The sequence below is a fragment of the Mesorhizobium prunaredense genome, assembly GCF_900156895.1.
Lineage (GTDB): Bacteria > Pseudomonadota > Alphaproteobacteria > Rhizobiales > Rhizobiaceae > Mesorhizobium > Mesorhizobium prunaredense.
Genome location: NZ_FTPD01000015.1, coordinates 113944 through 169949, shown reverse-complemented (window position 1 = coordinate 169949; position 56006 = coordinate 113944). Strand labels below are relative to the sequence as shown.

Below are 56006 nucleotides of genomic sequence, written 5' to 3'. Positions count from 1 at the left end.
CGGCGTGAAGGTTGCGCGCGAGCATTCGGTTTCGGTTGTGCCGATGATCGTGCTCGAGACGGCCCTGCCGGTCAAATTTGCGGAGACCATCAGAGAGGCCCTGGGTCGAGAGCCAGTTCCTCCGCAACGGTTCGATGGCATAGAGGGTTTGCCGAGACGGTTCAAACTGCTTCCCGCCGATGCACAGACCGTGAAGACCTACATCGCCGAAATCCTGCAGGCCGCAGTCTGCTGAAATGCTGCTTCCTCGACCGGGACCTTTTTCGCCATGGCCGTATATACCGAGCTGTCACCCGACGAAGTCGCAACCTTCTTTCAGGCTCTGGGCCTGGGACAGCCGAATTCCGTTCGCGGCAGCACGAGCGGAATTGAGAACACGAACTACTTTGTGGATACCGAGGCAGGCGAATATGTGCTGACCCTGTTCGAGCGGCTCACGTTCGAGCAATTGCCCTTCTACCTTCACCTGATGAAGCACCTTGCGGCACGGCGAATGCCGGTCCCGGATCCGGTTGCCAACGTCGGAGGCGAAATCCTTCACACGCTGAAAGGCCGGCCTGCCGTGATCGTCAACAGGCTTCCTGGCGAGAGCGTGACGGCGTCGACAGAGTCGCATTGTCGCGCTGTCGGGGAGATCCTGGCGCGAATGCACGTGACCGGCAGCGACTACCCACGGCGACAGGCCAATCCGCGCGGCCTCGAATGGTGGAACGAGGTGGTGCCGGTGGTCGGCCGCTGCGCATCTGAGGGACAGCGCTCGCTGCTCACAAGCGAACTGGCCTTTCAGAACCAAATTGCTGTGTCCTCCACCTACGAGCGACTCCCCAGGGGGCCGGTGCACGCTGATCTCTTTCGCGACAACGTGTTGTTTGAAGGTGGTCACCTGACCGGCGTCTTCGATTTCTACTTCGCCGGATGCGACACCTTTCTGTTCGATATAGCCGTGTGCCTCAATGACTGGTGCGTCGATAGTGGCACCGGCCGCCAAGATACTAAGCAAGTTGCCGCCTTTCTCGGCGCGTATGAGTCAGTTCGCGCGCTCACTGGACCCGAACGCTTATTGCTTCCTGCGATGCAGCGCGCCGGAGCATTTCGTTTTTTGCTATCGCGTCTCTGGGATCTGTACCAGCCCCGGGAAGCTGCGCTCCTCAAAGCACACGATCCAAGCCACTTCGAGCGCGTGTTGCGCGTGCTCCGGGGCGAAATCGCATGAGCAAGACCGCGAAGATCACCAATAGAAGTGAAAGCATGATGGCACCGACTCTCAAAGACCACGTTCGCGAGCTGCTTTCGCAGATCGAGACGGAGGGCCTGTACAAGCGCGAGCGCGTCATCACCTCGCCCCAGTCGTCCGAGATCGAGGTTGGCGGCCGCAAGCTGCTCAATTTCTGCGCCAACAACTATCTCGGCCTCGCCGACAGCGAAGAGCTGCGCGAAGCGGCGAAGGCCGCGCTCGACCGATACGGCTACGGCATGGCCTCGGTGCGCTTCATCTGCGGCACACAAGAGGAACACAAGCAGCTCGAGGCAAAAATATCGAGCTTCCTCGGTATGGAGGACACAATCCTCTACGGTTCCTGCTTCGATGCCAATGGCGGCCTGTTCGAGACGCTGCTTTCCGAGGAGGACGCGGTCATTTCCGACGCGCTGAACCACGCCTCGATCATCGACGGCGTCAGGCTCTCCAAAGCAAAACGTTTTCGCTATGCCAACAACGACATGGCGGCGCTCGAGGAGGAATTGAAGAAGGCCGAAGGCAGCCGCTTCAAGCTGATCGCCACCGATGGTGTATTTTCCATGGACGGCATCATCGCCAATCTGATGGGCGTCTGCGATCTCGCGGAAAAACACAATGCCATGGTGATGGTCGACGACAGCCACGCCGTCGGGTTCGTCGGCGAGCACGGCCGCGGCACGCCGGAATATTGCGGCGTCGAGGGCCGGGTCCATATTCTCACCGGCACGCTCGGCAAGGCGCTGGGGGGTGCCTCGGGTGGCTACACGGCGGCGAGTGGGTCGGTGGTCGAATGGCTGCGCCAGCGCTCGCGGCCCTATCTATTTTCCAACACGCTGATGCCTGCGATCGCCGGGGCCTCGCTGAAGGTGCTGGATATGATCGAGCAGGGCGGCGGCCTGCGCCGCCGGCTCTACGACAACGCCTCGCGCTTCCGTGCCAACATGGAAAGCGCGGGCTTCACGCTGGCCGGAGCCGACCACCCGATCATTCCTGTGATGATCGGCGATGCCGCGCTGGCTTCGCAAATGGCCGACATGCTGCTTGAGCGCGGCATCTACGTGATCGGCTTTTCCTTTCCCGTCGTGCCCAAGGGTCAGGCCCGCATCAGGACGCAGATGTCAGCCGCCCATTCGGCCGCCGATATCGACCGGGCGGTGGCTGCGTTCGGTGAGGTGGGCCGCGAACTCGGGGTGATTGGCTGATGTCCAACATGATGCGCGCACTCGTTAAATCTCGCGCCGAACCCGGTATCTGGATGGAAGAAGTGCCGGTGCCGGAAATCGGCCCCAACGACGTTCTGATCAAGATCAAGAAGACCGCGATCTGCGGCACCGACGTCCACATCTACAATTGGGACCAGTGGGCGCAGAAGACCGTGCCGGTGCCGATGGTGACCGGCCACGAATTCGTCGGCACGGTCGCCGACTTCGGCGCGGCGGTCACCGAATACAAGATCGGCCAGCGTGTTTCGGGCGAAGGCCACATCGTCTGCGGCCATTGCCGCAACTGCCGGGCGGGCAGGGGGCATCTGTGCCGCAACACGCTCGGCGTCGGCGTCAACCGGCCGGGCGCCTTCGGTGAATATCTGGCGATCCCGCAGCACAACGTCGTGCCGATCCCTGACGACGTGCCCGACGAGATCGCCGCAATCTTCGATCCCCTGGGCAATGCGGTTCACACCGCACTGTCCTTTGATCTGGTCGGCGAGGACGTGCTGGTCACCGGCGCCGGGCCGATCGGCATCATGGGTGCACTCGTCGCTCAATGCGTCGGCGCGCGAAAAGTGGTCATCACCGACATCAACCCGGTGCGGCTGGCGTTGGCGAAAAAGCTCGGCGTCCAGCATGTGGTCGACGCGTCGAAGGAAAAGCTGCGCGACATCATGCCGGCGCTCGGCATGACCGAAGGTTTTGACGTCGGCCTCGAAATGTCGGGTGCGGCACCCGCCTTCCGCGACATGATCGACGCCATGAACAATGGCGGCAAGATCGCCATTCTGGGCATCGCGCCGACCGGCTTCGAGATCGACTGGAACAAGGTCATCTTCAAGATGCTGCATCTCAAGGGCATCTACGGCCGCGAAATGTTCGAGACCTGGTACAAGATGATCGCGCTGGTGCAGGGTCCGCTCGATGTCAGCGGCCTGATCACCCATCGCATCGGCGTGGACGACTTCCAGACCGGGTTCGACGCAATGCGCAGCGGCAATTCCGGCAAGGTGGTGATGGACTGGTGAGGGCGGCCTTGGGGCTGGACTCCAGGGCTCGCCATTCGCGGCGTGAACGCCCGGGAACAGCGCGATTTTTGAGTTCGTGAGGGCGATGATGACGCTGCTTTTTCATTCAGGGCTATCGAATCCAGGACTTGATTGCCATCTGGCCTGCCAGCCGCTGACAGGCGGTTGGTCATGTCGAGAGGCATTCCGCTACGGACCGGGCAAGCAGCAATGAAGACTCAAATAGTCGTCGTTGGCGGCGGGGCTGGAGGTCTTGAACTCGTGCGGCGGCTCGGAGCACGGCTCGGCCGCAAGGATTTCGATATCATTCTTGTCGAGCGGAACCACACCCATGTCTGGAAGCCGCTCCTCCATGAGGTTGCGGCCGGATCACTCGACGCAAATCTTGACGAAGTGGGCTACCGCGGCCACGGGCACCGTTGGGGCTACCGCTTCTTCTACGGGTCGCTGGAGGCCATCGATCGCACCGCGCGGCAGGTCACAGTTGCGCCGATTTTCGACGATGACGGGTCGGAACTGGTTGGCCGACATCGGCTCCGATACGATTACCTCGTAATCGCAATCGGGTCGGTTTCAAACGACTTCGGCACTCCCGGAGTCAAGGATCATTGTCTTTTCCTCGAAGACCGTCATCAAGCGGATCGCTTTCGATTGAAGTTGTTGAACCATTGTCTTCGAGTTTCCAGGACAGTGTCAGCCGATCCAAGCGACGACGCCTTTGTTGATATAGCTATCGTAGGTGGCGGCGCGACAGGCGTCGAACTCGCTGCTGAACTCTACAATGCTGCATCATCTCTGAGACATTATGGCCTGGAAGTCTTCGACGAGACCCGGTTGAGGGTCACTTTGATAGAGGCCGGGCCGCGGATTCTTCCGGCTCTCCCGGATGCTTTAGCAAAGGCCGCGCATCAGGAACTTGAGGCCCTCGGCGTCCGGGTGCTCGCAAAGACAGCTGTATCCGAAGCAACGGAAAAGGGATTGAGGTTTGCTACCGGGGAGCAGATACACGCCGATATTTGCGTCTGGGCTGCAGGAGTGCAGGGGGCAAATATTCTGGGAGAGCTCGACGGACTCGAGGTGGCGCGCAGCAGGCAACTTGTCGTCCTTCCCACCCTCCAAACGAGCCGGGACGAGCGCATCTTCGCTATCGGCGATTGCTGTTTTTTCAAGCCAGACGGGGCGGGCGGCCCGGTGCCGCCACGAGCTCAGGCTGCCCACCAGATGGCATCGACCGCTTATCGCAACATTCTTCACTTGATTGCCGGGGAAACGCCGGAGGCATTTGTCTATCGGGACAAGGGTTCGCTAGTGTCGTTGAGCCGGTTTTCCACCGTCGGCAGCTTGATGGGAAACCTCGTCGGAGGGCGGATGGCGATCGAGGGGCGGCTGGCCAGGATGATCTACGTGTCTTTGTACCGCATGCACCTGGTGGCCATACATGGCTGGATCAAGGGCCTGGCTCTTATCCTGGTCGGCCATGTCAACCGCGTTGTCCGTCCGCGTCTCAAATTGCATTGACGCTGGTCAGGTGTGTGCCGCGACCGAAGGATGCCGCTGAGGTCTGCATTGCACCTCGCCTGAGCGACGCCCGAGTGGCCTTGCCGCGTTCCTCGCCCGATTTGCGCCATATGGCATGCCGACGGACGGCTCAAAACGAATGATCCGGCTGAATTCAAAGGTCAAAACGGCAGCGAAAACTGTCGGCCTGGCGCGACTCTAAGGTCCGACTTCAATATGGCTTTGGATCAAGCGACAGCGTTGCACTTATGGCCGTTGATCATGACAGAGATATCGTCAGCGCCCCGACCGAGCTGATGAAATTCGAGACCCGCCACGTGCCGGGCGCGCTGAAGCTGTCGCAGGAGATGGGCTGGCCTTATCGCCAGGAGGACTGGGAATTTGCCGTGGCGGTCGGCAATGGCCTGGTCCTTGAGCGGGCCGGACAGGTGATCGGCACTGCCATGTCCTGGAATTACGGACAGGCCTATGCCACTGCCGGGATGATCATAGTCACCGGCTCCGCGCAAGGCGGTGGCAACGGCTCCCGGCTTTTTGACGGGTTGCTTCAGGCCACGGACGGGCGCAACGTGCTGCTCAATTCGACGGAAGAGGGGCTCGCGCTCTACAAGCGACGCGGATTCAATGCCTGGGGCACGGTGATTCAGCACCAGGGCCCGCTGACCGTTGCCGTGACGCAGAGTACCCGCGACGACATCCGTCAGTCGACGGTCTCTGACCTCGCGGCAATCCAGGCCTTCGACGAACGGGCCACAGGCATGCCCCGGCCGTCGATGGTGGCTGGCCTCGCTGATGCGGGCAGTGTTTTGGTCATCGAACGCGCGGGGCGTATTGCAGGCTACGCCATCGCCAGGCGGTTCGGCCGCGGCTACGTGGTCGGCCCTGTTGCTGCTGAAAGCGCCCAAGACGCGCGTCTCCTGATCCTGGCCCAGCTTGCGACGCTTCACGGCCAATTCGTGCGCATCGATGTCTATGCCGAACACGGATTGGGCGACTGGCTGGATAGCCTGGGCCTCGCGCGTGTCGGTGATGTGATCGCGATGGTCAAGGGGCGACAGCCTATCTGCGCCGGGACTGCCCGCATGTATGCCCTGGCAAATCAGTCGTTCGGTTAAGGAATGAGGTAGGGAAGCGATGGATACAAATGTAAATATCCGTGAGGCGGCACAAACGATCGATGCCCTCATCACCCCGTCGCTGCTTCTGGACCGGGGGCGGCTCGAGCGCAACATCCAGCGTCTGGCCGATCATGCCAGAAAGCTGGGCGTGGTGCTGCGACCGCATATGAAGACGGCCAAAAGCATCGACGTCGCCCGACATGTGTTCCCCGGCGAACCCGGCCCGATCACGGTCTCGACCATCGCCGAGGCGAAGTATTTCGCGGGCCACGGCTTTCGAGACATCACCTATGCAGTCGGCATTTCGCCGGCTTCGGCCGTCCGCGCCATGGAGCTTTGTCGCCGCACCGGCGCTGATGTGAAGCTGCTGCTCGATTCCGTGGAGCAGGCCGACGCCCTGGCCGGTGTGCGCGAAGCCACCGGCGTGGCGCCGTCCGTCTTCATCGAACTGGACTGCGACGACCATCGCGGCGGACTGAAGCCGGACGATCCCAAGCTGCTCGAGGTGGCCAACAGGATCGTCGCAGCGGGCGCCAACCTGGTCGGCGTCCTCGCCCATGCCGGCGAGTCCTATGGCTTGAGCACGCCCGATGCACTGGTCAAGGCAGCCGAGGACGAGCGTTCGGCCACCGTGCGCGCCGCCGAAACTTTGCGCTCTCACGGCCATGCCTGCCCGATCGTCAGCCTAGGCTCAACGCCGACGGCGCACTTCGCCGAGAACCTCGAAGGCGTCATGGAGCTGCGCGCCGGGGTCTACATGTTCTTCGATCTCGTCCAGCACGGGGTGGGGGTCTGTGCCATAGACGATATCGCGATTTCCGTGTTGGCCACCGTGATCGGGACCAAGCCGGAAAAGGGATGGGTGCTGGTCGACGCGGGGTGGATGGCGCTTTCGCGCGACCGCGGAACCGCAAACCAGCAGATCGACCAGGGCTACGGCGTGGTTTGCGACGAAAAGGGGCGGGTGCTTGAAGATGTGATCGTGGCGCAGGCCAGCCAGGAACACGGTATCCTCGCCATTCGTGCCGGTTCTGGAAAGTCCATGCCCGATTTGCCGCTCGGGGCTCGGGTCCGGATTCTGCCCAACCATGCCTGCGCGATGGCCGCCCAGCATCACTTCTACAGCGTCGTCAACGGGGACAGTCCCCGGATCGAAGCACATTGGGAGCGGATGCGCGGATGGTAGGGGCTCCAATCGCAACGCTTTGCATGGCGCCCATGCAAACTGACGCACTGGTGGTGCAATCATGAAGTTTACATCTTATTGGCTGGATACCTCTCAGCCGTTCAATGAGGGCGCGTCCAAACCGCTCGAAGGCCACTACGATGTGGCGGTTGTGGGCGGCGGCCTGACCGGATCCTCCGCGGCGCTGGCCCTCGCCAAAAAGGGCGCCCGGGTTGCACTGTTGGAGGCCGAAACGATCGGCAACGCCGCATCTGGCCGCAATGGCGGGATGTGCAACAACGGTTTTGCCCAGAACTACGCGATCATGGCCGGCAAGCACGGCAAGCCGGCCGCAAACGCGCTCTACAAGGCTTTCGACGCCGGCGTCGATATGGTCGAGCGGTTGGTGCAGGAAGAAAAGATCGACTGCAGCTTCTCCCGGGTCGGCAAGCTGAAGCTTGCCGCCAAGCCTGAGCACTACGACATGCTGGCGCGCAGCCAGGAACTGCTCGCCGCCGATGTCGATCCCGGAACGAGGATGATCGCGCGCGCCGACGTACGAAGCGAAGTCGGCACCGACCGCTACTATGGCGGGCTGCTGTTTCCCAAGAGCGCCAGCATGCATGTCGGCCGTTTCGTCCGGGGTCTGGCGACCGCGGCGGCGCGGCGTGGCGCAGAGGTCTATGAAAACGCCCCCGTCATGGCTCTGCGCAAGGTCGCCGACGGGCATGAGGTCGAGACCCCGCGCGGCCAGATCGTCGCGCGGCAGGTCCTGCTGGCGAGCGGCATTTCCCAGGTCGGTCCGCTCGGATGGATCCGCCGCCGCATCGTGCCGGTCGGCGCCTTCCTGGTCGTGACGGAACCGCTGTCGCCTTCGCAACTCGAGCGCCTCATGCCAACCCGACGCAATGTCGTCGACACACGCAATCTCGTCGTCTACTGGCGGCTGACGCCGGACAATCGCATGCTGTTCGGCGGGCGGGCCCGGTTTGCAGTGTCCAATCCGCAATCCGACGAGAAGAGCGGCCGGATCCTGAAAGCGGCGATGGTCGAGGTCTATCCGGAACTGGCCGACATCCGCATCGATTACTGCTGGGGCGGCATGGTCGACATGACCCGCGACCGCCTGCCGCGCGCCGGGGAGCGCAACGGAATCTACTACTCGATGGGCTATAGCGGCCACGGCACCCATATGTCGACGCTGATGGGCAGCATCATGGCCGATGTTATGGACGGGCGTCCCGACCTGAACCCCTGGAAGGATTTCGACTGGCCGGCGATCCCTGGATATTTCGGGCGTCCATGGTTCCTGCCGATCCTCGGTGCCTATTACCGTATGAAGGACCTTGTCACATGATTTCGCCCCTCGAACACCTGTCCCGCAACGGCCGCCTCGACAAGTTCTTCATCGACGGTCAATGGGTCGAGCCGAAGGGCACCGCCGAGGGCGTCGTCGTGAATCCCGCCACCGAAGAGGTCGTGGCCCGGTTTCCGCTCGGAAACAGCGCGGACGTGGACGCGGCCGTTTCAGCGGCCCGCCGGGGGTTCGCCACCTGGAGCCGTACCAGGCCGGAATACCGCGCGGGTCTGCTTGATCGCCTGCAGGCGCTGCTCGAAGCGCGCAATGAACTGCTTGCGCAATGCTTGAGCCTCGAAATGGGCGCTGCGATCGGATATGCGCGCACCGCGCAGGTGCCGCTGGCGATCGCCCATGTGCAGGTCGCTCGCGATGTCCTGAAAACCTTCCCCTTCGTCGAGCAGCGCGGCCACACCGCCGTCACCCACGAACCGATCGGTGTCTGCGCGCTGATCACGCCCTGGAACTGGCCACTCTACCAGATCACCGCCAAGGTTGCGCCGGCGCTCGCCGCAGGCTGCACGGTCGTGCTGAAGCCAAGCGAGCTCTCTCCTTTGGACGCCCTGCTGTTCGCCGAGGCGATTGAGGAAGCCGGCTTCCCTGCCGGTGTCTTCAACCTCGTCAATGGTGACGGCCCAGGCGTGGGTATGGGGCTCGCCTCCCACCCGGCCGTTGACATGATCTCCATCACCGGCTCCACCCGTGCCGGCATCGCGGTGGCCCAGGCCGCCGCGCCGACGGTCAAGCGCGTCGGACAGGAGCTCGGCGGCAAGTCGCCGAACGTGATTTTGCCCGACGCCGATCTCGATCGTGCCGTTTCGCTGGGCGTAGCCGCTGCCTTCCGCAATCTCGGCCAGTCATGCAGCGCGCCGACGCGTATGATCGTGCCGCGCGAGCGGCTGTCCGAGATCGAGGCAGTCGCCAAGAGGGCCGCAGCCCAGATCATCGTCGGCGATCCTCTTTCGGAAGCCACCACTCACGGTGCAATCGCCAACCGGTCCCAGTTCGACCGCATCCAAACCATGATCGGCGTCGGCATTTCGGAGGGAGCCAGGCTCCTCACCGGCGGGTCGGGTCGCGCGGACGATCTGAGCGTCGGGTTCTATGTGAAGCCGACCATCTTTTCCGACGTGCGCACAGGCATGCGCATTGCCCAGGAAGAGGTCTTCGGCCCAGTTCTGTGCATCATCCCCTACGACACAGTCGAAGAGGCCGTCACTATCGCCAACGATACGGTCTACGGCCTGGGGGCCCATGTGCAGGGCAAGGATATGGACGCCGTCAAGGACGTCGCCTCGCGGATTCGCGCCGGCCAGGTTCATCTCAACTACCCGGCCTGGGATCCGAACGCCCCGTTTGGCGGTTTCAAGCAGTCCGGAAACGGACGCGAGTATGGCATCGAAGGCATGTTGGAGTATCTCGAGGTCAAATCCATCCTCGGCTATTTCTAGGCGACATCTTCGCCAGGCGCAGAGGGCGCAGCTGGCGCCGTCTATGCCTGTAGGCAGGGCGGATCGTTAACCAGTTGAGTGAAGACTGCGCGGCTCGCTGCGCCTGTCGCCGAGTTCTCAGGCGCAACCGGGATGTCGGCTCGAGAAGCGAGATCCATTATCAGTTGCAGGCGCTCACCGCTCTAAACGCCGTTTCACGTTTTCAACCCCAAGGACGGGGCTTGTCAGGACTGGAAGCTTTTGGACCGTGCCCCGCACCGCACGAGCCATCGAGGCCTGCGCAAAAACGACCACATCGACCTTCTGCGACAGCTCTTCGAGAGCTAGGCGGATTTGCGCGTCATGGGCTTCGACGTCGCCGCCGGCGAGGAGCTGAAACGCTCCCTCAACCAGCACATCGTCGATCGCTACATCCTTGCCCGCCTCGCATGCCTTGCGCTTCAGCAGTTCCACGGTCGGCACCAGCGTTGTCGACAAGGTCGCCAGGACACCTATGCGGTTTCCATGCTCGACAGCGGCTTTGGCCATGCCTTCATCAATACGGAACAGCGGCACAGGACAAAGCGGCGCTATGGCATCGACTGCCGCTCCGAGAGTCGAGCATGTGACGACAATCGCATCTGCCCCGGCATCGACTGCCGACCATACGTAGGTACCAAGCCTTCGTTTCGTCAGATCGGATAGCGACCCGCGCTCAATGGTATTTCTCAGGAGGCTCTCGTCGAGGATCGCGAACGGCTTCCAGTCGGGCAAATGTTCTTTGGCGAGGCCCTCGAACTCGGAAACAAGGCCGGAAACCGTGTGGATGAAAGCCAGCTTTCTGGCGGAAGCGCTCGTGGTTTGGTCTGGCATGTGGTTTTCCATCAAGTTGCTGGAAGCTGAGTTGGCGGAACGCCGACAATCCCACCGCCGATCACCACGACGTCCGCTGACTTGGGGAGCGTTTCATCGCTGCTGATGTGGTGGATTAAAGGGGACATGGGACCGCCGCAATCAATGACAGGCAGTATCGACGACCGGTGCCGCAGAATGCACTGACTGCAGCGGCATTTCGCTATTTTGCACCAAATATCGCCGGCATCCGGCGAGAGTCCAGATTGCGAGCAAACGAAATCGGCTGTCAGGCCCGTCTCATGGCAGGCCAGGAGGCGGCCGGCTATCAAGGGATTTTGGCTCCTGCGCAGCTTGCGACGCCCCCAGATTTCCTGCGGTTTCCGCCGCAAGGAAGGCTGATTGTTGCGGGAGCCCATGCCTCGGCAGCACTTCATGGCGCCGTAGCGGAGCTACACTTCATCCTGACCGGCCAAGAGGGAGAATTGTTTCATGTTGCTCGGGGCAATCGCAGACGATTTGACGGGCGCAACCGATCTTGCCCTCATGCTGTCGCGAGGAGGCATGCGCACCCTGCAGACGATCGGCACGCCGCCTCCGGGTTTCAATTTCGGAGGCGCTGACGCCGTCGTCGTCGCGCTGAAGTCCAGAACCGTCGCCGCCGATCTGGCCGTCGCGGATACACTGAAAGCAGCGGCTGCGCTGCAAGCAGGCGGCGCGAAGCAGCTTTTCTTCAAATACTGCTCAACCTTCGATTCGACGCCCGCCGGCAACATCGGTCCCGTGATCGAGGCCCTGCTCAATACGTTGGACGTCCCATTCGCCATCGCCTGCCCTTCGTTCCCCGCGAACGGACGCTCCCTGTACAAGGGGCACCTCTTCGTCGGGGACAGCCTGCTGTCCGAAAGCCCGATGAGGGATCACCCCCTCACTCCGATGACGGACGCGAACATCGTGCGGGTTCTTCAACGGCAGACCGACCTGAAGGTAGGGCTGATCGGTCACGAAACCGTCAGCCGTGGGGCTAGCGCCGTCGAAGCCGGTTTTGCTGGCGCCACCCGGGACGGCGTCCGCATAGCGGTTGTCGACGCCATCGACGACACGGACCTGCGCACCATCGGTCGCGCGGCCCGGTCGTTGCAGCTGATTACCGGCGGATCCGGCATCGCCCTCGGTTTGCCGGAGAACTTCGGCTTCCAACCGAAGTCTCCCATGCAAGGCCGGTACGCCGCGCCACATGGGCGAACCGTCGTCATCGCGGGGTCGTGCTCCGCAGCAACCCGCCGCCAGATCGCCGTCGCCAGGGAGGCTGGAATTCCACTGAAAAAGCTCGACGTCCTGGCGATGGCGCAGGGAAAGCTGGATGCAAACCAGATTGCCAGCTGGGCCTGCGATCAGCACCCGGACGCTACCCCGCTGATCTATTCGAGCGCAGAACCGGCGGATGTGCGTGCGGCACAGGATGAACTCGGCCGCGAACGGGCGGGAACGATCGTCGAGGAGGTCCTTGCAGCAACGGCATCGCGTCTGGAAACGAGGGGTTTCTCCCGCTTCATCGTCGCCGGCGGTGAGACGTCGGGCGCCGTCGCTGCCGCATTGCAAATCCCGGCCGTAGAGATAGGACCCGAGATCGATCCCGGTGTGCCATGGACAAGGAGCCTTGGGCGGGACCGTCCTGTCGCGCTTGCTTTGAAGTCCGGGAATTTCGGCGCTGACGATTTCTTTCTCAAAGCTCGGGATTTGCTCCTTTGACCGCCGTCCTTTCCGAAGAAACGAAATTGCGCGACCAGATTTGCGAGGTTTCCGCCTCGCTTTTCGAGCGCTGCCTCACGGCAGGCTCCACCGGCAATATCAGCGCCCGCCTGTCGGACGGCTCCATCCTGACGACGCCGACCAACGCCTCGCTTGGCAGGCTGGATCCCGCGGGCTTGTCGCTGCTGTCGCCAGATGGCACGCATCTCAAGGGAGACAAGCCGACCAAGGAGGCGTTCCTGCACCGCTGCATGTACTGCGCGCGGCCAGGCGACAGCGCGGTCATCCACACGCATTCGATCCATTGTGTTGCTTTAAGCGTTCTCGAAGGAACCAATCACGAGGATGTGCTGCCGCCACTGACAGCCTATTACGTCATGCGGGTCGGTACCCTGCCTCTTGTTCCCTACTATCCTCCCGGCGACGAGATGTTGGGCGAAGCCGTTGGTCAAGCGGCGAAATCGCATCACGCGCTGCTTCTTGCCAATCATGGCCCCGTCGTCTCCGGCAGGACTTTGCACGAGGCGCAATATGCCCTTGAGGAACTGGAAGAAACAGCAAAGCTCTTTCTTCTGCTGGGGGACAGGCCCGTAAAATGCCTCAGCCCCGAGGCGGTCACAGATTTGCGGCGCCGATTTGAATAACGTCCGTTGTGAGCGCGGCCGAAGCGGATAATCCCACGAGTCGCTGATGTTGCCTCTAAGGAAGCTCCGCCGTGCTGAGTTCAATTTGTGATTATTTTGACCAGGACTAACCTCCCACGCTCTCTTGATGTCCTTCGAGGCACGCCGAGATCGCCCGCAGCTGGAATTCCAGCGCGGGGCTCTCCGCCGGGAACCGGCCGTCCAGCGCGGAGGTACCGACGGTAAACCCCGCTGCGCCACTGTTGCGAATAGTGTTGATCTGATCCGGCCGGTCCACCGATCCCGCGACGATAACGGGCTTGGGCACGGCCCGGCACACAGCGTCGATCAGAGACGGCACATTGCCTGCCGAACGGTAGGCGAGAAGGTCGAGACCGGCGACACCGGGATGGCTGGCGAGCGCGACGGCGCTTTTGACGATCTCGGCCTCCGATCCTTCGAGAATGCTCGGGTGCCCGACGATGCGACCCGGAAACGGATAGTAGCGGATGGGCGTCCCTTCCAGCAGCGGCAGCACGTCTTCGGCATGGGTGCCACCGAGAAGAAAGTCGACGCCGAGGTCGATCGCCGCCTTGACCGAACGGATCTCGCTGTCGCGGTCGAGCGATACGACTTCGAGATAGGTGCTGGCTCCACCCTCGCGGATCTGGCGGGCGAGGCCGGCAAGCGCATCGAACGGCAGGCCGATGTCCTTGAAGCCGATGTGGCGGATTCCGGCCCCGAGCGCCGTTTCGGCGTGGACGGCGGCATCGGTCACGGTGCGGTCGTTGCGTGTCAGCATGAAGATGAAGTCGAATTGTGTCATGGGGTGTCGGCTTTCTGGTTCGGGAGGGAGGCCTTCAGCCTAAGGGCGTAGTCGAAGGCGGTCTCAAGGCTGGAGGGGTCGGCAACGCCGGACCCCGCGATGTCGAAGGCGGTGCCGTGATCGGGGCTGGTGCGCACGAATGGCAGGCCCAGCGTGATGTTCACGCCATGGTCGAGGCCCATATATTTGACCGGGATGAGACCCTGGTCGTGATACTGGGCGACCACGATGTCGAAACGGCCCTTACGGGCCTGCATGAACACGGTGTCGCCTGGCCATGGGCCGGAGGCGTCGATGCCTTCGGCACGGGCCGCCTCGATCGCCGGCCGGATGATGCGGATTTCCTCGTCTCCGAAGAGACCGCCTTCGCCGGCATGCGGGTTGAGGCCGGCGACGGCGACGCGCGGATGGGTGATGCCGAGCGCCTGCGCACCGGCATGGGCCAAGCGGATCGCGTCCATCTGCGCCGCGAAATCGCCTTTGCGGATCGCCTCGGACAGCGAACAATGGATGGTAACAAGAACCGTGCGAATGTCCTCGTTCGCCAGCATCATGGCGACCTTGTGAGCCCCGCCATGATCGGCCAGGATTTCGGTGTGGCCGGGATAGTGCAGACCGGCTGCTGCGAGGGCCTCCTTGTGAATCGGCGCCGTTACGATGCCGCCCACCCAACCGTCCCGCGCCAGTCCGATCGCGACAACGATGGCGTCGAACGCCGCGCGTCCACTGACGGCCGAAACCTGGCTGACCGGTGGCAGGGCGGAAAGCTGCGAGGAGCAAAGCACGTTGAGGGTTCCGTCATCGAGCACGGTCTCATCGACGGAAGCGATCGGCCGAACCCGCACATCAGCATCGAGTGCGCAAAGGGCGTGGGTCATCACCAGCGGATCACCGACGACGATCCAGTGTCGCTTGTCCGGTCGACGGAGGTACATTCTTGCGATGATCTCGGGACCGATGCCGGAGGGATCACCCATGGTCACGGCGAGAGGAGCGTCATGGGCGGTCATGAATCAGAGCCTTTCAGGAAGCGGTTTGCCAGCAGGTCGCGGGCGGCATCAAGGAGTGCAGAGGGTGAGCCGAAGCCTCCGGCCTTCATGGCGATGGTAAGCGGCGTTCCGTCCGCCCGTTCGGCGCGGCCGATCGGAAAGCCGGGCTCCAGTTCGCGGGTGAGACAGAAACGGCTGATGCCGAGGCGGTCGAGGATCGCCGCCATCGTCTCGCCGCCGGTGGCGATCAGTGCGTCATAGTCGCGCCGGGCGACCGCTGCGGCTGCTTGTCCGGCGAGGTTCGTCATCACCGCGCTGGCATTCTCCTGCCGTTGCAGCGGTGCCCGAAGACAAATCACACGGGTGTCGCCGGGAGCGTCGGCCAGGTCGCTGACGACGGGAACGCCTCGTACACGCAAGGTCTCGCATTGGACGCGCGTCACCGGATTGGTGCTTCCTGCGACGATCACCACCCGCCCAGCGGCTTTGCCCGTTACCGGGCGTTCATCCGGCACGGCAGGGACCAGCGATGCCAGCGCGATGGCGAGACCGGGAGAGCCCACCCAAAGAACAGTCTCAGGATCGGGGATGCTGGCGACCTGCCGGTTCAGTACCTCCTGGCTGTCGGCGTCGAGGATCAGAATGGACCCTTTCGTCGCCGCATCGCCGGAACTGTCTGGGGCGAGAATGATCGGTATCCCCAGGGACGGGTCGATCAGATCGGCTATGTGCGAGGTGCCTGCGGGATGGACTGGATCACGGCCGTAGACGCTTTGACTCACGAGGATGCCGTTCACCGTCTGGATCCCGCCGACGGTGAGCCGCCCCGCTTCGGGAAAGGCTGGAGCGATGACAAGCCTGCTCCGGCCGCTGGCGCGAAAGGCGGCGGCGACTTCCTCGCGGATATGGCCGCGCAGGGTCGAATCGATCGTTTTGAACAGAAGGCGGGCATTCGAGAGGGCCGACACAGCGTCGGCCGTAGCCCTTGTCGCCTGCCAGATGTCGGAGGCGCGGCTATTGGTATCGATCGAAGCGATAGCTCCATTCTCCGCGCCGTCGACCTGTCGCTTGATCACAGGTGCGTAGCCTCTCGCGAGAAAGGCCGCCGCGCCGTCGGTAGCGCTGGTCAGATCGTCGGCGATTATCCCGACCTGGAAAGATGTGTTCCGCTTCATGTCGGTGATAATAGCCGAACGATCGGCAACGATTATCCATATGATCTGACGATTAGTAGTGATATGTGATCACCAATGAAGCGATCTGACGTGCCTTCTTTGGACGATCTGCGTGCCTTCCAAACAGTGGCGCGTCTGGGATCTGTGCGTGCTGCGGCCACCGAACTCGCTCTGACGCATGGTGCAGTCAGCCGCCGCGTCTCCAAACTGGCCGCCGATCTTGGTCTGCGTTTGCTCGAAGCGGACGGGCGAGGGGTGCGTCTGACCTCCGATGGCGCGAAGCTGGCGGAGGCAACCGGCAAAGCGTTCCATTTAATCACTGATGCCTTGGCAGAAATCAGATCCAGCTCGACGCCCATTCCGATCATCCTGTCCTGCGAGCGCTCGCTGGCGATGCGCTGGCTGATCCCCCGCTTGTCTGGGTTTCAGGATCGATACCCGGATGTCGAGGTGCATCTGTCAACCGGCGGCGGAGGGCTCGACTTCGCGCGTGACCGGGTGACGCTTGCGATCCGCCGACTCGATTTTCTGGTGGACCCGGAATGGACCATCATCAGGCTGATGCCGGAGCGGGTTGGTCCGGTCATGCTGCCATCCCTGCGCAAGCGGTTCGAGAGTGGCGACTATGTGGCGCTCGGATCACGGACGCGACCGGATGCATGGGAAGCGTGGTTGGACGCGCACATGGATGCGCCGCGTCCTCGAACGACCCGATTGCTGGATCATCATTTCCTGATGGCAGAAGCCGCCTTGGGTGGTCTTGGCGTTGCTCTTGCCCCCCAGGCGATTGCAGCGGATGACGTCGCGAATGGGCGATTGGAAGCACCACTCGGCTTTGATCGCGACGGGACGGACTACGGCCTGATCCATCCGAAGTCGGTCATTGTTTCAACCGGCCTCGCCGCATTGCGCGATTGGCTGACCGCAGAGTCCGAGAGATCATTCAAGCGGCAGGTGCTTGAGAACAGCTAAACTAAGAAAATAAGTTCGCCTTTGCGCCCGTATCGGCTCAGGCGGGGGCGAAAGAGACAGCACTGCGAAAGGGCGTGCTGGTTTGGCGGTCGACCGGAGGGCCTTCTGCTGAATGACCATGCATTGCGGCACATTCTGCCAAACGCCTGCGATTATGCTCGGCTGATAGGGCAGATTGACAGGAACCAAGTACATGGATCGCTTCCGGCCGAAATACGTGACTTTTGATTGCCACGGCACGCTCATCAATTTCCAAATGGCGGAAGCCGCCAGGGACCTGTTCGGTCATCTTCTGGATGGGCCGCGCATGGACGAATTCATCAGGAACTTCCAGGGCTACCGCCTCGACGAGGTGCTGCAGGACTGGAAGCCTTATGCAGATGTCGTTCACAACGCACTGGAACGCACCTGCCGCCGCAACAGCGTCGCGTTTCGTGCCGAAGACGCCGAAACGATCTACAACCGCATCCCGACCTGGGGGCCGCATCCGGACGTTCCCGAGGGATTGGCCAAACTGGCCAAGGAAATTCCCTTGGTCACCCTGACGAACTCCATGGTGGCCCAGATTCCGTCGAACGTGGCAAAGCTTGGCGCGCCCTTTCATGCCGTCTTGACCGCTGAAGAGGCGGGTGCCTACAAGCCGCACTTCAAGGCGTTCGAATACATGTTCGACATGCTGGGTTGCGGCCCGGAGGATATCACGCATGTGTCCTCGTCTTTCCGCCACGACCTGATGTCTGCCTATGATCTGGGGATCAAGAGCAAGGTCTGGGTCAATCGCGGCCACGAGCCGGCCAATCCCTTTTACGAATACACCGAAATCCGCGATGTGACGCAGCTGCCGGGCGTATTCGGACTCTAAGAGCGAGGATGGGCCGGGCCTTGCAGGGTAGGGCGCATATTTTTGCGAGAGCCAGCGGCGCCGTCTCAACTGCGAGAAATAGAACTGCGGGCGCCGTCGCTGGAGCGCTCCATCTGTCGAAGCATGAAGAACAACCGTCCCAACAGGCGAGGTCTTTCGAATTGGGTGCTTATGGTGATCTGGTCCCCGATGAAGAAGCTGGTCAGCCCGATGGCTCTATGACGGCAGGACGCGACCGTCTGGCTTACGCGGCAGCTTCGACCGAAGCCTATTTTCGCGCTGCCGCCGCAAGCCTGGCGATGCGGCCGGGCGCATCCGAACCCGACATGTCGGCGGCACTGCTGAAGCGCCACTACGGACTGACGGGATCGATCGCGACATTGTCCTCCGAGGTTGAGCGCACCGTTGAGGTCAACCTGTCGGACGGCCGCCGGTTGATCCTGAAGACGTCGACAACACCGGAGGCGGTCGACAGCTTTCGTTTTCAAACCGCCGCCATGGCCGGATTGCAAGGGGCCACCGGCTTCGTTGCACCCGAAGTGCTCTGCACGACCAGCGGCGCCTTGATGTTTGAGCAAGAGGGGATGTTTGAGCAAGAGGGGATGTTCGAGCAAGAGGGGACATGCGGGTACTTGCAGACCCGGATCGAGGGCATTCCGCTGCACCAGGCGACGCCAACTCCAGACCTGCTTTTTCGAACCGGCAGTGCTCTTGCCCGGCTGGACCTGGCTCTTGAACTGGTCAGTGCGCCCGCGGCTCACCGTCCCGTTCTTTGGCATGTCGGTTGCTGGTCGAGGTTGATGGAACTGGAGCAATACCTGCCATCCGGGAGCGTTGCCGATAGCGTACGCGTCGCGATGTCGGAGTATGCGGAGTTCGTTGAGCCACAAATCCCTGACGTGGCGTGGCAGGTAACTCATAATGATCCCAGCCCGTTCAACATGATGGTGACAGGCCAGGGAATGGGTTTCATCGATTTCGGCGATGGCTGCTGGAGCCCCAGGATCCAGGACCTGGCGATCGCAGCAAGTCACGTCGTACGGGATTCGACCCTTCCTTTGGGTGGAGCCGAGCACCTTATTGCCGGCTACGCCTCTGTCATTGCACTTTCGGCACTGGAAGCAAGACTGCTCGTCGGACTGATGCGGGCGCGACAAAGCGCGTTGATCCTGGTCAACTACTGGCGATCCCACCTTTTTCCGGCCGATGCCCAATATATCAAAAAGAATGTCGCGCGTGCCGAGCACGGCCTTTCCATCCTGGCGCCTCTTGGTGTCGCATCGGGCGAGGAGGCAGTCCTGGCGGCAATGTCGTCGTATCGGCCGTAACGCATTCGGTTCGCTCGACCGGCACGCTAACCAAAAGACGAACCGCGAATTGATCAAGGTACTCTTTCAGATAGGCAGCAGCACATGTCCACAGATCTCATGCCTAATCGCTACAGGCCCGGCGAATCCGACCTTCCGAGGCGCGAGTCCGAGCTGATTGCTCGCCGTGACGAAGTACTTGGGGGCTCCTATCGGCTCCAGTACCGCCGGCCCGTGCACTTCGTTCGCGGCGAAGGCATGTGGCTCTACGACCCCGACGGGCGTGCCTATCTTGATTTCTACAACAACGTGCCGTCGCTCGGCCATTGCCACCCCGAAGTAAACGCCGCAATGGCTGAGCAGGCGGGCCGGATAAGCGCCAACACGCGCTATCTCGAGCCAAAACTTGTCGACTATGCCGAGCGACTGGTCGACACTTTCCCAAGCGAGCTCGACCGGGTGGTTTTTACGTGCACGGGGAGCGAATCCAACGATCTGGCCCTGCGTATCGCGCGATTTGCGAGCGGCAACGAAGGCGTGATCGTCTCAAGCTACGCCTATCACGGCACCAGCGCGGCAGTCGCCGCGGTTTCCCCGAACCTGGGCGACGCCATCAAGCTCAGCCCATTCGTGCGCATGGTTTCCCTGCCGGGGCCGGCGGGTGTGCTGGAATCACAAGCTGCGGACTTTTTCGAGGCGCAAGTACGCGCGGCCATTGTTGATCTGAACCGTCGTGGCATCGGCGTTGCGGCCCTGCTCATCGACAGTATTTTCTCCAGCGATGGCGTATGGGTCGATCCTCCTGGCTTCATTGCCAGAGGAGTTGCGGCGGTGCGAGAGGCAGGTGGTCTCGTCATCGCCGACGAAGTTCAGCCCGGTTTTGGGCGAACCGGCGCTCATATGTGGGGCTTTGAACGGCACGGGATCGTTCCCGATCTCGCTACCCTCGGCAAGCCGATGGGCAATGGATTTCCCATTGGCGCGGTCGTCGGTCGCAAAGCGCCGATGGAGCAATTTGGCGCCACAGCTCGCTACTCGAACACGTTCGCCGGAAATACGGTTGGCATAGCGACCGCGGACGCCGTGCTGGCGATCCTGCAGCGCGACCAGATCCCCCAGAAAGCGCTTGCCATGAGCCAGCGCCTCCGAGCCGGGCTGGAGAAAATCGCGCAGCAGCCATATGGAGTTCGTGCTATCCGAAACGCCGGTCTGTTCTTTGGCATCGACATCGGACTTGATGGCGCCCCGGCGGCAAGCCGGCGGGCGATGGCGCTGGATGTGGTGAACGCAATGCGCGACGACGGCGTCCTAATCAGCACGACGGGGGCCAACGAGGATTCGCTTAAAGTGCGCCCGCCGCTCGTTTGCCAGGCCGAGCATGTCGACCTCTTCCTTGCAGCCATCGAGCGGGCGCTCATCAAGGTCGCAGGCTAGACCGCATGCCTGCGACCAGGTGGCCAGGTCCTAGTTCAACGCGTGCCGAGATGGCGGTGTCGGGTCGGCCGCTTTGGGGGCCTGTCGGCGGGATCAGGCAAGCATATCCTTCAGCCGATAATAGGTGCCCACCATTGGCAGGAACCACGGCTTGCCCGTATGCAGCGGGACGGCATTCCAGTCCATGCCGCCGATTGGATTGGTATCCGTGCGGCCCATTGCAATATCCGCCAGGACATTTCCGATCAGCGTCGAGAGCTGCGCGCCATGTCCTGAATAGCCCATGCCGTAGATCAGGCCATCGGCGGTGCCGGCGCGCGGAAAGCGGTCTTGGGTGCAGCCGACGAGACCGCCCCAGCAATAGTCGATTTCGACATCGGCCAGTTGCGGGAACACATCGAGCATCTGCTTGCGCAAAAGCTCGCCGGAACGCACGTCTGTCTTCTGGTTCGAGGCAGCCGAGAACTTCGCGCGCCCGCCGAACAAGAGTCGGTTGTCCGGGGTCAACCGGAAGTAGTTGGCGATGTTGAGCGAGTTCGTGTAGTTCCGATTGCCGGGCAGGGTCGCCTCGACCTCCTCGGGGGTAAGCGGGCGCGTCACGACGATGAAAGATGCAATCGGCATCATCCGTCGCCGATAGTACACCATGCCGGTTCTGCGACGCTGCTCCGAAACCTGGCGCTGCGAGAGTTGGTGCAGCTTGCCATCGATCTCCCGATATCCTTGAAGGACTCCGCTCAAGCGAACCCGGCCAGCGGAGATCACCTCGAGCTGGTTGATACAGCGCAGCAGAGTGGATTTTCCCGATCCGGACGAAGCCTTCGAGGGAGGGCTGTCCGCGTCAATAGAGCACTCCGCTCCCATCTCTGGGGGCTTGGGCTTAGATGTGGCTTAGATGCGAAGATCATCGTCGCCTTTGGTTTGTCGCCGCGAGCCTGGCTAGTCTCATTGTGAAAGGCGACGTCGCGTCCATGGCCCAATTCATGCCGACTTTGCCTTGGTCGTGATGCGGACGGCGTTCTGCCGGCAATTATTGCGTGATCTGCAATAGTGTTTTGTGCCGGCCCCAGTTCATCCCACGACAAGATAGCTGCATAAATCCCACGCTGGCGGTTGAGGGGGACCGTGGCGCAAGGCGGAGAACCCAATTGCGCCAGTAGAGCGACAGTCACCAACATGGAGGAGCAGATGAAAAACCTATCGTTTAAGGCGATGCTGTTGACGAGTCTCGCCGCAACAGCCGCAATGGGCGTCGTACAGTCAGCAAGCGCTGCCGACGAGAAATACGTCCTTATCCACCATTCGCCTGACAGCGAGACGTTCTGGAACACCGTCAAGAACGGCGCCAGCTTGGCTGCAGAGGAAGTCGGTGCAACCGTCACGTTCCGCAATCCGCCGTCCGGCGACTTGGCGGACATGGTGCGCATTATCCAGCAGACGACCGCCGAGAAGCCAGACGGGATCATCGTTACGATCCCCGATCTCGAAACAGTGGGCGGCGCAATCGCGGACGCGGTTGCCCAAGGTATCCCTGTCGTGACGATGAACACGGGCACGGCAGAGGAATCCAAAAAACTCGGTGCTCTGCTCCACGTCGGTCAGCCTGAATATGAAGCCGGCAAGGGCGCCGGTGAACGAGCAAAAGCCGAAGGCATGAAGTCGTTCCTCTGCGTGAACAGCTTGTTCCCCAATGTGGCGGGGCAGCAGCGCTGTGAAGGCTTCGCGGAAGGTCTGGGCGTGCCTCTGGGCGAGCAGATGATCGATTCCGGTACCGACGCAGCGGAAATCGCCAACCGAGTGAAGGCTTACCTTTCGAGCCATCAGGATACGGGCGCCGTTTTGACCCTCGGCCCCATGACGGCGATTCCGACGATCAAAGCGCTGAAAGACAATGGGATGGCGGGCGACATCTACTTCGCGACCTTCGATCTCAATCCCGACATTTCGCAGGCGATCAAAGATGGCGTCATCAACTTCGCCATCGACCAGCAGCCTTTCCTGCAGGGCTACCTGCCGGTCATCACGCTGACCAATGATCTCCGCTATGGCGTGCTGCAGGCCAATTCGGTGCTTTCGGGGCCAGGGTTCGTCACGAAGGACAACCTTACTCTCGTCGAGTCGCTGGCCGGCAAGTACCGGTAAGCGCCTCGCCTCCCGGGGGGCGGAAGCGACCTGCGCTTCCGCCCTTCCTTTCTTACAGATCCCTTTTGCGGGCAAGATCAGATGACGTCCACAACTAGCACCGACGATCGCCTCAAGCGGAACTCACTCCTGCGTCGAGCGCTCGTTCGCCCGGAGCTTGGAGCAATTGGCGGCACGGCAGCCGTGTTCGCTTTCTTCCTCATTCTCGCCGGCGGCACCCAGATGTTCGCCCTGGACGGTGTCATTAACTGGAGCACCGTTTCGGCGCAGTTCATCGTGCTGGCCGTGGGCGTGTCGCTGCTGATGATCGCAGGCGAGTTCGATCTGTCGCTCGGGTCCATGGCGGGCTTTTCCGGCATGGTGTTCGGATTGCTGGTCATCCACGTTGGCATTCCAGTCTGGGTAGCGATCCTGCTGACCTTTGTAGTCTGTGCCTTGATTGGCACCATCAACGGCGTACTCGTCATTCGCACGGGTCTTCCGTCTTTTGTCGTGACGCTGGCCTTCATGTTCATCCTTCGCGGCGCGACGATCTGGAGTGCGATCACCTTCAACAAACAGCCGGTCGTATCGGGTATCGGTGATGCGGCAGCGGGCGACCCCATCGCCTGGCTCTTCGGAGGTAAAGCGTTCACAGGCCTGTTCACATGGCTGGGTCAGCAGGGCATCATCGAAACGTACACCCGAGGTACGCGGGCAGGGCAACCGATCGTCGATGGCATTCCCATGCTGATACTTTGGGCCATCGGCCTGGTGATCGTCGGGCAGTGGGTTCTGACCCGTACCAAGTTCGGCAACTGGATTTACGCTGCCGGCGGTGACCCGCAGGCTGCCCGCAACGTCGGGGTTCCCGTGGCTCGAGTGAAGGTACTGATGTTTATCGTTGCCGCAATATGCGCAGCGCTCCTCGGCATCTCCCAAGCGATCGAGTTCGGGTCGGCTGCGTCCGATCGCGGCATTATGAAGGAATTCGAGGCGATCATTTGTGTCGTCATCGGTGGTGCGCTGCTGACCGGTGGCTATGGGTCTGTGGTGGGTGCCGCTCTGGGTGCCGTTATTTTCGGTGTGGTCCAGCAGGGTCTGTTCTTCACCAACGTCGAGAGCTCACTCTTCCGAGTGTTCCTTGGCACAATCCTTCTCGGCGCAGTTGTGGCCAACACGTACATCCGCCGCTCAATCACTGGAGAGAGGTGATGACCACGCCAATCCTGGAAATGATCAACATCCAGAAGCACTTTGGCCGCATCATCGCCCTGTCCGGCGTGTCGTTCAGCGTCATGCCGGGTGAATGTCACTGCCTGCTCGGTGACAACGGCGCCGGTAAGTCGACGTTCATCAAGACGATGTCGGGAGCCCACACCCCGACTGGTGGCGAGATGAGGATAGCGGGCGACACCGTTCATTTCACAAGCCCTCGCGAGGCGCTCGCTGCCGGTATCGCCACCGTCTATCAGGACCTTGCCATGATCCCGCTGATGAGCGTCAGCCGGAATTTCTGGCTCGGCCGCGAGCCAGAGGCCGGCTTCGGACCCTTACGCTGGCTGGATTTCAAGAAGGCCGATGCCATCACACTCGAGCAGATGAAGCAAATGGGTATCAATTTGCGAGAGCCGGGTCAGGCGGTGGGCACTCTGTCGGGAGGCGAGCGACAGACCGTCGCGATCGCGCGTGCCGTCTATTTCGGCGCCAAGGTACTCATTCTCGATGAGCCGACCTCGGCGCTTGGGGTGCGCCAGACCGCCAATGTGCTGACGACAATCGACCGGGTACGCAAGAAGGGCATCGGCGTCGTGTTCATCACCCACAATGTCCGGCACGCGATGGCGGTCGGAGACCGGTTTACCGTTCTCAACCGCGGCAAGACGCTTGGCACGGCCGATCGTGGGCATATCTCATCAGAAGAACTGCAAAGTTTGATGGCCGGTGGGCAGGAACTCGCCCAGCTCGAAGCGTCGCTCGGAAAAACGATCTAGGGATCGCGTCGGAGGGCGGCCCGAATTGGGAGCCCGTCCGAGAGGAGGTCGAATTGTCAAAGTACCTTAATGAACAGAACTCGGTCGAAACGGTCCTCGCGAGGATGGGCGATGGAACGAATGCTCGTCTTCGTACCGTTATGGAGTCGCTGATCAATCACCTCCATGGTTTCATTCGCGATGTCGAACTTACCGAGGCAGAGTGGGAGATTGCAATCGCGTTTCTGACCCGTACTGGGCAGATGTGCAGCGACACGCGGCAGGAATTTATCCTGCTTTCGGACGTGCTCGGTGTTTCGATGCTGGTGGACGCGATCAACCATCGGCGTCCCACCGGTGCCACGGAGAACACGGTGTTTGGACCATTCCACGTCGACGGGTCGCCCGAACGGCAGATGGGTGACAACATCAACCTCGATGGCAAAGGTGAGCTTTGTCTTTACGAGGGCCGCGTCCTCGACCTTGACGGCAATCCAATCGACAACGCCTATGTCGACGTTTGGTCAGACAACGACGAAGGCTTCTACGACGTTCAGCAGCCTGACATACAGCCGCCGTTCAACAACCGTGGCATCTTCAGAGCTGGCGTTGACGGTCGATACAGCTTTGTCGGGATCAAGCCGACTTCTTACCCCATTCCAAATGACGGACCCGTGGGGCAAATGCTCGAACAGCTCGAACGTCATCCTTTCCGCCCTGCGCACGTGCATTTCCTGGTTGGCGCGAACGGCTACGATCGCCTCTGCACACACATCTTCGTCGCGGGAGACCCGTACCTGGAGTCGGATTCCGTGTTTGGGGTGAAGGACATGTTGATTGTCGCCTTCGAGCCGCTCGTCGACGCGACGACCAAGTGGAAAGCTAAGTTCGACTTCGTCCTGAAGCGACTGTAGAACCCTCGCTCGCGGCTTAGTTCAAAGGGCACAGTCGCGCGGCGGCGTCGGCGACCGCAGGTCCGGCAGCTAAACGCCTAGGCTCAGCACTCATTGATTGATCCAGAAGATGAAGGTGGCGGCGATTGCGTGGCCCAGGCCGCGAGACAGTTCACGTGAAGCGACGTCGGGGCTGCAGCGAGACGCTTGTTGATCCCATCGCGCGATTGCCAGCCACCGCCCCGGGCTCGGAAAGAGGCAACAGTGGCTCAGACCGCCCGTTGTTCTCGCAGATCAGGCCTTGAAGTCGACCTTCTCCTCCGAAAACATCACCAGCGTTTTGGAAACGTCGAGGAAGTTCGGATCGTCCTTCATCACGACGTTCGCCCAACCGTCCGATCCCATGACCCGGCCGACCGCGGCCATGTCAGGAAACCAGGCTTCGGCGACGCCATCAAAGGGGGCTGGCGTCACGGGACCGGGCACGGCGCCAATATTGTGCTGCTGCACGTAGCGGATGGCGTTCTCGGTGATCTCTGGCACAGTCTTCACCAGCGGCCAGTGGATGTTCATCCAGTAGTCGCTGAACTCCTCAAACGAGAGGTCCGGGCGGCGCGTCAGGAACAGACTCAGCTTGATCATCGACTCATCCTCGTGGCGTCAGGGTCATCGCAGCTTCGGGCTACAATATTGGAGCATCCGCTCCTATAATAGAAGTAGGAGGAAGCGGGAGCTTGATCAAGAGGTTTTGGAGCGATGGCGACAAAAATAGAGGAAGAGCCCCGGCGCGGTCCGGGCCGACCAAGATCCTTCGATCGTAAGGCCGCGTTGCAGCGAGCGCTGCATCTGTTCTGGGAGCGGGGCTATGAAGGTACGTCCTTTGACGACCTCATCGCGACGATGAGGCTAAGCCCGTCAAGCTTCTACAACAGCTTCGGCAGCAAGGAGCAGCTCTATCGCGAAGCGGTGGAGGCGTATCTCGCGACGTCAGGCGAATTGTTTCGAGGCGTGCTCTCCGAGGAGACCGATACGAAATCCGCCTTCCGCAACCTCCTGGAGGCGGCCGCGCGGGAATTCTCGAGCGCCGATCATCCCAGCGGCTGCATGATCTCGCTGGCCGGCACGCATGTGGCTCCCAGTCTCGCAGGCTTGCGCGCGACGATGACAGGTCACCGCAGGAACGCTCAGGAGGCGATGGCGGCAAGACTCCGCAAGGGTATTGAAGAGGGGGATGTTTCGGCCGCGACCGATGTCGATGCCCTCGCAGCCTACTACAGCGCGCTGTCGCGCGGCTTGGCGGTCCAGGCGCGTGACGGCGCGACGCTCGACCGCCTTCTTCAGATCGTGAGCATTGCGATGAACGCGTGGCCCGTCAGCCCGTAGGGCTGACGGTACCTTCTCAGCTCTGAGCGTGAACAGGGCTCGGCAACAAGAAGCCGGCGCGAACAGCGCTCATCGTCGCGGTGCCGTTGCGTTCATCGAACCGCTGCTGAGCCTCCCGCCAAAATTGCCTGTGCTCGATCTTGCTCATGCAAAGGCGCGTTCCGCGACCGATGAACTCAACAAGGGCCGCGAGGCGGCGGCGGCTACTGCCGATATCATCCATTGGCGCCGATCTAACGCGTGAGATCTAAACCGCGCTGCGGGATGTACGGGGCGATGAGGGCGCGGTCGCTTGCAAGCGCCGCTAAGTACTTCCATCGAGAATAAAGCCTTTGCTAGAAGCTATCCCCTTTGCTTGCCCCGAGATCACCGGGGTAATTCCATTCGAAGGTGTTCGACGGAGCCCAGCTCGACCAAGATCTTCATTTTGGTCCCGCTCGGATCCAGCAACGGCTTGAATCCCTTCTCGACAATGTCGTCTAAGGCGATCGTGTCATCGATTAGGCGTTCGGCAGGCAAACGGCCGCTTTCGATCATTGCGTAAACCCGCGGCCATAGTGTCGTCGGGTAGCAGAGCGACCCCTGCAGTCGAATATCGCGCGTAATCAGGTCAAAAGGTGAGAACTCAGCCTTGGCGTTGGTGAGGCCGACCAGTACCACCGTTGCCTGCGAGCGCACAGACTTGATGCAGTCGGCAATGGCTCGCGGGTTGCCCGCGCACTCGACAGCTGAATCGCATCCGAGGCGCTCGAATGTGTGCTCTCGAATGAAGTCTGCAAGCGGCGTCTTGGCAGGGTCGATCGTGATGACCGAAATGCCCAACGACTCGATGCGCTTGCGGCGGGCCGCATTGGGTTCGCTGAGGAAGATCTTGCCGGCGCCAGCAGCGTCGGCGGCCATGACCGTAAGCGCCCCGATCGGGCCGCCACCAGTGATCAGGATCGATCCGCCCGGTTCAAGCCCGCTGCGGTCAACTGCTGTCACCGCGACAGCCGCCGGCTCCACCATCGCTCCCTGTTCAAAAGTCAGGGTGTCAGGCATTTTGAGGGTCGCGGAGGCCTTCATGACCGCGAAATCCGCAAACCCGCCCCAATTCCATGTCAGGCCAGTCGCGGCCCCGCGGGTGCCAAGGAAATGCAGGCCGCGGACGCCGAAGTAACCATCGGCCGGGCCCATGTGCGGCTGGATCGCCACGCGGTCTCCCAGCTTCAGGTGGGACACGTCGCTCCCAACGGCCGCGATTTCACCGCTGAACTCGTGGCCGAGAATCTGCGGAATTGAGGCCCCTGAGAAAGGGTTGGGCTGAGAAGATATGAAGTGGGGTCCGTCGGCAAACTCGTGCAGATCGGTGCCGCAAATGCCGCACAACCTGTTGCGGACAAGAACTTCGTCCGGCTGCAGGTGGACCGGATCCGGAAGTTCCTCAACTCGGACGTCGCCTTTGGCGTAGAAGCGCGCAGCTCTCACTTTCGAACTCCTTTTGAACGTGGCGGCGTTTGTAGCGCCTGAAAAGTCAGATGCAGTGTCAGGGCGACCAGGGGGCCTGAAGCGCCTGCAATCATAGCGCCATGCCAACCACAGTTCTCAATCGCCCAGACGCCGACGCTGGCGCCAGCCGCCCCACCGACGAAGAAGGCTGCCATGAAGAGGCCGTTGAGGCGAGCCCGTTCGTTAGGGTGAGCGGAAAAGAGCTCGCGTTGGCTCATCACCAGGGACACGGGGACGGCGCCGTCGAGAAGGAGGGCACCAACCAGAAGGGCCGCCAGCCCAACCACGCCACCCGATCCACCCCAGCCGGCAACGATCCAGGACAGGACGCCGGCGCTGAGGGAGAGCGTCATTCCCAAGGTGATCGCTCCGCGGTCAGCTACCCTCCCGGCCAGAGGTGACATCATCGCGCCGGCCGCTCCCGCTAGCGCCACAAGTGCGATCTGAACTTGGTCGAGGCTGTATGGCGGCCTGCTCAGAAGCAGGGGCAGGGCCGTCCAGAAGAGGGTGTAGGAATAGAACATCAAGAATTGGTAGGCGGCCCGACGCTGAAGCAGGCGGTTGCCCAGAGCGAGGGAACCCATGGATTTCAGCATGGCTCCGTAGCGAAGCTTGCTTTCCGGCTGTCGCGCCGGCATCCGAGCGAGGATCAGCATAGCGGCGCCCAGGCTGATGGCGGCAGAGACGAAGAAGACCGACCGCCAGCCAAGGGGTCCGGTGATCAGGCTCGACACAGGCCGAGACAACATGATGCCGGTCAGGATGCCGGCCATCACCCGCCCAACCATCAAGCCTTGGCGCTTCGGGTCGGAAAGCGCGGCCGCATAGGGAAGCAGGATCTGGACGGACACTGACCCGACGCCGATACCGAAGCACGCGATTAGGAAGAGCGTCGGCGAGGTTGTCAGTGCCATTGTGATCGAGGCGGCGAAGCCGACGACGAGCACTGCCAAGGCCAGGCGGCGGTTCTCGAGCGCGTCAGCGAGCGGCACCAAAAGGAGCAAGCCAAGGCAATAGCCGAGCTGGGCAAGGGTCACAATGATACCAGCACGTTCGGGAGCGAGCCCAAGCGTGCCGGCAATCTCCCCGACGATAGGCTGTGCGAAATAGAGGTTCGCGACGATGGCGCCGCAAACGCAGGCGACCGCGAACTCGAAGCCAGCCGGCAGCCGATCATTGGGGACGGAGACATTCACGTCAGATGATGGATCGGATCGAGCCACCGTCGACGCCCCAGACCGAGGACGTTACGAACGAGGCCAGATCAGAGGCCAGGAACAGGATCACGTTCGCGACTTCGTCCGGCGTACCGAGCCGCTGTAGCGGCAACTGCCGAAGTTTCAATTCGTGCTCGACGGCCGCCTGTGGCTCCATCTTGTGGTACTTGCCCATCGTCTCGGCGAAGCCTCCGGGTTTCTCCCAGAAGGGCGACCAGATGGGACCAGGAGCAACAGCGTTGACGCGGATCTTGGGAGCCTCGGCTCGAGCCAATGCCTTGGTGAGGGCGAGGATTGCGGCCTTCGATACCGAGTAGTCGACCGGCACCGGTTCTGGCTGTCGCGCCAGGTCCGACGCATTGTTGACGATCACGCCGCCATTGGCCCGCAGGATTGGAAGCGCTTTGCGGGTCGCTCGTACATAACTCATGAAGTTGAGCGAAAGCGTTGCATCCCACGCCGCGTCATCGACGTCGTCGAAGCTGCGGATTGCGCCGGAACCAACATTGTTGACGAGCACGTCAACGCGGTTCCCGAAGCCCTTCAGAAGCTCGTCCATGCCGCCGGATACTCCAGCCGCTTCCGAGAGATCGGCGCTTGCGGAGTGAACCGTGACACCATGGCGACCGGCGACGGCCGCCACCTCCGCCAATCCTTTCTCGTCGATATCCAACAGTCCGAGGTCGGCGCCTTCCTTGGCGAAACCCAAGGCCGTGGCGCGGCCGATGCCGTTGGCAGCGCCGGTGATGATCACGACCTTTCCTTTGAGACCAGTATCCATATTGCTTCCTCCCAACGATCGTGAGTTTAGACGGACGCCCCTTCAGCGCCGGTTCGAAAATCGAAACCAGCAGTCAATCCACCGTCGGCGATGACGTCTGCACCAAGGAGTGCCGACGCGCCATCGGACAAGAGGAACAATGCTGCTTGGGCGACCTCACTTGCCTCGAGGATGCGGCCTTGCGGCTGTCGATTTGCCCGGGTCGCCAGGAACCTGGAGCTGTCGGTGGCGCTCTCGACGTGTCGCTTGAAGAGGCCAGCCATCATGGGACCGGGACTCAGAACGTTGATCCGGATGCCTCGGCGTGCGTGGTCGAGTGCTGCGGTCCGAGCCAGCTGACGCACGGCTGCTTTCGATGCGTTGTAGATGGCCAGCTGCTGCTCGGCCAAGGTGGCGTTGACTGACGCAACCGCAACGATGGCGCCACCACCTTTGGCCTCCATCCGAGGAACAATCATTGCCATACCCAAGGCGGTGCCGGTCACGTTCACCGCCATGGTGCGCTCGATGAGCTGGGGCGTCGCTTCAGGTACAGTGCCCACGTCAAGGATTGCGGCGCAGGTCACGAGCCCTAGCGTTGCGGACGTTTCGGCGTCGAGGAGGTCGCCCACCTTGTTCCAGGTACTTGTATCAGCGATCGAACCAGTGACCTGCCGGTAGCTGGGATCGGATTCGAGCGCAGATGGAGCCATATCGACACCGACCACCTTACAGTTGCACTGCAGCAGACGCCGGGCCACTTCGAGGCCGAGACCTGACGCTGTGCCTGTCACAACGACGATGTCGGGCAGCCGCAGTTCAAGCGAACTCATTCGATCACCTATTCAACAAGGGGGGGCAGGCCGGCGTAGGCGCGATGGAGGAGGCGCCCTATCCGATCTTCATCGAGCTGCCGCGGGTTCCAGTAGGGATTAGACAGGGCCAATGCGCGGGCCTGACCAAGGCCCTCTTCCGGCATGCCAATGTCCTTGAGGGCGCGCACCGCTCCTACCTGGCCGGCGAGTTCGTAGAGCGCGAGGCTGGGGTCGTCGGTTTCCAAAACGCGCTTCAGGCGACCGATGGCCTCCGGGACAGCTGGCGCGTTGTAGGCGAGGGCATGCGGCAGCATGATGGTGTGCGTCTCTGCATGCGGGAGGTCGAACGTTCCGCCGAGCGTATGGCAAAGCTTGTGGTGCAGGGACATGCCCACGGCCCCCAGGCACGTCCCCGCCAACCAAGCGCCGTACAGGGCCAGGGATCGTGCTTCCCTGTTCTCCTGATCAAGCTTGATCGTGGGCAAGGCCTTGGCCAATGCACAGATGGCTTCGCCCGCCATCAGGTCGATTATCGGGTTCCGGTCCTGAGCGTAGAGGGCCTCAACCGCGTGTGCGATAGCGTTGATGCCGCTGGTTCCTGAGAGGGCGACCGGTAGGGAAAGCGTCAGGTCGACATCGTAGATCACCACTTCAGGCAGGACCTTCGGCGAAGTGATCGTCTTCTTCTGGCCGTTCGCCGTTTCACCGAGGATGGGCGTCATCTCAGAGCCGGCATAGGTGGTCGGGATGGCGATCTGCGGCAGATCGGTGCGCAGGGCCAAAGCTTTGCTGAGGCCAGTCGTCGAACCACCGCCAATGGCGACTAGCCCGTCGACATCCTTTTCCTGAATGTCTCGCATCGCTTGTTCAGTGACATTCACCGGGGTGTGCATGGCGGCGCCCGAGAACACCCCAACTGACTTTGCCGCGAGTCGGGAGGCCACCGTCAGAGCAAAGTCTTCTTGCTGGGGTGTGGAGAGGACCAGAACCCGCTGCAGCCGCAAGCGGTCGACTTCTTCTCCGACCCTACCAACCGATCCCGCGCCAAAGACGACTCGCGATGCATTGGCGCTGTAGACGAAACTCTCGGGTAGCCTTGCCATTTTGCCTACTCCCGATTGTCAACGCGCAGGTTGAACTGCTTGATGCTGATCTCGGCCCACACGCCCGACCGGTTGAAGGGGTCGGCAGCGTTGAATGCTTCGACCTCAGCCACACTTGAGGCCTCAAAGACGAACAGCGACCCAATCATTGTGGCGCCGTCAGCCGCTAGCAGCGGTCCGGAGATTACGGTCCTCATCTTTCCCGCGGCCAGATAGGCCTTATGCTCATCGTAGTGAGCAAGACGAATATCGATCGCGTTTGGATGATCGATGCAGTGGACGGCAACCTTCATGGCGAGGGTTCCTCCGTTGAAACGTAGTCGACCTGGTACCGCGCAATACGCACACCCTGGAGCTCGTCACGTATCTTCAAGTGGGCGGGATGGTTGGCATATGCCTCCAGAGCTTCGGCGCTCTCGAACTCTGAGTATAGCACCACGTCGCAGGCGTAATCGACGCCACTGAAATCCACGCCTACTTCAATGTGCAGAAGGCCCGGGATCGCTCCGAGCAATGCCTCAAAGCGCGATTTGACCGCTTCTACCGCAGCGGCTTTCTGGCCGTCGGCGCTTGGAAGGAGGTTCCACATGACGACATGTTTTACCCGCTCCCTCTGCCCCTTCTGTGCCGCCAGTTGATCCATCCGTTCCCTCTCAAGCCTAGTGACCGTGCGAGTTTGACGGAAGTGATTGCATTTGCTTGGGAAGCGATGAAGACTGGCTTTCTCAAAACACCTTTCCGCCGGATGCAAAAAGTGGATCGTTGGACCGAGCTACAGGTGTTCCTCAAAATCGTTGAGGAACAGAGCATGACAAAGGCGGCGGAAGCCCTTGACCTCTCGGTTTCCGGAGTTAGCCGCCACCTTGTGAATCTGGAGTCGAGGCTCGGTGCCCGGCTGGTTCAACGATCTACTCGCCGGCTCAGCACGACCACCGAAGGCCAGCAGCTCTACTTGGACGCCCGAGACATCCTGGCTAATTGGGAAGAGGCCGAGGCAAACGTTACGGCCCGCGCTCATGCGCCAACCGGCAGGCTGAGGGTAGGGGCCTCTCTGTCATTTTCGTTGCTGCATCTGATGCCAGTGGTTCAGCAGTTTAGGCAGCGCTATCCGAGTGTGCTGATCGAAGTGGTGGCATCCAACCGCTACTACGACATCATCGAAAATGGGCTCGATCTTGCGATCCGCACGCGTCGCGTGGAGGCCGATAGCTCCATCACTATTCGAAAGCTGGCCGAGACGCGCCGGCTATTGGCGGCATCACAGGAGTACCTCGATCGCCGCGGCGTCCCGAAGCATCCCAGCGACCTCAAGGACCACGACCTGATCCTCTACACTCTGGCCGACAACTGGAATCACCTGAACTTCCGCAAGGGCGAGGAAGCTGTAGCCGTCGAGGTCGATGGCATCATCAATGCCAATGACGGCCAGCTCATTTGCGCGGCCGCTCGCGACGGTCTTGGGATCCTGGCGCAACCAACGTACATCATCCAGAAAGATCTCGAAGCCGGGCGCCTTGTCCGTGTCCTCGATGATTGGGATCTCCCCAGGCTGACAATGAACATCGCCTATCCGAGCAAATCCTTCATGCCCGCCCGGACCCGGCTGTTCCTCGACTTTCTCGTCGAGCAGTTCCGCGCAAACAACTACGAGGAACTGTGGACTCGGTAAGCCGATTTTTGCGCGCCACGCAACACAGTTTCTCCAGCGACCGGGTTTATTCTCGCTCGGTAGAACGTTAGCCAAAACGGGTGCCGCGCCGCTCGCGGAGGCACGATATGCATTCCCGCAAGGACATCGTGATGGCTGCAGACGTTGAACTCCTGATTTCCTACTTCGCCCTCTCCGGTGACGTCTTCCCCCTTGGCCCCACGGAAATCAGTCCTTTCCCGTTCAAGGACCGTGTCGAGGCCGCTGCCCGCGCCCGATTCAAGGGCTTCGGCCTCCACTCGGAGGACGTAGTTCATGTCAGGGATCAGATCGGCTACCGGGAAATGCGCCGGATCGTGGAGGCGAACGGCATCAAGCACCTCGAGATCGAGTTCCTGACTAATTGGTTCCACCGCGACGAGAAGCGTCAGGAGTCCGACAAGGTCCGCAAGCTTATGCTCGAGGTCGCAGCGGAATTGGGGCTAAAGGATATCAAGGTCGGGCCTGGCTTCGAGGATGCTCCAGCCGACGTGCAGCTGATGGCGGATGAACTGGGCAAGTTATGCGACGAGGCTGCGCCCTACGGCACCGACATCGTGTTGGAAATCATGCCTTGGTCAAATGTGCGTACCATCGAAACCGGCTTGGCGATCGTCTCCGGCGCAAATCGCAAGAACGGTGGCCTGCTCATCGACATCTGGCACATGGCCCGAGGCAACATTCCCTATAGCGAAATTCGCAAGATACCCGCTCGGTTCATCAAGGCCGTGGAAATTGACGACGCGCTGAAGGTGGCGCCGGTACCAGACATTTGGGAAGATACGATCGCTTATCGCGAGCTTTGCGGGGAAGGGGAACTCGATGTCCCCGCATTTCTGCGCGAGGTACAGGCAGCCGGCTACAGTGGTGTCTACGGGACCGAAATCCTTTCGGCCAAACACCGCGTGCTCGGATTGGACGAGATGGCTCAGCGGATTTTCAAGTCCTCCATGGCTCAGTTTGCCGATCTCTGATCGGACCAACGGCAGCGCGAACTTTTTGGAGGGGTGATCAACGAGGATCGCCCCTTCTTCTTTTCTCCACAACGAAGGTCAACGGCCATGGGCTACGCTATTGGTGAAGATGCTGTGCTCGGCATCGCTTGCCTGGGAATTACGCACCCCCACACATCTGGCAGGGTAAAGGCGTTTCAGAGAATGTCGGGGGTGCGCCTGCTGGGTGCCCATGACGAAAGTCCGCTTCTGACGCCGTTTGTCGATGCGCTTGGGTTGGAGCCCCGAAGTAAGAACGAGATCCTGGCGGATCCCGATGTCGATGCGGTGCTTGTGCATCCCAAAAGCCACGCTATGGCGGATTTTGCCATCGAGGCGCTTGAAGCGGGAAAGGCCGTGCTTTGTGAAAAGCCGGCCGGCCGAGGGTCGACCGACACCGCGCGTATCGTCGCCGCGGTCGAGCGGACGGAGGGCCTGTTTCAGGTTGGGTACTGTTGGCGTTTCGCGCCTTCCATCGGAAAGATGCAGGAGGTTCTGGCAAGCGGACGACTGGGGAAAGTTCTCCAGGTCAGGGCCCATGCCGGCTGCTCTCACAATGAGGCAGCTACCGCCCACATGAATCAGCCTGGGGACATAGGTGGAGCGATGTTCGTAATCGCCTGCCACCTCATCGATCGCATCCTGCTCCACTTCGGCATGCCCGATACAGTCAACGCTAGAATTACCAAGTTTCCGTTGGTGTTCGGCGCCGAGTCCCGGGAAGACGCCGGTGGCGCGATCCTCAACTACCCCGATAAGTTGGTCACCGTCGACTTCATGTCATGGGATCCGCTGTCGTGGACGGAGACTTGGGACCTGTCGGCATACGGGACCGAGGGAATAATGCACTCGTGCCCCCTGCCGGCGTCATACAAGATCTACGACAGCGGGAAGAACGGTCATCAGCAAGGATGGACGGAGTGGCGAGAGACGAGCTTCCCGGAAATCTGGGCGACCAAAAAGACGGTCTATTCTCCCGAGATCGCCGAGATCGGTAACCCTATCTATTTCGACCGCGAGGCGAGCGCTTTCGCTGCGTCGCTGCGGACGGGATCGCCGTCCGTTGTGCCCGCCACGCAAGCTCACAACGTTAACCGGCTTCTCGAAGCCATGTTCAAGTCGTCTGAATTGGCGGGCGCTGAAGTATCGCTCACACTCTAGATTCGCCGCAGGTCCGAGCCCGACAACCACTTAAGTGCGGGCTTTTTTGTGCGTGCATTTTTGCGCATCCCGCAACACTGTTTCTAAATTCGCGCGCTTTATCGCGCCAGCCGCCATGCGAGAATAGAACTACCGAAGAAAGGTCGCATTCGAAGGAGGAGTGCACTCTCTTAAGGGCAGCCGTCATCGGGAGGAGAACATGGCTATTAACCGTCGACTATTCTTTGCTTCGGGTATCGCGCTCGCCGCTGCCCTATTGGTTCATGAGGCGGTGGCGCAAAATGCCGAGCTGAAGCTCGGCCGGTTCATGCCCACGCTGAACACGCCCTTCTTTACCGTGCTCGTGAAGGCCGCGAGTGCTGAAGCCACCTCGCTTGGCGGCAGCGATGCCGGCGGTGCCCAGATCCTGGTCAACAATGCGGGGCTCGTTGGAACATACGCGTCGCTCACCGATGTGTCCGTTGAAGATTGGCATTCGGTGATCGCCGTCAATCAGACCGGCGTCTTTTACGGCATGCGTGTGTTCATCCCGCAGATGCTTGGGCGCGGGGGCTCCGTCGTCAACGTCTCGTCGATTTGGGGCGCCGTCGGTGCCGCGGGCGTCGCTCCCTATACCGCCTCCAAGGGCGCTGTGACGCAGATGAGCAAGAACGGTGCGCTCACTTACGCCAAGGAGAAGGTGCGTGTGAACTCGATCCACCCAGGACTGATCGCGACGCCCATGATTGCGGCTCAGGATCCGAACATCTCGGCCGACGTCATCCGCGCCACACCGATGGGCCGCATCGGCGAGCCAGGCGAGGTAGCCGCCGTCATCCTCTTCCTCGCCAGCGACGAGGCGTCCTACGTGACCGGAGCCCAGTTCATGGTGGACGGCGGCTACACCGCCCAGTGAGTTTCATGGGCGCACGGGGACCAGCCCGCGCGCCCGGTTGATGCAACGTCGCTTTGGGTTGCGGCGTCGGCCGCGAAGGATTGCTTTATGGACAAGATAGTTCCCCATCTCGCCACCGCGGTAGCCGGGATCGAAGACGGAATGACGCTGATGGTTGGTGGATTTGGCGGCTCAGGTGCGCCGATCGAACTCCTCCATGCTCTGGTCGACCGGTTCCGCGCCACCGGGTCTCCCAAAGGACTCATCGTGATCAACAACAATGCCGGCAATGGGCGGATCGGGATCGCGGCGATGATCGACGCCGGCATGGTCGCGAAGATGGTTTGCTCGTTTCCGCGCTCAGCCGATCCTCGCGCCTTCACCGAGAAGTATCTTGCCGGCCAGATCGGGCTCGAGCTCGTGCCGCAGGGAACGCTGGCCGAGCGCATCCGCGCCGGCGGCGCGGGCATTCCGGCCTTCTACACGCCGACGAGCTTCGGCACCGACTTGGCCGAGGGCAAGCCGGTCGCCGAGTTTGATGGTCGCATGTACGTGCAGGAACGCTGGCTCAAGGCGGACGCAGCCCTGATCAAGGCCGAACTGGCCGACACCATGGGCAACCTCACCTACCGCAAAGCGGCGCGGAACTTCTCGCCCCTGATGGCGGCCGCTGCCCGGGTGACCATCGTCCAGGCCTCGAAGATCGTGGCTCCCGATGGAATCGACCCGGAGCAGGTTGTTACACCCGGAATTTTCGTCAACCGCATCGTGCAAATCACCGATGCCCAACAGGAAGAAGCCCTCATGCGGGCTGGGGTGGCGTACGCATGACTGAGAAACTCACCAACGCCCAGATCGCCTGGCGAGCCGCTCAGGACATTGCCGACGGCGCCTATGTGAACTTGGGCATCGGCTTTCCTGAGATGGTCGCGAAATTCCAACCACCCGGCCGGCAAGCGATCTTTCACACCGAGAACGGCGTGCTCAACTTCGGGGAAAGTCCGCCGGAGGGTGAGGAGGATTGGGACCTGATCAACGCTGGCAAGAAGGCAATCACGCTCAAGCCCGGCGCAGCCTTCTTCCATCATGCCGACAGCTTCGCCATGGTCCGCGGCGGCCATCTCGACGTCGCCATCCTGGGTGCCTACGAAGTGGCTGCAAATGGCGACCTCGCCAATTGGTCGACGGGCCCGAAGGGCGTGCCGGCCGTCGGCGGTGCGATGGATCTGGTGCATGGCGCCAAGCGCGTTGCTGTGATCACCGACCACGTGACGAAGGACGGGCGCCCCAAGTTGGTCAAGCGCTGCGGCCTGCCGCTGACCGGCGTTGGCTGCGTCACCCGCGTCTATACCAGCCTTGCCGTTGTTGACATCGAGAGCCGGCGCTTCGTGCTGCGCGAGAAGCTTCCCAAGCTCAGTCTCGACGTCCTGCAAGCGGTAACGGGTGCCGAGCTTCTCGTCGACGGCGCGGTCGGCGACCTGATTGTTCCGGAGGTCTAGAATGAGCGAAGCCTTCATCTGCGCCTACAAGCGCACGCCCATCGGCCGCTTCGGCGGCGTCCTGTCCTCAGTTCGAGCGGACGACCTGGGCGCCGTTCCCCTCAGGGCGCTGGTCGCTGAGAACTCAGGCGTCGATTGGGACGCGGTCGACGACGTGATCTTGGGTTGTGCCAATCAAGCCGGCGAAGACAACCGGAACGTTGCTCGTATGAGTTCGCTCTTGGCCGGCCTGCCTGTGAGCATCCCTGGCACGACAATCAATCGCCTCTGTGGATCCGGAATGGATGCGGTGATCACCGCAGCCCGCGCGGTCAAGTCCGGTGAGGCGGAGTTGGTCATCGCCGGCGGCGTCGAGTCCATGAGCCGAGCGCCGTTCGTGCTGCCCAAGGCCGAGATGGCTTTCACTCGCAATGCCGAGATCTACGACACGACCATCGGCTGGCGCTTCGTCAACCCGCTGATGAAGGAGCAGTACGGCATGGATTCTATGCCCGAGACCGGTGAGAACGTCGCGCGGGACTTCGGCGTGTCGCGCGAGGCGCAGGATGCCTTTGCGGTGCGCAGCCAGGACAAGGCCATCGCCGCGCAAATGAGAGGGAGGCTTGCCCGGGAAATCGTCCCGGTAATGGTCCCTCAGAAGAAGGGGGACGCGATTCCCGTCGAACTGGACGAGCACCCTCGAGCCGGCACCACAATGGAAACCCTGGCCAAGCTCAAGCCGTTGTTCGCTGGCGGCAGCGTCACCGCCGGCAACGCCTCGGGAGTGAACGACGGCGCCGCAGCACTCATTATCGCGACGGAGGCGGCCGCCAGACGTTACGGGCTTACGCCGATTGCCCGCATACTGGGTGGGGCGGCGGCCGGCGTGGCACCTCGCATCATGGGCATTGGTCCGGCACCGGCCACCAAGAAGCTTTGCGCTCGCCTTGGGATTGCACCGGCGGAGTTCGAGGTGATCGAACTCAACGAGGCTTTCGGGAGTCAGGCCATCGCCGTGCTTCGGGATCTGGGCATCCCTGAGAACGCAAGCCACGTGAATCCCAACGGTGGCGCCATCGCCTTGGGGCACCCCTTGGGCATGAGTGGCGCGAGGATAACTGGAACCGCGGCGCTCGAACTCGCCTCCCTTGGGAAGAAATACGCCCTGGCGACGATGTGCATTGGGGTGGGGCAAGGGATCGCTATCGCACTGCAGCGAGTTTAGACGAGTGGGCGACGGGCTGGAGCGATATTGCGATTTCGGAAGGCCGCGATGTCGGGGCTGAAGGCAAGCTATCTTGCGCCCGGTGGAGCCCGCAAGATGGCTCCGATTGGCAAAGGGCACAGTGCCAGTTCCAGGCAATCGCCTTTCAGGCGATCTGCGGCATCGACACCGTGCGTCTCTACGATATTGATCCGAAGCCACCGAGAAGGCCGTGAGGACCTTGCAGGGTGCGGCTTTACACGGTGTTCTGCTCGTCGAGCGAGGAATTGCTGATACTGCAAAGCTGAACCGTCCTGCCCAACATAAGATGGGATCAAGTTCCAAATGTACTTGTGGGGTTAGGGCTCCAGCATGCATGATTTCGGACTGCTTTCGATTGACACAGCACCGGAAAAATCAGCAATGTGGGCCTGATTTGGTGCAGTGATGCTTTAGGAAACGATTGCATATGTTTGAGAAAAATCATAAAATTTCCATCGCGCCGATGATGGATTGGACGGACCGGCATTGCCGGTTCCTCCATCGCCAGTTGACGCGCCGGGCCTTGCTCTACACCGAGATGGTGGTGGCCGACGCGGTCATCCACGGCGAGCGCGAGCGCTTGCTCGGCTTCGATGATACGGAACATCCGGTCGCGTTGCAGCTCGGCGGCTCCGATCCGCAAAAGCTTGCCGAGGCGGCCCGCGTCGGCGAAGCCTTCGGCTATGACGAGATCAACCTCAATGTCGGCTGCCCGTCCGACCGCGTCCAGTCGGGCACGTTCGGCGCCTGCCTGATGAAAGCCCCGGACCTGGTCGCCGATTGCGTCGCGGCGATGAAGGGTTTTGTCAGCATTCCGGTTACCGTCAAATGCCGCATCGGCGTCGACGAGCAGGATCCCGAGCCGGCGCTCGATACGTTGACGGACGGGGTTTTCGCGGCCGGCGCCGACGCGCTGTGGGTGCATGCCCGCAAGGCGTGGCTGGAAGGGCTGAGCCCGAAGGAAAACCGCGACATCCCGCCGCTCGACTACAACAGGGTGTATCGGCTGAAGGCCAAAAATCCAAACAACTTCATTGGGATCAACGGCGGCATTCAATCTCTTGAAGAGGCGCTTGACCACATTGATCATGTCGACGGCGCCATGCTCGGCCGCGCCGCCTATCACACGCCGGGCATTCTGGCAGGCGTGGACGCGGCGTTTTACGACGACACACCCAAAACGTTCGATTTTGCTGCGCTGATCGATGCCATGGCGGATTATGCGGTACGCCATATCGAGCGGGGCGGGCGGCTTGGCCATGTCACCCGTCACATGGTCGGCCTGTTCCACGGTCTACCCGGTGCGCGCCGTTACCGGCAGATCCTTTCGACCGATGCGACAAGGCCCGGCGCCGGACCCGATGTGCTGAAGGCGGCCTTCGCCGCAGTCGATTTTAGCGGGACGGACGCCGAAGCAGCCTGACTGTCCAATCGCGCAAGATCATGTGGAGGGCATCGCGTTGAAGGTACGCCAAACAACGCTAAGCGAGAACAAATGATGATTCTGTTGGGCGTTCGATTCGAAAGACTGCCCGGGGCCGCTCGCAATCAACTGTAGCGGCCACCTGAACGGGCAAGTAGCGCCAGAAACGGACATTAGCGAAAGCGATTCCAGGGCAGCTTTGGAAGAGCGGACATTCGACGTCCTCATATCAATTCATCAGCTTCGGCTCCGAGAATACCCATGCGGTCTAAAATTTGCGTGCGCGGGTGATAGAGGCGGACCCAGTAACTCCAGCCAGGTGTAATCGAAAATACAGGTTGGCAATTTCCGTCGCAGCCAACGAACTGGATATCGACCGATCCATCCGCCCCGGGCGAGGCCCAAGTCCGCGCGGGAGCAAGCGAGAGGACACGAGTCCGACCGTACGGCCGGAGGTTCCTCGTTAGCTCGGGAATGGCTGTTGTGCTATCGTCCTAAAGTCTCTCGGGCCGCCGAGGGTCTCGCATGATCTTCCGTTCGAGGGAGAGAGCATCTGTGACGGAATTTGAAACGAAGCTGCAGTCGGCCGCCAAGCTTGCCGCGAAAGGCAGGGTTTCGCGTCGTGACTTTGTTCAGCTGGCGCTCGCCGCCGGCCTTACCGCCACGGCCGCCAATGCGATGTTCGTCCAGGCGGTGCGCGCCGAGCCCAAGAAGGGCGGCACCTTGAAGATCGGCATCAGCGATGGCGCCGCCACCGATTCGATGGACCCGGGTCTCTACGTCAACCCGTTCACCGTCACCGCGCTAGGGGGAACCTTGTCGAACGGCCTGACCGAGATCGATGCCAAGGGCAACGTGGTCCCCGACCTCGCCGAGAGCTTCGAGCCGTCAGACGGCGCCAAGAAGTGGGTGTTCAAACTGAGGAAAGGCGCCACCTTTCACAATGGCAAGACGGTTACCGCCGACGATGTCGTGGCCTCGGTCAGGCATCACACCATCGAGGGCACGAGATCGGTGGCGAAATCGCTCTTGGCTTCGGTCAACAACGTCGTCGCCGACGGTGCCGAGACGGTGGTGTTCGAACTCGACGGCGGCAATGCCGACTTCCCCTACATCATATCGGACATCCCGGTCATGCCGGCGAGAGAGGGCGGCGTCGACTGGGAGTCGGGCATCCGCACCGGCCCCTATATGCTCGAGAAATTCGAGCCCGGCGTCATCGCCACCTTTAACAAGAACCCGAACTACTTCAAATCCGACAAGGGCTGGTTCGACCGTGTCGAATACCTGGCGATCAATGATGTAAGGGCGCGCACCAACGCGCTCAACACCGGCGAAGTCCACTACATGGATCGCTGCGATCTGAAGACGCTCGACATTCTGAAGCAGAACCCCGATCTCGTGATCTCAGAGACGACGGGCTACGGCCACTACGTCTATGTCATGAACGTCCAGAAGGCGCCCTTCGACAATCCCGATGTGCGCAATGCGTTGAAGTACTCGCTCAATCGCGACGAGATCGTACGGAAGGTGTTTCTTGGCCACGGCGCCATCGGCAACGACAATCCGATCGCACCGACCGTCAAGTTCGCGATCGATCCGCAGCCGAAGCACGTCTACGACCCCGACATGGTCAAGAGCCTGCTCAAGAAGGCGGGGGCCGAGAACACCCAGTTCGACCTGTCGGTCGCGGATGCCGGGTTCACGGGTGCTACCGACTCCGCTTTCCTCTGGCAGGAGCATGCCCGCGCCGCCGGCCTCAACCTGAATGTGATCCGGGAGCCCAACGACGGCTACTGGAACAATGTCTGGCTCCAGAAGCCGTTCTACGCCTCTTACTGGGCCGGCCGGCCGACGTGCGACTGGATGTTCACCACCGCCTATGCGGCGGAAGCGCTGTGGAACGAAACGTTCTGGAAAAATCCGCGCTTTAATGAGCTGCTCGTCGCCGCCCGCTCGGAGACCGACGATACCAAGCGCGCCGGCATGTATGCCGAAATGCAGCAATTGCTGCATGACGAGGGCGGGCTCATCAACCTCGTCTTCAACTCCTATGTCGATGCCCACACCAAGGCTCTCGCCCATGGCGAGTTGGCGTCGAACTGGCCGATGGACGGGTCGAAGATCGCCGAACGCTGGTGGTTCGCCTAGGCCGTGTACTCGTCAATTGGGATGGCGGACTGGACGCGTTTGATGTCTCCTTGTCCCCCAACAGCGGCTCCGGAGCCTACATCGCAGCAGGTCGCGGTTGGGCCACAAGCGGAAATCCCTGGCGCGCGTCCAGGGTCCATCAATTGTCTCTGATTCTGGACAGCGCGTCCTTTGCGTAAATGCCAACCAGAGCTTCATTCTGGAGTGCCACGAGCGCAGGTATCGCAGCTCGTGCCGGAGGCCCGATCTTTCCCAGCGCCTCGATGGCCTCCCGGCGGAGATGCTCAACCTTGAGCGCCTCGACCAGAGTCGGAACGGCTTGTGCTGCCGCTGGTCCAAACCAGCCCAGTCGCCTCGTTGCGTATAGCTGGGAAAGGGGATTGCCGGTCTCAAGCTCTGCTTCCAGGCTCGTAACGGTGACGTCCAGAGGCAGCGCAGCGATACGGACGCCGTCATTCAGGCGCTCCCGGACGCTTGCGTGCTCATAATCCGATTTGAACGAGAGGTGTAAGGTGTCGGGAATGTTTTCGAGGCCTTTCTGGCCTATGCCGGGCCGGAACTTCTCCAGCATTTGCCTCGCTTCTTCCCGGCGACCGAGCTGCGCCAGCACGGAACTGAGAGGTAGAAAGAGCGCAGTTGCGTCTGGGTTTCGCCTGACCCCTTCTCCGAACACCTCAGCCGCTTGTTTCAGATCGCCCATTGCAAAAAGCGCCAATCCACGAGCGAGAACGTAGTGGCTTGGATAGTTCGGGTTGAGCCGCATGGCGGTCGCGACGAAATTCAGCGCCTCGGCAGGTTCGCCTGAGATCGTCAGCGCCCAAGCCGTTGCTATGTGTGCTTCGGGGTCGTTGGGATCCAATGCAATCGCTCGACCGGCATTCCTGCGTGCGTCTTCGGTTCGACCTTCATATGCATCTCGCGATGCCTCGACCGTATAAGACAGTGACGTTGGATATTTCTTGGCCAGCTCTACGTAATCGTGAGCTCCCCACCAGAAATATGGTTCGTCCCTACCGAGTTCTTTACCCCAGAGTGACTCAACGACGCGGAAGTAGGCCAGCGCCAGGGCGGCATAAGCGCGCCCATATTCGGGATCAAGTTCGGTTGCTTTTTTCAAGGAAGTGATGGCGGCAGCTGTGTCCTTTGCGTTGTAACGGAGATAAAGGCTCCAACCCTCTTCGAAAGCTTCCTTGGCTGCAATGTTGTCCGGCTTGGCGCGGGCAATTTCCGTTTTTTCGGTGGTGGTGAGATTGACCTTCAACGCTTCGACGATCTTTGCGACAAAAACGTCCTGGACCGCAAAAATATCGGCGACGTTTCCATCGAACCTGTCCGCCCACACATGCCCGCCGGTGAGGGCATCGATGAGCTGGGCGTTGACTCGCACCTGCTCGCCGGCGCGACGGACGCTCCCTTCGAGGACGTAACGGACGCCAAGTTCTTCGGCGACCTGGCTGATTTTTACCGGCTTGCCGCGGTAAACGAATGTCGAGTTTCGCGCGATCACGAAGAGGCCGGAAACCTTGGAAAGGTCGGTGATCAAGTCATCGGTCATGCCGTCAGTAAAGGCCTCTTGCCCCGCCTCGTCGGACATGTTGGTGAACGGGAGCACGGCGACTGACGGCTTATCGGGCAGCGGGAGCGCCATTCTTTCCCTGGAGGCCACCTCGACCGGCGGTCCTGAACCGTCCCCGACCACCTTCCAAAGCGCTACACCTCCGGCGATCAGGATCAGCGCCGTCGCCGCGACTGTCAGCCGGCGCCATTCGATATGACGTTTGCGTTTTGCTGGAACTGTTCCGGACGCGGCGCGTGCCCGCGGGCCTACCCGATACAGGCGAACAGGTTTTTCGATGTTCTTGAGCTTTTGTTCACCCAAAAATTCGAACTCAAAATCCAGCTTTCTCTCGACCTGATCGAATGCCGTTCCTGAAATTAGGACGCCCCCGGGTTCGGCCAATCCTTCCAGTCTCGCCGCGACATTCACGCCGTCGCCATAGATATCCTGCCCTTCGACAATTACATCGCCAAGGTTTACGCCAATGCGGAATTCGAGTTGTTTTTCCTTCGGCAGTTCGGCGTTGCACTCCGCCATCGTCCGCTGGATTTCGACGGCGCAACCGACCGCGTCGACCACGCTGGAGAATTCTATCAGCGCGCCGTCGCCCATGAGCTTCACGATGCGCCCCTTATGAGCGGCGATCTTCGGATTGATCAGGTTCTCGCGGGTGCTCTTCAGGCGCGCGAGGGTATCCGCCTCATCGGCTTCCATAAGGCGGCTGTAGCCAACGATGTCAGCGGCAAGTATCGCCGCAAGCCTGCGCTCCATGGTAGTTTCCGGCGCTGGGCAACTGTTTCCATGATAAAAGAGTATCGCTTCGGCGCCTAGTCCTGCTCTGGTCGGCTTTGGGTCACGATTTGCCCTTGAAGTTTCCCGGATTGAGAGTTTGCAAAGTGTCGGAGATGCTCGCTACGCTGACCGACTGTCCCAACGAGAGCGCGCTATTGGCAGCTATCCTTGCGGACGCCACCAATCTCGGCCTGTCCCGCATGGCCGCCGCCAGTCAAGGCGTCACCCGTGACCAACTCGTCTGGACGCAGGATGCCTACGTCCGCGAAGACACCTATAGGGCAGCGCCTGCCACCATCATCAATGCCCAGCATCGCCTGCCGATTGCTGCAGTGTGGGGCGACGGCACGACGTCGAGCTCGGATGGGCAGTTTGGGGCCAATCCGTCTCACCAACGCGCTGGTCGACCATCTGGCGACCCGGCAAAATGCCGTGATCGTCAATGTCTCGTCAGGCCTGGCCTTCGTGCCGCTGAGTGGCACGCCGACCTACAATGCCACCAAGGCGGCGATCCATTCCTATACGGTGTCGTTGCGCGAGCAACTCAGGGGCAAGGTCGAAGTGATCGAGCTTTCGCCGCCAGCGGTTCGCACTGAACTCACACCTGGCCAGTCGACGCGCGACGAATATATGCCGCTCGATGCGCTTGTCGACGAGGCGATGGCGTTGTTCAGCCGGGAGCCGACGCCCAAGGAGATCCTGGTGGAGCGCGTGGGCTTCCTGCGCTGGGCGGAGCGGGACGGCCGGTTTGATCAAGCGGTCGAGATGCTTAACGCTCACTGAGCGGCGCAGCGGCCGGACTGTTCAATCGCGCAAGATCATGCGGTCGCCGCGAACGTCGAAACCGGACAGTGAGCCGATGAAATTCATGCCGAGCAGGCTCTGGCCAAGCATGCCGGGCGCTGCGATCATGACCGGCATGTCCTTGCGTACGATCCCGCCGATCGCCAATTCGTCGGTTCTCACGGCGGCGGCGCGTGCCATGCCGTTGGCGGTGGAAACCGGTATGGTGAAATTGAGAGCGGCTGGATTGAACCCGGCCGCTTGCGCGTCCTGCGCGGTCAGCACGGTGCTGGTGGCACCGGTATCGACCACGGCCCGGACCGGCGTGCCGTTGACCATGATGCGCGCTTCGAAATGGCCATTTCCGGCCTTGTCCAGGGTCACCGTGGCATGGCCGTCCTCAAGGCCCAATGCCAGCGGACTGCCGGGAACAAGGCCGGCCGTTACCCGGCTGGCGAAATCCTGCAACTCATAACGGTACTGGTAGCCGGCGATCAGTGCGAGCACGATGACGGCCCAGGTGCCGAGGTTGCGGGCCATCGCGCCCAAGGGTCTGCCTGATCTGAGCAGGCCGGCACCGATGAGTGCGACCAATGCGCCGAGCCAGATCAGCCGGCTGAAATCGTAATTCTCGACGCCGAATGTGCTGCCGGCGGAATCGTTGAGTATGAGCAGGATCACGCCTGCCCCGATCGCGATCATCAAAAGCCAGAAAAACCGGTTCATATGTGGCTCACGAGAGAGCGTCGCGTTCGCGCGCGAAGCGGGTGCGGCGGGTTTCCCGGCGCGGTTTTCGTTCAACCGTTTCCAGCCGGGCCGGCAGCTCGGCCATGACGCTGCGGCGGATTTCAGGGGTCATCTCGATCCAGGCGCCGATTTCCTCGCGCGTGCGGCCGCAACCGAAGCAGAAGCCGGTTTTCATATCGATCGAACAGACCAGGATGCATGGGGATTCGATGGCCGTCATGATATTCTCTCAGGGTTCCCAAGGAATCCCTTGTCCCGCCTCCACATGGTGTAACGGCAAGGCCTATGCAAGCCCTCCGGAATGCGCCGCCGGCAACCACTTTCGCGTCAATGCAGGCAGTTGTGCCGGCCGAGCAAGGCGGCTATGCCGCTCACCAACTCTGGGAACGATCACCAACGACATGACCAGCGCGCTGCCCTTCGACGATTTTCGCAATCTTCTGGCGACCCTGCCGCCGGCCGACACGGCAGCCGAAGCCCGCGTACGTGCGCTGTTTGCCAAAGTCGACAAACCCAAAGGTTCGCTCGGCCGCATCGAGGACATCGCCGCGTGGCTCGCTGCCTGGAGCGGCCGTGCGCCGCCGGCAGTGAACCGGCCCCTGGTGGCGATCTTCGCCGGCAATCACGGCGTCGCTCGCCACGGCATTTCGCCACGGCCTGTCGCTGCCACGGCGAACGCCGTCGAGCTTTGCGCGGCCGGGGGTGCGGCGGTCAACCAGATCTGCATCGCCAATGATCTCGGGCTGAAAGTGTTCGATCTAGCGCTGCACATTCCGACCGCCGACATCACCGAGGACGCAGCACTTGACGAGCGCGGCTGCGCCGCCACCATGGCCTTCGGCATGGAGGCGATCGCCGGCGGCACCGATCTGCTTTGCCTTGGCGACCTCGGCGTCGGCAATTCCACCGTTGCAGCGACTTTGTTTGCCGCACTGTTTGGCGGCAAGGGCGCCGATTGGGTCGGATCCGGATCGGGCGCCGATGCATCGATGCGGGTGCGCAAGGCGGAAGTGGTCGATGCCGCGCTAGCCTTCCACGGCACCGGTCTCAGGGACCCGCTGGAAGCGTTGCGCCGGGTTGGCGGCCGTGAGTTCGCAGCGATTGCCGGCGCCATCCTCGCCGCCCGGACGCAGAAGATCCCCGTCCTGCTCGATGGATTGGTGGCGACCGCCGCTGCGGCGGCGCTGCATGCCGCCGATGCCACTGCGCTCGACCATTGCCTGCTTGCCAGCCTGTCGCCAGAGCCTGCGCATGCTCGGGCCGCCGAGCGGCTCGGCTTGCGCCCGCTGCTTGATCTCGGCGTCAGCCACGGCGAGGGGGCAGGGGCGGCACTTGCGGCAGGTCTGGTCAAAGCCGCTGCGCTCACCGCCTCGGGCATGGCAGCGGCGCTTCATTAAAGCGCGTCGCGTTCGACCCGCCTCATGCGACGCGCTTTAGGTTGTTGTTTTTACGCATGTCGTTATCGCAAAACCGCTGCACACTTTTGCGCGACATGCATTAAGCGTCTATCGCCGGCGCGCGGCAACGGCCCTGGTCGGCAGCGCCGGCAATTCCTCCATCACCCGGCTCAACGGAAAGATGGCGATCGCCTCGGTGCCTTCGCGCAGTTTGGAATGGAGTTCGAACTCGCCGCCATGCATGGCGAGCAGGCTTTGGACGATCGGCAGGCCAAGTCCGGTGCCTTGCTCGGCGCTCTTGATGGCGATGGAACCCTGGCCGAAGGCGGACAGCACGACCGGAATCTCGTCTTCCGGAATGCCGGGCCCATTGTCTTTGACGGAGAAGTATTGGCCGCCGCCCGCCGTCCAGCCAACACGCACGCGGATCTCGCCGCCTGTTCCGGTGAACTTGATTGCGTTCGACAAAAGATTGAGCGCGATCTGTCGCACCGCGCGTTCGTCGGCGAACAGGCGCGGCAAGGCGTGTTCGAAATCCTGGACGATACGGATGTCCTTGTTGCGCGCCTTCAGCTCCATCATGTGACAGCAATCCTCGACGACGGAAAGCAGCATCATCGGCTCTTCGTTGAGCTGGTAGCGGCCCGCTTCGATGCGCGACAAGTCGAGGATTTCGTTGATCAGGTCGAGCAGGTGCTGGCCAGAGTCATGGACGTCGCGAGCATAGTCGCGATAGGTCGGGTTGCTCATCGGTCCGAGCACCTCGTTCGCCATCACCTCGGAAAAACCGAGAATGGCGTTGAGCGGCGTCCGCAACTCATGGCTCATCGAGGCCAAAAAACGCGACTTTGCCAGATTGGCGTCCTCCGCCCGTCGGCGCGCTTCGTCCGACATCGATTTCGCCGTGTCCAATTCGGCAATCAGCGCGTCCTTTTCGGAGCGGAACGAGAGCAGCATCAAGGACGAGCGATTGAGGCGGCGCGCCACATAGGCGAAGAAGGGCAGCGAGACAATCAGCAGCCCGGCCATGATCAATTCGACCGGCATCCACTGCCTGGCGCCGGCATAGGCATAGGCGGCCACCGGAACGGCGAAAGTCGCCAGCAACGCACCGCGCAACGATGACGCTGTGATCGCGGTCGCTGCCATGGCAAGCAGCAGCACCACCGCCTTGATCAACTGGAACTGGTCGACCTGGCAAGCGTCGCAACCGAGCCAGGCAAACCAGGCCCAGCCCAGGCCGCAAAGGAAATGGCCTATCAGGAAATCACGGTGCGTTTGCAGCGGGTTGAGCTCGGCAGCTTCCGTTCTGTCGACGCGCCTCGCCATGAACACGACGATGGTGTAGCAGATGAGTATAAGAGGCGCCCAGACGCCAATTGCCTTACCGACGCCAGCAAACAGACCGGTCGCGGCGGTCGCCAGGACGAGAAGCGGAACTATGATCGCGCCGCCTATCATCGCACGGGCGTGGAGTTTCAACAGCTCGCGGTCGAAATCAGGATTTCCGGCCTGCTGCGAAAGACGGTCGCGCGTCTTGCGCACCGCGCGCGCCACATCGCTGTTGCGATGGGGTTTTCGGCGGTCCACAATAAACTTGTCCGCTGTGGTCGAACGTTGCGAGGGCATGGAGACTTCAATTTATGCGGGCAGCGGTTTCAAATTGTTAAGCTACGTTCGAATGATTAACCAACGGTTTGCCATATGAGCCGTTCGTGGTCGCGGCGGCCGGGACAGCGATACGTCCCGCCGCGGCCGCGAAGCCTTTGGCGCCGGCTGGTGGACTACGCACTGGCCGTGCTTGTCCTCGGTCTGCTGATTCTTCTGGCGGCGCGCCTTGATCGGATCGAGACGCGCAAGACCGAAGGGGCCGCCGTCGTCAATGACGGCGATACGATCACGCTCGGTACCGAGCGCATCCGCATGCGCGGCATCGATGCGCCAGAATATTCGCAAATCTGCCGCAAGGACGGCGCCGACTATCCCTGCGGCAAGCTGGCGCGGCAGTCGCTGGTACGTCTGATATCAGGCGAACCCGTCTCCTGCACCGGCTGGCAGCGCGATCGATACCGCCGGCTGCTCGGCGATTGCAACGCCGGCGGCAAGGATCTCAACCGCGCCCAGGTCGAGGCCGGCTGGGCAGTTGCCTATGGCGATTTCGAAACCGAGGAGGCCGCTGCCCGATCAGGCAAGGCTGGCATCTGGGCCGGCACTTTCGACGAGCCGCACGATTGGCGCGAGAGCCACGATCACGAAGTGGTCGAAAGAAAGCACGGCCGTTTGGCTTCGATCGGCGATGGCTTGCGAGAAATTTTTCGCTTCTGGTGATGGTCAACCCTATAGTGTTGCAACAGAGCGACGTGCGTCCAGTCGGACGACACAAGCCATGCGCTAAGATTTTTTTCTTCGCGTCGTGCTGTCCGGCAATCGATTCCGGTCGTCGGGCCGAGGCGAAAGGAGGAATGGGATGAAACTCTTCGACGGCGGCCGGGCGCCAAATCCACGGCGGGTTCGCGTCTTCCTCGCCGAGAAGGGGCTTGAGGTTCCGCTGGTGCCCGTCGACATGGGCGCGCTGGAGCACAGGGAGCAGCCGGTCAGTTCGCGCAACCCGCTGCAGCGTCTGCCGGTGCTCGAACTCGACGACGGCACCGTCATCACCGAATCCGTCGCCATCTGCCGCTATTTCGAGGAGTTGCACCCGGAACCGGCGTTGTTCGGCCACGGCGCGCTCGGCAAAGCGCTGGTCGAGATGTGGCAAAGACGGATGGAGCTCAACTTGCTCAATTGCGTCAGCGCTGCGTTCCGACATGTCCATCCGGCGATGAAGGAATGGGAGATTCCGCAAATTCCCGAATGGGGCGAGGCCAACAAGCCGAAAGCCGTTGCATTCCTGAGACTCCTCGACGACGAGTTGGCGAACCGGGAATTCGTCGCCGGCGACGCCTATTCGATCGCCGACATCACCGGGCTGATTGCCATCGACTTCATGAAGCCGGCGCGCATCAAAGTGCCGGAAGACTGTGTCAACGTGCTGCGCTGGCATCAGGCGATCTCCAGCCGGCCGAGCGCCGCCGCCTGAGGATGAGCCCCAGGCATGAGCGAAGAGCTGGAAAACTTCGCGGCGAGGGTACGCGCCTGCCGAATCTGCGTCGAAAACCCGGTCGGCCGGCCGTTGCCTCACGAGCCGCGCCCGGTGCTCAGGCCGTCTTCGAGCGCCCGTATCCTGATTGCCAGCCAGGCACCGGGCACCAAGGTGCATATGTCAGGCATGCCGTTCACCGACGCCTCCGGCGATCGGTTGCGGAACTGGCTCGGGGTCAGCAGCGAAGAATTCTACGACACTACCAAATTCGCCATCGTGCCGATGGGCTTTTGCTTTCCCGGCCAGGATGCCAAGGGCGGTGACCTGCCTCCGCGCCGCGAATGTGCAGCGGCCTGGCGTGCGCCGCTGATGGCGCTGATGTCACATATCGACCTGGTGCTGACGATCGGCCTCTATGCGCAATCCTGGCACATGGGAGCCGCGCGCCGGCCCTCGCTGACGGAGACGGTGATGGATTGGCGCACCATCTGGAATGCAACCACCACCCCGAAAGTGCTGCCGCTACCGCATCCGTCGTGGCGCAACACCGGCTGGCTGAAGCGCAATCCGTGGTTTGAAATGGATTTGCTGCCGTTTCTGAGATCGGAAATCCGCTATCGCCTCGGCTGAAGCGTAAGCAAGAAATCACTCGCTTTTGCCCCATCTGACAGAATTTCTTTCTTGTGAATGGCCCAAATAAGAAGGACTATAGCCAATCTATTCCTGATCTACCCGTGGGAGCACCCAAATGGACCGCCTTGACAGAAAAATCCTCCGCCTCTTGCAGGAGGACGCGACACTCGCGGTCGCCGATGTCGCCAAGAAAGTCGGACTGTCGACCACGCCCTGCTGGCGGCGCATCCAGAAGCTCGAGGAGGAAGGCGTCATCAAGCGGCGCGTCGCCATCCTCGATCATGAAAAGGTCAATGTGCGCGTCACCGTGTTCGTGTCGATCCGCACCAATTCGCACAGCCATGAGTGGCTGCGGCGCTTTTCGGAGGTCATCCAGGAATTTCCGGAAGTGGTCGAGTTCTACCGGATGAGCGGCGACGTCGACTATCTCTTGCGGGTGGTGGTGCCCGACATCGCTGCTTACGACGCCTTCTACAAGCGGCTGATCGCCAAGATCGAGATCCGCGACGTCTCGTCGTCGTTTGCCATGGAGCAGATCAAATACACGACCGAAATGCCGCTCGACTACATGGTTCTGGACAAGGAATCGGGCGCCAACGCTGCCTGAGGAGTTTTTGGTTAGTTCTTCTTTTTGTTGAGGAAACTCCACGGCGAGTTTGCCGGTAGCGTGATCGTGTCGGGCACGCGATCGACATCCGTCACCTCCGCCTTGCGCACGGTATAACCCGACTGGATCACGCTGACACCGTCGAGGATGAAGAGCTGACTTTTCTCCATGCCCGGCTCCAGGGCGCCGGTCACGGCAACCGGCTGATAGGCTTGCGACATCCTGTAGGGGCGGGCGGGCGTGACGAGGACGATCTGATTGGGCGGCGGCGTCGGCATGTGGCTGCACGCCCCTGTCCACGGTACCAGCAGGAACTGATAGACGAGATCGCCGTCCCGATCGAGCGGCAGCGCGTACCCCGCGAGTTGGACGGCCTTGTCTCGCAAATTGACAGACAGCGTCTCGCCACGGTCAGGCATTTTTGCCGCGACCATCGGCAATCCGACACTTTCGGCAGCGGGCTGGGTCGCCGGGCGCAGGTCCTTCCAGAATATGCGCGCGGTTTCGGCGGAAGCGCTGCCCGCCGCTATGGAAATCAGCACGGCCGCCAGCGCCGCTGTCAATTTGAGACGATTGCTCACCGTGTGCTCTCCATTTGACAGGAGTAAAGCTGCCGTCGCCGACTGCGTCAACGTTCGAGCCGCATCACATGCCGGCGCGAGCCGGCCATGCCGATCTCGTGGAATCCGCGGGCCACGAACATCTGTCGAAAGCCCATGAAACGGTAACTCGGCGATGCCTGATCGACCGGATAGGCCTTGATGGTCCTGGCGCCTTTGGCGAATGCGTGATCGATGGCCGCGTCGAGCAGGCCGCTTGCCAGTCCACGGCCGCGCGACGCCCTCGGCACAAAGAAGCAGACGATCGACCATACGCCCGCCTCGCTGTCGTCCTGCTCCTGCGACAGCTTGCGATAGGTCTCGCACGGCGCCACGGAGCACCAGCCGACGGTCTTGCCTTCGGCATGGGCGACGATACCGACCGGCGTGCCGGCTTCGATGAGCGCCATCATGGCCCGTCTCCTCGCGTCGTTTGACGCGTGCTCGCGGTTTTCGAGGTGGCGCCAGGCCATGCACCAGCAGTATTTTGGTGCGCCAGGCTGCTCGAACAGGTTCTCGAAATCGGCGCGCGTGGATCGCGTCACCTCAGTAAAGCGGATTTGGCTCCGGTCAGCCTTTCCTGGCGAGCCGCTCGAGCGTCTTGGCATCGGAAAGCTCCCGTGCAGCGTCCTTGCCGATCCAGCGCGCCGTCTTGTCCGTCGATCCGGCCAGCTTCTGTGCCAGGGCAAGGGCAGCGCCATGCAAATTCATCGATCGCTTGCCGATAGAGCGAAGCGCCCAGTTCACCGCCTTCTTCACAAAATTACGGCCATCGCCGGCCTGCGCTTCGATGATCGACAGGAAGTCGAGGAAGGTCGCCTCTGGCTCCTCCTTCCGGTGGACGACCGACCAGGCCATCATGGCAAAAGCCGTGCGTCGAACGAACTCCCGTTCGTCGGCCGCGAACTCATCTATCAGCTCCTTCCAGCAATCCGTATCGACAAAGAGATCGGAGACGCCGTCGACGATATCCCACGAGTCGAAAGTCGCCGCCCATCGTATTGCATCTGCAGCAGAAAACCGATTCGGATCGGCTGTGACGGAAGCGATGAACTGCGCTTCCATGATGCCCGAGTCCCATAGTTCGAAGGCACGCTCGTGGTTGCGCTTGATTTTCTTGGCGATCTGCCGCTGCACGCCATGCGGGATACCGAGCGCACGTTCGATCTTGATGCCGAAGCGCAGCATGCCAAGGCGATTCTCCTGCGAGCCGATCGAGCGCAGATGGGCGACAATCTCCTCGGCGCTGGATTGTGGCGAAAGCTCGGCCACGACAAAACCTACTTTTCCAATCGCGCCAGCAACGAAGACGTGTCCCAGCGTTTGCCGCCCATCCCCTGCACATCCTTGTAGAACTGGTCGACAAGTGCCGTCACCGGCAGCTTGGCGCCGTTGCGGTCGGCCTCCGCCAGGCAGATGCCGAGATCCTTGCGCATCCAGTCGACAGCGAAGCCGAAATCATATTTGCCGGCATTCATCGTCTTGTGGCGGTTCTCCATCTGCCATGAGCCGGCCGCTCCCCTGGAGATCACCTCGATGACTTTTTCGATGTCGAGCCCGGCTTTCTTGCCGAAATGGATGCCCTCGGCCAGCCCTTGGACAAGACCGGCGATGCAGATCTGGTTGATCATCTTGGTGAGCTGGCCCGAGCCGGCCCGGCCCATCAGCCCGACCATGCGGGCATAGGCATCGATGACAGGTTTTGCTTTGTCGAAGGCTTTCTGCTCGCCGCCGACCATGACGGTCAGGACGCCGTTTTCGGCGCCGGCCTGGCCGCCGGAAACCGGTGCGTCGAGGAACGAAAAACCGCGAACTTGCGCCTTCTCCGCCAGTTCGCGCGCGACTTCAGCCGAGGCCGTAGTGTTGTCGATGAAGATGGCTCCCTGCTTCATCGACTGGAACGCACCCTCGGCTCCAATCGTCACCGCGCGCAAATCGTCGTCATTGCCAACGCAGCAAAAGACAAAGTCCTTGCCGTCGGCGGCCTCAGCCGGCGTGTTGGCAACAGTGCCGCCATGCTGGGCAACCCATTGCTCGGCCTTTGCTTTGGTGCGGTTGTAGACGGTAACGTCGTGGCCGCCCTTGTTCCTGAGATGTCCGGCCATTGGATAGCCCATGACGCCAAGACCGAGAAATGCCACCGATGCCATGTTTTCGAATCCCTTCAATCCTGTTTTCCGGCCTTCTTAG

54 protein-coding genes and 5 pseudogenes (1 of these 59 running past the window's edge) are annotated in these 56006 nt (G+C 61.5%); 37 read left to right on the top strand and 22 right to left on the bottom strand.

Features of this window, described 5'->3' with window-relative positions; translation table 11 throughout:
• The 9 genes from thrC to BQ8794_RS13700 all read left to right on the top strand — a co-directional run.
• On the top strand, positions 1 to 235 hold the end of the coding sequence (thrC, locus tag BQ8794_RS13740) for a threonine synthase (RefSeq protein ID WP_244554941.1). Its footprint begins 1277 nt before the window's first position; only the last 235 of its 1512 coding nucleotides appear in the window; the start codon falls outside the window, past its left edge; the stop codon is at positions 233 to 235.
• Between the two features lie 33 nt (positions 236 to 268).
• Entirely contained in the window at positions 269 to 1213 is a 945-nt protein-coding gene (locus tag BQ8794_RS13735; protein ID WP_077378222.1) for a homoserine kinase, read from the top strand.
• A gap of 38 nt (positions 1214 to 1251) precedes the next feature.
• A complete protein-coding gene (locus BQ8794_RS13730) occupies positions 1252 to 2439 on the top strand; it encodes a glycine C-acetyltransferase (RefSeq protein ID WP_077378403.1) in 1188 nt (395 codons plus the stop codon).
• A complete protein-coding gene (gene tdh, locus BQ8794_RS13725; RefSeq protein WP_077378219.1) occupies positions 2439 to 3473 on the top strand; it encodes an L-threonine 3-dehydrogenase in 1035 nt (344 codons plus the stop codon). The genes BQ8794_RS13730 and tdh overlap by 1 nt, the downstream gene beginning before the upstream one ends.
• A gap of 210 nt (positions 3474 to 3683) precedes the next feature.
• Positions 3684 to 4991 (top strand): NAD(P)/FAD-dependent oxidoreductase, encoded by a 1308-nt coding sequence (locus BQ8794_RS13720; RefSeq protein ID WP_077378216.1) that lies wholly within the window; start codon positions 3684 to 3686, stop codon positions 4989 to 4991.
• A gap of 248 nt (positions 4992 to 5239) precedes the next feature.
• Positions 5240 to 6106, top strand: a complete 867-nt coding sequence (locus BQ8794_RS13715) for a GNAT family N-acetyltransferase (RefSeq protein ID WP_077378213.1) — start codon at positions 5240 to 5242, stop codon at positions 6104 to 6106.
• 19 nt (positions 6107 to 6125) lie between these two features.
• On the top strand, positions 6126 to 7295 hold the full coding sequence (locus BQ8794_RS13710) for an alanine racemase (protein ID WP_077378210.1): 1170 nt from the start codon (positions 6126 to 6128) through the stop codon (positions 7293 to 7295).
• A 61-nt stretch (positions 7296 to 7356) separates the two neighbouring features.
• Positions 7357 to 8631 carry an NAD(P)/FAD-dependent oxidoreductase gene (locus tag BQ8794_RS13705; protein ID WP_077378206.1) on the top strand — a complete coding sequence of 425 codons (1275 nt, stop codon included), beginning with the start codon at positions 7357 to 7359 and terminating at the stop codon, positions 8629 to 8631.
• Positions 8628 to 10082, top strand: coding sequence for an aldehyde dehydrogenase family protein (locus BQ8794_RS13700; RefSeq protein ID WP_077378203.1), 1455 nt, complete (start codon positions 8628 to 8630; stop codon positions 10080 to 10082). Before BQ8794_RS13705 ends, BQ8794_RS13700 begins: the two co-directional genes overlap by 4 nt.
• A gap of 174 nt (positions 10083 to 10256) precedes the next feature.
• Here BQ8794_RS13700 and BQ8794_RS13695 read toward each other — a convergent pair whose 3' ends face one another.
• Entirely contained in the window at positions 10257 to 10934 is a 678-nt protein-coding gene (locus BQ8794_RS13695) for an aspartate/glutamate racemase family protein (protein ID WP_077378400.1), read from the bottom strand.
• A gap of 471 nt (positions 10935 to 11405) precedes the next feature.
• Here BQ8794_RS13695 and otnK point away from each other — a divergent pair, with 471 nt between their 5' ends.
• Both otnK and otnC read left to right on the top strand, forming a co-directional pair.
• Complete coding sequence (gene otnK / locus BQ8794_RS13690) at positions 11406 to 12665, top strand: 3-oxo-tetronate kinase (protein WP_077378200.1); 1260 nt, start codon at positions 11406 to 11408, stop codon at positions 12663 to 12665.
• On the top strand, positions 12662 to 13309 hold the full coding sequence (gene otnC / locus BQ8794_RS13685) for a 3-oxo-tetronate 4-phosphate decarboxylase (protein WP_077378197.1): 648 nt from the start codon (positions 12662 to 12664) through the stop codon (positions 13307 to 13309). Before otnK ends, otnC begins: the two co-directional genes overlap by 4 nt.
• A 106-nt stretch (positions 13310 to 13415) precedes the next feature.
• Here otnC and BQ8794_RS13680 read toward each other — a convergent pair whose 3' ends face one another.
• From BQ8794_RS13680 to BQ8794_RS13670, 3 genes are read right to left on the bottom strand one after another with little or no spacing between them, the layout of a single operon-like run.
• Entirely contained in the window at positions 13416 to 14114 is a 699-nt protein-coding gene (locus tag BQ8794_RS13680) for a beta/alpha barrel domain-containing protein (RefSeq protein ID WP_077378194.1), read from the bottom strand.
• Complete coding sequence (pdxA, locus tag BQ8794_RS13675; RefSeq protein ID WP_077378191.1) at positions 14111 to 15124, bottom strand: 4-hydroxythreonine-4-phosphate dehydrogenase PdxA; 1014 nt, start codon at positions 15122 to 15124, stop codon at positions 14111 to 14113. The genes BQ8794_RS13680 and pdxA overlap by 4 nt, the downstream gene beginning before the upstream one ends.
• On the bottom strand, positions 15121 to 16278 hold the full coding sequence (locus BQ8794_RS13670; RefSeq protein ID WP_077378188.1) for a four-carbon acid sugar kinase family protein: 1158 nt from the start codon (positions 16276 to 16278) through the stop codon (positions 15121 to 15123). The genes pdxA and BQ8794_RS13670 overlap by 4 nt, the downstream gene beginning before the upstream one ends.
• Before the next feature lie 75 nt (positions 16279 to 16353).
• Between BQ8794_RS13670 and BQ8794_RS13665 the strand changes: the two genes are divergently transcribed.
• The 4 genes from BQ8794_RS13665 to BQ8794_RS13650 all read left to right on the top strand — a co-directional run bounded on the left by BQ8794_RS13665 (position 16354) and on the right by BQ8794_RS13650 (position 20853).
• Entirely contained in the window at positions 16354 to 17250 is an 897-nt protein-coding gene (locus BQ8794_RS13665; protein ID WP_077378185.1) for a LysR substrate-binding domain-containing protein, read from the top strand.
• Positions 17251 to 17443: 193 nt separating this feature from the next.
• Entirely contained in the window at positions 17444 to 18112 is a 669-nt protein-coding gene (locus BQ8794_RS13660; protein ID WP_077378182.1) for a haloacid dehalogenase type II, read from the top strand.
• Between the two features lie 161 nt (positions 18113 to 18273).
• Positions 18274 to 19440 (top strand): phosphotransferase enzyme family protein, encoded by a 1167-nt coding sequence (locus BQ8794_RS13655; protein WP_244554940.1) that lies wholly within the window; start codon positions 18274 to 18276, stop codon positions 19438 to 19440.
• 84 nt (positions 19441 to 19524) lie between these two features.
• A complete protein-coding gene (locus BQ8794_RS13650) occupies positions 19525 to 20853 on the top strand; it encodes an aspartate aminotransferase family protein (RefSeq protein WP_077378179.1) in 1329 nt (442 codons plus the stop codon).
• 93 nt (positions 20854 to 20946) lie between these two features.
• On the opposite strand, the pseudogene BQ8794_RS13645 reads toward BQ8794_RS13650, so the two are convergent.
• Positions 20947 to 21495 (bottom strand): annotated as a pseudogene (locus tag BQ8794_RS13645) (NAD(P)/FAD-dependent oxidoreductase); the annotation flags it as partial.
• A 546-nt stretch (positions 21496 to 22041) separates the two neighbouring features.
• Here BQ8794_RS13645 and BQ8794_RS13640 point away from each other — a divergent pair.
• From BQ8794_RS13640 to BQ8794_RS13625, 4 genes are all read left to right on the top strand, one after another.
• Entirely contained in the window at positions 22042 to 22995 is a 954-nt protein-coding gene (locus BQ8794_RS13640) for a sugar ABC transporter substrate-binding protein (protein ID WP_077378394.1), read from the top strand.
• A gap of 81 nt (positions 22996 to 23076) precedes the next feature.
• The gene (locus tag BQ8794_RS13635) at positions 23077 to 24189 is read left to right on the top strand and encodes an ABC transporter permease (RefSeq protein WP_077378176.1); all 1113 of its coding nucleotides are present in this window, start codon (positions 23077 to 23079) and stop codon (positions 24187 to 24189) included.
• On the top strand, positions 24189 to 24968 hold the full coding sequence (locus BQ8794_RS13630; RefSeq protein ID WP_077378173.1) for an ATP-binding cassette domain-containing protein: 780 nt from the start codon (positions 24189 to 24191) through the stop codon (positions 24966 to 24968). The genes BQ8794_RS13635 and BQ8794_RS13630 overlap by 1 nt, the downstream gene beginning before the upstream one ends.
• Positions 24969 to 25021: 53 nt before the next feature.
• A complete protein-coding gene (locus BQ8794_RS13625; RefSeq protein WP_077378171.1) occupies positions 25022 to 25861 on the top strand; it encodes an intradiol ring-cleavage dioxygenase in 840 nt (279 codons plus the stop codon).
• Positions 25862 to 26134: 273 nt separating this feature from the next.
• Here BQ8794_RS13625 and BQ8794_RS13620 read toward each other — a convergent pair whose 3' ends face one another.
• A complete protein-coding gene (locus BQ8794_RS13620; RefSeq protein ID WP_077378167.1) occupies positions 26135 to 26482 on the bottom strand; it encodes an EthD domain-containing protein in 348 nt (115 codons plus the stop codon).
• A 186-nt stretch (positions 26483 to 26668) separates the two neighbouring features.
• Between BQ8794_RS13620 and BQ8794_RS13615 the strand changes: the two genes are divergently transcribed.
• On the top strand, positions 26669 to 27223 hold the full coding sequence (locus tag BQ8794_RS13615) for a TetR/AcrR family transcriptional regulator (RefSeq protein ID WP_210189835.1): 555 nt from the start codon (positions 26669 to 26671) through the stop codon (positions 27221 to 27223).
• Between the two features lie 16 nt (positions 27224 to 27239).
• Here BQ8794_RS13615 and BQ8794_RS13610 read toward each other — a convergent pair whose 3' ends face one another.
• The 8 genes from BQ8794_RS13610 to BQ8794_RS13575 all read right to left on the bottom strand — a co-directional run bounded on the left by BQ8794_RS13610 (position 27240) and on the right by BQ8794_RS13575 (position 33249).
• Positions 27240 to 27446, bottom strand: coding sequence for a hypothetical protein (locus BQ8794_RS13610; RefSeq protein ID WP_077378164.1), 207 nt, complete (start codon positions 27444 to 27446; stop codon positions 27240 to 27242).
• Positions 27447 to 27589: 143 nt separating this feature from the next.
• A complete protein-coding gene (locus BQ8794_RS13605) occupies positions 27590 to 28690 on the bottom strand; it encodes a 2,3-butanediol dehydrogenase (RefSeq protein ID WP_077378161.1) in 1101 nt (366 codons plus the stop codon).
• Positions 28687 to 29907: an MFS transporter gene (locus BQ8794_RS13600; RefSeq protein WP_210189834.1), complete on the bottom strand. Its 1221-nt coding sequence runs from the start codon at positions 29905 to 29907 to the stop codon at positions 28687 to 28689. Before BQ8794_RS13600 ends, BQ8794_RS13605 begins: the two co-directional genes overlap by 4 nt.
• 1 nt (position 29908) lies before the next feature.
• The gene (locus BQ8794_RS13595) at positions 29909 to 30709 is read right to left on the bottom strand and encodes an SDR family NAD(P)-dependent oxidoreductase (RefSeq protein WP_077378155.1); all 801 of its coding nucleotides are present in this window, start codon (positions 30707 to 30709) and stop codon (positions 29909 to 29911) included.
• Positions 30710 to 30735: 26 nt separating this feature from the next.
• Positions 30736 to 31521: an SDR family NAD(P)-dependent oxidoreductase gene (locus BQ8794_RS13590; RefSeq protein ID WP_077378152.1), complete on the bottom strand. Its 786-nt coding sequence runs from the start codon at positions 31519 to 31521 to the stop codon at positions 30736 to 30738.
• Between the two features lie 8 nt (positions 31522 to 31529).
• Positions 31530 to 32606: a maleylacetate reductase gene (locus BQ8794_RS13585; RefSeq protein WP_077378149.1), complete on the bottom strand. Its 1077-nt coding sequence runs from the start codon at positions 32604 to 32606 to the stop codon at positions 31530 to 31532.
• Positions 32607 to 32611: 5 nt separating this feature from the next.
• Positions 32612 to 32899, bottom strand: coding sequence for a YciI family protein (locus BQ8794_RS13580; protein WP_077378146.1), 288 nt, complete (start codon positions 32897 to 32899; stop codon positions 32612 to 32614).
• Positions 32896 to 33249, bottom strand: coding sequence for a Dabb family protein (locus BQ8794_RS13575; RefSeq protein ID WP_077378143.1), 354 nt, complete (start codon positions 33247 to 33249; stop codon positions 32896 to 32898). The genes BQ8794_RS13580 and BQ8794_RS13575 overlap by 4 nt, the downstream gene beginning before the upstream one ends.
• Positions 33250 to 33291: 42 nt before the next feature.
• Here BQ8794_RS13575 and BQ8794_RS13570 point away from each other — a divergent pair, with 42 nt between their 5' ends.
• The 10 genes and pseudogenes from BQ8794_RS13570 (at position 33292) to BQ8794_RS13530 (ending at position 43618) form a co-directional block, all read left to right on the top strand.
• Entirely contained in the window at positions 33292 to 34275 is a 984-nt protein-coding gene (locus tag BQ8794_RS13570) for a LysR family transcriptional regulator (protein WP_244554950.1), read from the top strand.
• A 107-nt stretch (positions 34276 to 34382) separates the two neighbouring features.
• Positions 34383 to 35267 carry a sugar phosphate isomerase/epimerase family protein gene (locus tag BQ8794_RS13565; RefSeq protein WP_210189833.1) on the top strand — a complete coding sequence of 295 codons (885 nt, stop codon included), beginning with the start codon at positions 34383 to 34385 and terminating at the stop codon, positions 35265 to 35267.
• A gap of 87 nt (positions 35268 to 35354) precedes the next feature.
• Positions 35355 to 36446, top strand: coding sequence for a Gfo/Idh/MocA family protein (locus BQ8794_RS13560; RefSeq protein ID WP_077378140.1), 1092 nt, complete (start codon positions 35355 to 35357; stop codon positions 36444 to 36446).
• A 199-nt stretch (positions 36447 to 36645) separates the two neighbouring features.
• Positions 36646 to 37341: an SDR family NAD(P)-dependent oxidoreductase gene (locus tag BQ8794_RS13555; protein ID WP_077378137.1), complete on the top strand. Its 696-nt coding sequence runs from the start codon at positions 36646 to 36648 to the stop codon at positions 37339 to 37341.
• 87 nt (positions 37342 to 37428) lie between these two features.
• Positions 37429 to 38151 carry a 3-oxoacid CoA-transferase subunit A gene (locus BQ8794_RS13550; RefSeq protein ID WP_077378135.1) on the top strand — a complete coding sequence of 241 codons (723 nt, stop codon included), beginning with the start codon at positions 37429 to 37431 and terminating at the stop codon, positions 38149 to 38151.
• Positions 38148 to 38819 (top strand): 3-oxoacid CoA-transferase subunit B, encoded by a 672-nt coding sequence (locus BQ8794_RS13545; RefSeq protein ID WP_077378132.1) that lies wholly within the window; start codon positions 38148 to 38150, stop codon positions 38817 to 38819. Before BQ8794_RS13550 ends, BQ8794_RS13545 begins: the two co-directional genes overlap by 4 nt.
• A gap of 1 nt (position 38820) precedes the next feature.
• Complete coding sequence (gene pcaF / locus BQ8794_RS13540) at positions 38821 to 40023, top strand: 3-oxoadipyl-CoA thiolase (RefSeq protein WP_077378129.1); 1203 nt, start codon at positions 38821 to 38823, stop codon at positions 40021 to 40023.
• 36 nt (positions 40024 to 40059) lie between these two features.
• Positions 40060 to 40261, top strand: a pseudogene (locus BQ8794_RS36400) (ornithine cyclodeaminase); the annotation flags it as partial.
• A gap of 210 nt (positions 40262 to 40471) precedes the next feature.
• Positions 40472 to 41467: a tRNA dihydrouridine(20/20a) synthase DusA gene (dusA, locus tag BQ8794_RS13535; protein ID WP_077378126.1), complete on the top strand. Its 996-nt coding sequence runs from the start codon at positions 40472 to 40474 to the stop codon at positions 41465 to 41467.
• 555 nt (positions 41468 to 42022) lie between these two features.
• Complete coding sequence (locus BQ8794_RS13530; RefSeq protein WP_210189832.1) at positions 42023 to 43618, top strand: ABC transporter substrate-binding protein; 1596 nt, start codon at positions 42023 to 42025, stop codon at positions 43616 to 43618.
• Positions 43619 to 43757: 139 nt separating this feature from the next.
• Here the strand turns inward: BQ8794_RS13530 and BQ8794_RS13525 are convergent, their stop codons facing one another.
• Positions 43758 to 45947: a tetratricopeptide repeat protein gene (locus BQ8794_RS13525; protein WP_077378120.1), complete on the bottom strand. Its 2190-nt coding sequence runs from the start codon at positions 45945 to 45947 to the stop codon at positions 43758 to 43760.
• A 137-nt stretch (positions 45948 to 46084) separates the two neighbouring features.
• On the opposite strand from BQ8794_RS13525, the pseudogene BQ8794_RS13520 reads away from it, so the two are divergent.
• Together BQ8794_RS13520 and BQ8794_RS13515 are read left to right on the top strand one after the other, a co-directional pair.
• A pseudogene (locus BQ8794_RS13520) lies at positions 46085 to 46342 on the top strand (Tn3 family transposase); the annotation flags it as partial.
• Positions 46341 to 46751, top strand: a pseudogene (locus BQ8794_RS13515) (SDR family NAD(P)-dependent oxidoreductase); the annotation flags it as partial. The pseudogenes BQ8794_RS13520 and BQ8794_RS13515, both read left to right, overlap by 2 nt.
• Before the next feature lie 21 nt (positions 46752 to 46772).
• On the opposite strand, the gene BQ8794_RS13510 reads toward BQ8794_RS13515, so the two are convergent.
• Positions 46773 to 47477, bottom strand: coding sequence for a TIGR02281 family clan AA aspartic protease (locus BQ8794_RS13510; RefSeq protein ID WP_077378114.1), 705 nt, complete (start codon positions 47475 to 47477; stop codon positions 46773 to 46775).
• Between the two features lie 7 nt (positions 47478 to 47484).
• Positions 47485 to 47718, bottom strand: a complete 234-nt coding sequence (locus BQ8794_RS13505; protein WP_077378111.1) for a DUF1289 domain-containing protein — start codon at positions 47716 to 47718, stop codon at positions 47485 to 47487.
• A gap of 181 nt (positions 47719 to 47899) precedes the next feature.
• Here BQ8794_RS13505 and BQ8794_RS13500 point away from each other — a divergent pair, with 181 nt between their 5' ends.
• Positions 47900 to 48895: a nicotinate-nucleotide--dimethylbenzimidazole phosphoribosyltransferase gene (locus tag BQ8794_RS13500; protein WP_077378109.1), complete on the top strand. Its 996-nt coding sequence runs from the start codon at positions 47900 to 47902 to the stop codon at positions 48893 to 48895.
• 108 nt (positions 48896 to 49003) lie between these two features.
• Here BQ8794_RS13500 and BQ8794_RS13495 read toward each other — a convergent pair whose 3' ends face one another.
• Complete coding sequence (locus BQ8794_RS13495; protein ID WP_077378106.1) at positions 49004 to 50524, bottom strand: sensor histidine kinase; 1521 nt, start codon at positions 50522 to 50524, stop codon at positions 49004 to 49006.
• A 75-nt stretch (positions 50525 to 50599) separates the two neighbouring features.
• Between BQ8794_RS13495 and BQ8794_RS13490 the strand changes: the two genes are divergently transcribed.
• The 4 genes and pseudogenes from BQ8794_RS13490 to BQ8794_RS13475 all read left to right on the top strand — a co-directional run bounded on the left by BQ8794_RS13490 (position 50600) and on the right by BQ8794_RS13475 (position 53217).
• Entirely contained in the window at positions 50600 to 51223 is a 624-nt protein-coding gene (locus tag BQ8794_RS13490; protein WP_077378103.1) for a thermonuclease family protein, read from the top strand.
• Between the two features lie 139 nt (positions 51224 to 51362).
• Complete coding sequence (locus tag BQ8794_RS13485; RefSeq protein WP_077378099.1) at positions 51363 to 51974, top strand: glutathione S-transferase; 612 nt, start codon at positions 51363 to 51365, stop codon at positions 51972 to 51974.
• 15 nt (positions 51975 to 51989) lie between these two features.
• A pseudogene (locus BQ8794_RS13480) lies at positions 51990 to 52607 on the top strand (uracil-DNA glycosylase family protein); the annotation flags it as partial.
• Positions 52608 to 52725: 118 nt separating this feature from the next.
• Complete coding sequence (locus BQ8794_RS13475) at positions 52726 to 53217, top strand: Lrp/AsnC family transcriptional regulator (protein ID WP_006333679.1); 492 nt, start codon at positions 52726 to 52728, stop codon at positions 53215 to 53217.
• A gap of 11 nt (positions 53218 to 53228) precedes the next feature.
• Here the strand turns inward: BQ8794_RS13475 and BQ8794_RS13470 are convergent, their stop codons facing one another.
• The 4 genes from BQ8794_RS13470 to BQ8794_RS13455 form a co-directional block, all read right to left on the bottom strand.
• A complete protein-coding gene (locus BQ8794_RS13470) occupies positions 53229 to 53780 on the bottom strand; it encodes a DUF3299 domain-containing protein (protein WP_244554939.1) in 552 nt (183 codons plus the stop codon).
• A gap of 65 nt (positions 53781 to 53845) precedes the next feature.
• Positions 53846 to 54289: a GNAT family N-acetyltransferase gene (locus BQ8794_RS13465; protein WP_280174585.1), complete on the bottom strand. Its 444-nt coding sequence runs from the start codon at positions 54287 to 54289 to the stop codon at positions 53846 to 53848.
• 97 nt (positions 54290 to 54386) lie between these two features.
• Positions 54387 to 55088 carry a DNA alkylation repair protein gene (locus BQ8794_RS13460; RefSeq protein ID WP_077378088.1) on the bottom strand — a complete coding sequence of 234 codons (702 nt, stop codon included), beginning with the start codon at positions 55086 to 55088 and terminating at the stop codon, positions 54387 to 54389.
• Between the two features lie 8 nt (positions 55089 to 55096).
• On the bottom strand, positions 55097 to 55966 hold the full coding sequence (locus tag BQ8794_RS13455) for an NAD(P)-dependent oxidoreductase (protein ID WP_077378382.1): 870 nt from the start codon (positions 55964 to 55966) through the stop codon (positions 55097 to 55099).
• Positions 55967 to 56006 lie beyond the last annotated feature (40 nt).

Bases quoted from the DNA above. Each gene is read 5' to 3' on its own strand.
- BQ8794_RS13735 (WP_077378222.1), top strand. From the start codon at position 269: ATGGCCGTATATACCGAGCTGTCACCCGACGAAGTCGCAACCTTCTTT.
- BQ8794_RS13730 (WP_077378403.1), top strand. From the start codon at position 1,252: ATGGCACCGACTCTCAAAGACCACGTTCGCGAGCTGCTTTCGCAGATC.
- tdh (WP_077378219.1), top strand. From the start codon at position 2,439: ATGTCCAACATGATGCGCGCACTCGTTAAATCTCGCGCCGAACCCGGT.
- BQ8794_RS13720 (WP_077378216.1), top strand. From the start codon at position 3,684: ATGAAGACTCAAATAGTCGTCGTTGGCGGCGGGGCTGGAGGTCTTGAA.
- BQ8794_RS13715 (WP_077378213.1), top strand. From the start codon at position 5,240: ATGGCCGTTGATCATGACAGAGATATCGTCAGCGCCCCGACCGAGCTG.
- BQ8794_RS13710 (WP_077378210.1), top strand. From the start codon at position 6,126: ATGGATACAAATGTAAATATCCGTGAGGCGGCACAAACGATCGATGCC.
- BQ8794_RS13705 (WP_077378206.1), top strand. From the start codon at position 7,357: ATGAAGTTTACATCTTATTGGCTGGATACCTCTCAGCCGTTCAATGAG.
- BQ8794_RS13700 (WP_077378203.1), top strand. From the start codon at position 8,628: ATGATTTCGCCCCTCGAACACCTGTCCCGCAACGGCCGCCTCGACAAG.
- BQ8794_RS13695 (WP_077378400.1), bottom strand. From the start codon at position 10,934: ATGCCAGACCAAACCACGAGCGCTTCCGCCAGAAAGCTGGCTTTCATC.
- otnK (WP_077378200.1), top strand. From the start codon at position 11,406: ATGTTGCTCGGGGCAATCGCAGACGATTTGACGGGCGCAACCGATCTT.
- BQ8794_RS13680 (WP_077378194.1), bottom strand. From the start codon at position 14,114: ATGACACAATTCGACTTCATCTTCATGCTGACACGCAACGACCGCACC.
- pdxA (WP_077378191.1), bottom strand. From the start codon at position 15,124: ATGACCGCCCATGACGCTCCTCTCGCCGTGACCATGGGTGATCCCTCC.
- BQ8794_RS13670 (WP_077378188.1), bottom strand. From the start codon at position 16,278: ATGAAGCGGAACACATCTTTCCAGGTCGGGATAATCGCCGACGATCTG.
- BQ8794_RS13665 (WP_077378185.1), top strand. From the start codon at position 16,354: ATGAAGCGATCTGACGTGCCTTCTTTGGACGATCTGCGTGCCTTCCAA.
- BQ8794_RS13660 (WP_077378182.1), top strand. From the start codon at position 17,444: ATGGATCGCTTCCGGCCGAAATACGTGACTTTTGATTGCCACGGCACG.
- BQ8794_RS13650 (WP_077378179.1), top strand. From the start codon at position 19,525: ATGTCCACAGATCTCATGCCTAATCGCTACAGGCCCGGCGAATCCGAC.
- BQ8794_RS13640 (WP_077378394.1), top strand. From the start codon at position 22,042: ATGAAAAACCTATCGTTTAAGGCGATGCTGTTGACGAGTCTCGCCGCA.
- BQ8794_RS13635 (WP_077378176.1), top strand. From the start codon at position 23,077: ATGACGTCCACAACTAGCACCGACGATCGCCTCAAGCGGAACTCACTC.
- BQ8794_RS13630 (WP_077378173.1), top strand. From the start codon at position 24,189: ATGACCACGCCAATCCTGGAAATGATCAACATCCAGAAGCACTTTGGC.
- BQ8794_RS13620 (WP_077378167.1), bottom strand. From the start codon at position 26,482: ATGATCAAGCTGAGTCTGTTCCTGACGCGCCGCCCGGACCTCTCGTTT.
- BQ8794_RS13610 (WP_077378164.1), bottom strand. From the start codon at position 27,446: ATGGATGATATCGGCAGTAGCCGCCGCCGCCTCGCGGCCCTTGTTGAG.
- BQ8794_RS13595 (WP_077378155.1), bottom strand. From the start codon at position 30,709: ATGGATACTGGTCTCAAAGGAAAGGTCGTGATCATCACCGGCGCTGCC.
- BQ8794_RS13590 (WP_077378152.1), bottom strand. From the start codon at position 31,521: ATGAGTTCGCTTGAACTGCGGCTGCCCGACATCGTCGTTGTGACAGGC.
- BQ8794_RS13585 (WP_077378149.1), bottom strand. From the start codon at position 32,606: ATGGCAAGGCTACCCGAGAGTTTCGTCTACAGCGCCAATGCATCGCGA.
- BQ8794_RS13580 (WP_077378146.1), bottom strand. From the start codon at position 32,899: ATGAAGGTTGCCGTCCACTGCATCGATCATCCAAACGCGATCGATATT.
- BQ8794_RS13575 (WP_077378143.1), bottom strand. From the start codon at position 33,249: ATGGATCAACTGGCGGCACAGAAGGGGCAGAGGGAGCGGGTAAAACAT.
- BQ8794_RS13565 (WP_210189833.1), top strand. From the start codon at position 34,383: ATGCATTCCCGCAAGGACATCGTGATGGCTGCAGACGTTGAACTCCTG.
- BQ8794_RS13560 (WP_077378140.1), top strand. From the start codon at position 35,355: ATGGGCTACGCTATTGGTGAAGATGCTGTGCTCGGCATCGCTTGCCTG.
- BQ8794_RS13555 (WP_077378137.1), top strand. From the start codon at position 36,646: ATGGCTATTAACCGTCGACTATTCTTTGCTTCGGGTATCGCGCTCGCC.
- BQ8794_RS13550 (WP_077378135.1), top strand. From the start codon at position 37,429: ATGGACAAGATAGTTCCCCATCTCGCCACCGCGGTAGCCGGGATCGAA.
- BQ8794_RS13545 (WP_077378132.1), top strand. From the start codon at position 38,148: ATGACTGAGAAACTCACCAACGCCCAGATCGCCTGGCGAGCCGCTCAG.
- pcaF (WP_077378129.1), top strand. From the start codon at position 38,821: ATGAGCGAAGCCTTCATCTGCGCCTACAAGCGCACGCCCATCGGCCGC.
- dusA (WP_077378126.1), top strand. From the start codon at position 40,472: ATGTTTGAGAAAAATCATAAAATTTCCATCGCGCCGATGATGGATTGG.
- BQ8794_RS13525 (WP_077378120.1), bottom strand. From the start codon at position 45,947: ATGGAGCGCAGGCTTGCGGCGATACTTGCCGCTGACATCGTTGGCTAC.
- BQ8794_RS13510 (WP_077378114.1), bottom strand. From the start codon at position 47,477: ATGAACCGGTTTTTCTGGCTTTTGATGATCGCGATCGGGGCAGGCGTG.
- BQ8794_RS13505 (WP_077378111.1), bottom strand. From the start codon at position 47,718: ATGACGGCCATCGAATCCCCATGCATCCTGGTCTGTTCGATCGATATG.
- BQ8794_RS13500 (WP_077378109.1), top strand. From the start codon at position 47,900: ATGACCAGCGCGCTGCCCTTCGACGATTTTCGCAATCTTCTGGCGACC.
- BQ8794_RS13495 (WP_077378106.1), bottom strand. From the start codon at position 50,524: ATGCCCTCGCAACGTTCGACCACAGCGGACAAGTTTATTGTGGACCGC.
- BQ8794_RS13490 (WP_077378103.1), top strand. From the start codon at position 50,600: ATGAGCCGTTCGTGGTCGCGGCGGCCGGGACAGCGATACGTCCCGCCG.
- BQ8794_RS13485 (WP_077378099.1), top strand. From the start codon at position 51,363: ATGAAACTCTTCGACGGCGGCCGGGCGCCAAATCCACGGCGGGTTCGC.
- BQ8794_RS13475 (WP_006333679.1), top strand. From the start codon at position 52,726: ATGGACCGCCTTGACAGAAAAATCCTCCGCCTCTTGCAGGAGGACGCG.
- BQ8794_RS13465 (WP_280174585.1), bottom strand. From the start codon at position 54,289: ATGGCCTGGCGCCACCTCGAAAACCGCGAGCACGCGTCAAACGACGCG.
- BQ8794_RS13455 (WP_077378382.1), bottom strand. From the start codon at position 55,966: ATGGCATCGGTGGCATTTCTCGGTCTTGGCGTCATGGGCTATCCAATG.